Source organism: Actinopolymorpha singaporensis, from assembly GCF_900104745.1.
Classification (GTDB): Bacteria; Actinomycetota; Actinomycetes; order Propionibacteriales; family Actinopolymorphaceae; genus Actinopolymorpha; species Actinopolymorpha singaporensis.
On record NZ_LT629732.1, the window covers coordinates 5,142,775 to 5,200,445 of the forward strand.

At 70.9% G+C, this 57,671-nt stretch carries 50 protein-coding genes, 1 tRNA gene and 1 riboswitch (2 of these 52 only partly in view); of the genes, 13 read left to right on the forward strand and 38 right to left on the reverse strand.

What is annotated here, in order from left to right:
* The 4 genes in view from BLU27_RS23075 to BLU27_RS23090 are tightly spaced (at most 37 nt apart) and all read left to right on the forward strand, a layout consistent with a single transcriptional unit that may run on beyond the window.
* Positions 1-1,225, forward strand: partial view of an alpha/beta hydrolase family protein gene (locus BLU27_RS23075; RefSeq protein WP_197681538.1) — the 3' portion only. 647 nt of this gene lie to the left of the window's left edge; 1,225 of the gene's 1,872 nt are visible here — the last part of the coding sequence; the start codon falls outside the window, past its left edge; it ends in the stop codon at positions 1,223-1,225.
* Complete coding sequence (locus tag BLU27_RS23080; protein ID WP_092655748.1) at positions 1,222-2,136, forward strand: NAD(P)-dependent oxidoreductase; 915 nt, start codon at positions 1,222-1,224, stop codon at positions 2,134-2,136. The genes BLU27_RS23075 and BLU27_RS23080 overlap by 4 nt, the downstream gene beginning before the upstream one ends.
* Positions 2,137-2,173: 37 nt before the next feature.
* The gene (locus BLU27_RS30005; protein ID WP_197681539.1) at positions 2,174-2,446 is read left to right on the forward strand and encodes a hypothetical protein; all 273 of its coding nucleotides are present in this window, start codon (positions 2,174-2,176) and stop codon (positions 2,444-2,446) included.
* Entirely contained in the window at positions 2,447-3,079 is a 633-nt protein-coding gene (locus tag BLU27_RS23090; RefSeq protein WP_197681540.1) for a TetR/AcrR family transcriptional regulator C-terminal domain-containing protein, read from the forward strand. It begins immediately after the preceding gene.
* Here the strand turns inward: BLU27_RS23090 and BLU27_RS23095 are convergent.
* The 13 genes from BLU27_RS23095 to BLU27_RS23155 all read right to left on the reverse strand — a co-directional run bounded on the left by BLU27_RS23095 (position 3,057) and on the right by BLU27_RS23155 (position 18,838).
* Positions 3,057-4,058 carry an LLM class flavin-dependent oxidoreductase gene (locus tag BLU27_RS23095; RefSeq protein ID WP_092655750.1) on the reverse strand — a complete coding sequence of 334 codons (1,002 nt, stop codon included), beginning with the start codon at positions 4,056-4,058 and terminating at the stop codon, positions 3,057-3,059. The genes BLU27_RS23090 and BLU27_RS23095 overlap by 23 nt on opposite strands.
* A 73-nt stretch (positions 4,059-4,131) precedes the next feature.
* Positions 4,132-7,098 carry an aminomethyl-transferring glycine dehydrogenase gene (gene gcvP, locus BLU27_RS23100; protein ID WP_092655751.1) on the reverse strand — a complete coding sequence of 989 codons (2,967 nt, stop codon included), beginning with the start codon at positions 7,096-7,098 and terminating at the stop codon, positions 4,132-4,134.
* Between the two features lie 75 nt (positions 7,099-7,173).
* Positions 7,174-7,312, reverse strand: a riboswitch (glycine riboswitch).
* A gap of 161 nt (positions 7,313-7,473) precedes the next feature.
* Positions 7,474-8,109 carry a MerR family transcriptional regulator gene (locus BLU27_RS23105; RefSeq protein ID WP_092655752.1) on the reverse strand — a complete coding sequence of 212 codons (636 nt, stop codon included), beginning with the start codon at positions 8,107-8,109 and terminating at the stop codon, positions 7,474-7,476.
* A 327-nt stretch (positions 8,110-8,436) separates the two neighbouring features.
* Positions 8,437-8,907 carry a bifunctional nuclease family protein gene (locus tag BLU27_RS23110; RefSeq protein WP_092655753.1) on the reverse strand — a complete coding sequence of 157 codons (471 nt, stop codon included), beginning with the start codon at positions 8,905-8,907 and terminating at the stop codon, positions 8,437-8,439.
* A gap of 45 nt (positions 8,908-8,952) precedes the next feature.
* Complete coding sequence (ftsR, locus tag BLU27_RS23115) at positions 8,953-9,690, reverse strand: transcriptional regulator FtsR (protein WP_092658118.1); 738 nt, start codon at positions 9,688-9,690, stop codon at positions 8,953-8,955.
* A 49-nt stretch (positions 9,691-9,739) separates the two neighbouring features.
* The gene (locus BLU27_RS23120; protein WP_092655754.1) at positions 9,740-10,303 is read right to left on the reverse strand and encodes an FHA domain-containing protein; all 564 of its coding nucleotides are present in this window, start codon (positions 10,301-10,303) and stop codon (positions 9,740-9,742) included.
* Between the two features lie 185 nt (positions 10,304-10,488).
* Positions 10,489-10,878, reverse strand: a complete 390-nt coding sequence (gcvH, locus tag BLU27_RS23125; RefSeq protein ID WP_092655755.1) for a glycine cleavage system protein GcvH — start codon at positions 10,876-10,878, stop codon at positions 10,489-10,491.
* Positions 10,879-10,907: 29 nt separating this feature from the next.
* Positions 10,908-11,888, reverse strand: coding sequence for a DUF881 domain-containing protein (locus tag BLU27_RS23130; RefSeq protein WP_092655756.1), 981 nt, complete (start codon positions 11,886-11,888; stop codon positions 10,908-10,910).
* A 7-nt stretch (positions 11,889-11,895) separates the two neighbouring features.
* Complete coding sequence (locus BLU27_RS23135) at positions 11,896-12,228, reverse strand: small basic family protein (RefSeq protein ID WP_092655757.1); 333 nt, start codon at positions 12,226-12,228, stop codon at positions 11,896-11,898.
* Positions 12,225-13,211: a DUF881 domain-containing protein gene (locus BLU27_RS23140; RefSeq protein WP_092655758.1), complete on the reverse strand. Its 987-nt coding sequence runs from the start codon at positions 13,209-13,211 to the stop codon at positions 12,225-12,227. The genes BLU27_RS23135 and BLU27_RS23140 overlap by 4 nt, the downstream gene beginning before the upstream one ends.
* Positions 13,212-13,247: 36 nt before the next feature.
* Entirely contained in the window at positions 13,248-15,749 is a 2,502-nt protein-coding gene (locus BLU27_RS23145; protein WP_092655759.1) for a mannose-1-phosphate guanyltransferase, read from the reverse strand.
* Between the two features lie 38 nt (positions 15,750-15,787).
* Positions 15,788-16,411 carry a cardiolipin synthase ClsA gene (gene clsA, locus BLU27_RS23150; RefSeq protein WP_092655760.1) on the reverse strand — a complete coding sequence of 208 codons (624 nt, stop codon included), beginning with the start codon at positions 16,409-16,411 and terminating at the stop codon, positions 15,788-15,790.
* Between the two features lie 150 nt (positions 16,412-16,561).
* A complete protein-coding gene (locus BLU27_RS23155) occupies positions 16,562-18,838 on the reverse strand; it encodes a HelD family protein (protein ID WP_092655761.1) in 2,277 nt (758 codons plus the stop codon).
* Between the two features lie 200 nt (positions 18,839-19,038).
* On the opposite strand from BLU27_RS23155, the gene BLU27_RS23160 reads away from it, so the two are divergent.
* Positions 19,039-19,422: a phage holin family protein gene (locus BLU27_RS23160; RefSeq protein ID WP_197681542.1), complete on the forward strand. Its 384-nt coding sequence runs from the start codon at positions 19,039-19,041 to the stop codon at positions 19,420-19,422.
* A 43-nt stretch (positions 19,423-19,465) separates the two neighbouring features.
* Here BLU27_RS23160 and BLU27_RS23165 read toward each other — a convergent pair whose 3' ends face one another.
* The gene (locus BLU27_RS23165) at positions 19,466-20,296 is read right to left on the reverse strand and encodes a DUF1684 domain-containing protein (protein ID WP_092655762.1); all 831 of its coding nucleotides are present in this window, start codon (positions 20,294-20,296) and stop codon (positions 19,466-19,468) included.
* Positions 20,297-20,805: 509 nt separating this feature from the next.
* Between BLU27_RS23165 and BLU27_RS23170 the strand changes: the two genes are divergently transcribed.
* Positions 20,806-21,168, forward strand: a complete 363-nt coding sequence (locus BLU27_RS23170) for a hypothetical protein (RefSeq protein WP_157728768.1) — start codon at positions 20,806-20,808, stop codon at positions 21,166-21,168.
* A gap of 52 nt (positions 21,169-21,220) precedes the next feature.
* On the opposite strand, the gene BLU27_RS23175 is transcribed toward BLU27_RS23170, so the two are convergent.
* The 5 genes from BLU27_RS23175 to BLU27_RS23195 form a co-directional block, all read right to left on the reverse strand.
* Positions 21,221-22,006, reverse strand: coding sequence for an inositol monophosphatase family protein (locus tag BLU27_RS23175; RefSeq protein ID WP_092655764.1), 786 nt, complete (start codon positions 22,004-22,006; stop codon positions 21,221-21,223).
* A complete protein-coding gene (locus BLU27_RS23180; protein ID WP_172805018.1) occupies positions 22,003-22,782 on the reverse strand; it encodes a glycerophosphodiester phosphodiesterase in 780 nt (259 codons plus the stop codon). Before BLU27_RS23180 ends, BLU27_RS23175 begins: the two co-directional genes overlap by 4 nt.
* Before the next feature lie 141 nt (positions 22,783-22,923).
* Positions 22,924-25,032 (reverse strand): excinuclease ABC subunit UvrB, encoded by a 2,109-nt coding sequence (gene uvrB, locus BLU27_RS23185; RefSeq protein ID WP_092658122.1) that lies wholly within the window; start codon positions 25,030-25,032, stop codon positions 22,924-22,926.
* A gap of 107 nt (positions 25,033-25,139) precedes the next feature.
* Positions 25,140-25,781, reverse strand: coding sequence for a dephospho-CoA kinase (gene coaE, locus BLU27_RS23190; RefSeq protein ID WP_092655766.1), 642 nt, complete (start codon positions 25,779-25,781; stop codon positions 25,140-25,142).
* A gap of 27 nt (positions 25,782-25,808) precedes the next feature.
* Positions 25,809-26,378: a hypothetical protein gene (locus BLU27_RS23195; protein WP_092655767.1), complete on the reverse strand. Its 570-nt coding sequence runs from the start codon at positions 26,376-26,378 to the stop codon at positions 25,809-25,811.
* Between the two features lie 268 nt (positions 26,379-26,646).
* Between BLU27_RS23195 and BLU27_RS23200 the strand changes: the two genes are divergently transcribed.
* Entirely contained in the window at positions 26,647-26,994 is a 348-nt protein-coding gene (locus BLU27_RS23200) for a hypothetical protein (protein WP_092655768.1), read from the forward strand.
* A gap of 127 nt (positions 26,995-27,121) precedes the next feature.
* Here BLU27_RS23200 and rpsA read toward each other — a convergent pair whose 3' ends face one another.
* The 3 genes from rpsA to BLU27_RS23215 all read right to left on the reverse strand — a co-directional run bounded on the left by rpsA (position 27,122) and on the right by BLU27_RS23215 (position 31,408).
* Positions 27,122-28,639, reverse strand: coding sequence for a 30S ribosomal protein S1 (rpsA, locus tag BLU27_RS23205; protein ID WP_092655769.1), 1,518 nt, complete (start codon positions 28,637-28,639; stop codon positions 27,122-27,124).
* Between the two features lie 429 nt (positions 28,640-29,068).
* Positions 29,069-30,070, reverse strand: a complete 1,002-nt coding sequence (locus tag BLU27_RS23210) for a phosphotransferase family protein (RefSeq protein ID WP_092655770.1) — start codon at positions 30,068-30,070, stop codon at positions 29,069-29,071.
* Positions 30,071-30,079: 9 nt separating this feature from the next.
* Positions 30,080-31,408: a M18 family aminopeptidase gene (locus BLU27_RS23215; RefSeq protein WP_092655771.1), complete on the reverse strand. Its 1,329-nt coding sequence runs from the start codon at positions 31,406-31,408 to the stop codon at positions 30,080-30,082.
* Between the two features lie 117 nt (positions 31,409-31,525).
* On the opposite strand from BLU27_RS23215, the gene BLU27_RS23220 reads away from it, so the two are divergent.
* Positions 31,526-32,338, forward strand: coding sequence for a class I SAM-dependent methyltransferase (locus BLU27_RS23220; protein ID WP_172805019.1), 813 nt, complete (start codon positions 31,526-31,528; stop codon positions 32,336-32,338).
* Between the two features lie 55 nt (positions 32,339-32,393).
* On the opposite strand, the gene polA is transcribed toward BLU27_RS23220, so the two are convergent.
* Positions 32,394-35,096, reverse strand: coding sequence for a DNA polymerase I (polA, locus tag BLU27_RS23225; RefSeq protein WP_197681543.1), 2,703 nt, complete (start codon positions 35,094-35,096; stop codon positions 32,394-32,396).
* A 173-nt stretch (positions 35,097-35,269) separates the two neighbouring features.
* Between polA and BLU27_RS23230 the strand changes: the two genes are divergently transcribed.
* Complete coding sequence (locus tag BLU27_RS23230) at positions 35,270-35,719, forward strand: PaaI family thioesterase (RefSeq protein ID WP_092655772.1); 450 nt, start codon at positions 35,270-35,272, stop codon at positions 35,717-35,719.
* 11 nt (positions 35,720-35,730) lie between these two features.
* Here the strand turns inward: BLU27_RS23230 and ileS are convergent, their stop codons facing one another.
* Positions 35,731-38,859, reverse strand: a complete 3,129-nt coding sequence (ileS, locus tag BLU27_RS23235) for an isoleucine--tRNA ligase (protein WP_092655773.1) — start codon at positions 38,857-38,859, stop codon at positions 35,731-35,733.
* 435 nt (positions 38,860-39,294) lie between these two features.
* Between ileS and BLU27_RS23240 the strand changes: the two genes are divergently transcribed.
* The gene (locus BLU27_RS23240; RefSeq protein WP_092658128.1) at positions 39,295-40,041 is read left to right on the forward strand and encodes a DUF554 domain-containing protein; all 747 of its coding nucleotides are present in this window, start codon (positions 39,295-39,297) and stop codon (positions 40,039-40,041) included.
* On the opposite strand, the gene BLU27_RS23245 is transcribed toward BLU27_RS23240, so the two are convergent.
* The 7 genes from BLU27_RS23245 to BLU27_RS23275 all read right to left on the reverse strand — a co-directional run bounded on the left by BLU27_RS23245 (position 40,013) and on the right by BLU27_RS23275 (position 48,032).
* Positions 40,013-41,848, reverse strand: a complete 1,836-nt coding sequence (locus BLU27_RS23245; RefSeq protein ID WP_092655774.1) for a GNAT family N-acetyltransferase — start codon at positions 41,846-41,848, stop codon at positions 40,013-40,015. The two genes, BLU27_RS23240 and BLU27_RS23245, sit on opposite strands and share 29 nt — an antisense overlap.
* Before the next feature lie 144 nt (positions 41,849-41,992).
* Positions 41,993-42,706 (reverse strand): ABC transporter ATP-binding protein, encoded by a 714-nt coding sequence (locus tag BLU27_RS23250; RefSeq protein WP_092655775.1) that lies wholly within the window; start codon positions 42,704-42,706, stop codon positions 41,993-41,995.
* The gene (locus BLU27_RS23255) at positions 42,693-43,661 is read right to left on the reverse strand and encodes an ABC transporter ATP-binding protein (RefSeq protein WP_241827590.1); all 969 of its coding nucleotides are present in this window, start codon (positions 43,659-43,661) and stop codon (positions 42,693-42,695) included. The genes BLU27_RS23250 and BLU27_RS23255 overlap by 14 nt, the downstream gene beginning before the upstream one ends.
* Positions 43,658-44,818 carry a branched-chain amino acid ABC transporter permease gene (locus BLU27_RS23260; RefSeq protein WP_092655776.1) on the reverse strand — a complete coding sequence of 387 codons (1,161 nt, stop codon included), beginning with the start codon at positions 44,816-44,818 and terminating at the stop codon, positions 43,658-43,660. Before BLU27_RS23260 ends, BLU27_RS23255 begins: the two co-directional genes overlap by 4 nt.
* The gene (locus BLU27_RS23265) at positions 44,815-45,825 is read right to left on the reverse strand and encodes a branched-chain amino acid ABC transporter permease (RefSeq protein WP_092655777.1); all 1,011 of its coding nucleotides are present in this window, start codon (positions 45,823-45,825) and stop codon (positions 44,815-44,817) included. Before BLU27_RS23265 ends, BLU27_RS23260 begins: the two co-directional genes overlap by 4 nt.
* A 164-nt stretch (positions 45,826-45,989) precedes the next feature.
* Entirely contained in the window at positions 45,990-47,234 is a 1,245-nt protein-coding gene (locus BLU27_RS23270; protein WP_241827591.1) for a branched-chain amino acid ABC transporter substrate-binding protein, read from the reverse strand.
* A gap of 156 nt (positions 47,235-47,390) precedes the next feature.
* Positions 47,391-48,032 carry an ANTAR domain-containing response regulator gene (locus BLU27_RS23275; RefSeq protein ID WP_092655779.1) on the reverse strand — a complete coding sequence of 214 codons (642 nt, stop codon included), beginning with the start codon at positions 48,030-48,032 and terminating at the stop codon, positions 47,391-47,393.
* A 126-nt stretch (positions 48,033-48,158) separates the two neighbouring features.
* Between BLU27_RS23275 and BLU27_RS23280 the strand changes: the two genes are divergently transcribed.
* Positions 48,159-48,244: transfer RNA gene (locus tag BLU27_RS23280), tRNA-Leu, on the forward strand.
* 240 nt (positions 48,245-48,484) lie between these two features.
* Here the strand turns inward: BLU27_RS23280 and pyk are convergent.
* The 3 genes from pyk to BLU27_RS23295 are packed head-to-tail and all read right to left on the reverse strand — an operon-like array spanning position 48,485 to position 51,490.
* Positions 48,485-49,927 (reverse strand): pyruvate kinase, encoded by a 1,443-nt coding sequence (pyk, locus tag BLU27_RS23285; RefSeq protein WP_092655780.1) that lies wholly within the window; start codon positions 49,925-49,927, stop codon positions 48,485-48,487.
* A gap of 31 nt (positions 49,928-49,958) precedes the next feature.
* On the reverse strand, positions 49,959-50,681 hold the full coding sequence (locus tag BLU27_RS23290) for a hypothetical protein (RefSeq protein ID WP_092655781.1): 723 nt from the start codon (positions 50,679-50,681) through the stop codon (positions 49,959-49,961).
* Positions 50,678-51,490: an ABC transporter ATP-binding protein gene (locus BLU27_RS23295; RefSeq protein WP_092655782.1), complete on the reverse strand. Its 813-nt coding sequence runs from the start codon at positions 51,488-51,490 to the stop codon at positions 50,678-50,680. The genes BLU27_RS23290 and BLU27_RS23295 overlap by 4 nt, the downstream gene beginning before the upstream one ends.
* A gap of 109 nt (positions 51,491-51,599) precedes the next feature.
* Between BLU27_RS23295 and BLU27_RS23300 the strand changes: the two genes are divergently transcribed.
* Positions 51,600-52,979: a type I glutamate--ammonia ligase gene (locus tag BLU27_RS23300; RefSeq protein ID WP_172805020.1), complete on the forward strand. Its 1,380-nt coding sequence runs from the start codon at positions 51,600-51,602 to the stop codon at positions 52,977-52,979.
* Positions 52,979-54,169 (forward strand): amidohydrolase family protein, encoded by a 1,191-nt coding sequence (locus BLU27_RS23305; protein WP_092658134.1) that lies wholly within the window; start codon positions 52,979-52,981, stop codon positions 54,167-54,169. Before BLU27_RS23300 ends, BLU27_RS23305 begins: the two co-directional genes overlap by 1 nt.
* A gap of 98 nt (positions 54,170-54,267) precedes the next feature.
* Here BLU27_RS23305 and BLU27_RS23310 read toward each other — a convergent pair whose 3' ends face one another.
* The 4 genes from BLU27_RS23310 to gltB form a co-directional block, all read right to left on the reverse strand.
* The gene (locus BLU27_RS23310) at positions 54,268-54,720 is read right to left on the reverse strand and encodes a hypothetical protein (RefSeq protein ID WP_172805021.1); all 453 of its coding nucleotides are present in this window, start codon (positions 54,718-54,720) and stop codon (positions 54,268-54,270) included.
* Positions 54,721-55,091: 371 nt separating this feature from the next.
* Positions 55,092-55,715, reverse strand: a complete 624-nt coding sequence (locus BLU27_RS29305; protein WP_157728770.1) for a hypothetical protein — start codon at positions 55,713-55,715, stop codon at positions 55,092-55,094.
* A 216-nt stretch (positions 55,716-55,931) separates the two neighbouring features.
* Positions 55,932-57,416 carry a glutamate synthase subunit beta gene (locus tag BLU27_RS23320; protein ID WP_092655785.1) on the reverse strand — a complete coding sequence of 495 codons (1,485 nt, stop codon included), beginning with the start codon at positions 57,414-57,416 and terminating at the stop codon, positions 55,932-55,934.
* Positions 57,409-57,671, reverse strand: partial view of a glutamate synthase large subunit gene (gene gltB / locus BLU27_RS23325; protein WP_092655786.1) — the 3' portion only. It continues 4,291 nt past the right edge of the window; the window shows 263 of its 4,554 coding nt (coding positions 4,292-4,554); its start codon lies beyond the right edge, outside the window — the gene reads right to left on this strand; its stop codon occupies positions 57,409-57,411. Before gltB ends, BLU27_RS23320 begins: the two co-directional genes overlap by 8 nt.

Consider the following 57,671-nt stretch of genomic DNA (forward strand, 5'->3'; position numbering starts at 1 on the left):
GCCGGACTCCTCGGCCCTGCTGGTGTCGGGCAACCCGGGCCGGGAGATGACCGCGGTGCTGCGGTACGACCTGGCCGCCCGAACATGGTCGGAGGTCGTGGCCGACCCCGGGCACGACCTGGTGGGCTGGGTCTCCCCCGCCGGCGCGCACGTCCTGGTCGCCAGCAACGACGACGGCGCCGTGTCGCTGGCCCTGCACTCCCTCCCCGACGGCGAACTGGTCCGCGACCTGGACCTGCCGGCTGGTGGCTGCGCCGCTCTGCACCGGCATCCCGATCCGGTGTGGTCGCAGGCGGGCGACGCCGTGGCGGTGACGTACAGCTCTCCGGTAGAACCCCCGTACGCCGTCCGCCTGGACGTCGCCTCCGGCACCTCACGAGCCGTCCGGCCGCCGGACCGGCCCGACCTTCCGGGCGGGTTGGTCGCACCGGAGTCCCACCGCGTGGCCACGCCCGACGGTGAGCAGATCCCGACGTTCGTCTACCGTCCGGCTGACGGCGGCGACGGCTCGGCGGTGCTCGTCATCCACGGCGGGCCGGAGGGCCAGTCGGTGCGGCAGTGGCAGCCGATGGTCGCGGCCCTGGTCGCACAGGGCCATACCGTGCTGGTCCCGAACGTGCGCGGCTCGACCGGCTACGGCAAGCGGTGGTACGCACTGGACGACGTACGCCGGCGGCTGGACTCGGTCGCCGACCTGGCCGCGTTGCACGACTGGCTACCCACGATCGGCGTCGACCCGGACCGTGTCGCGCTCTACGGCGGTTCGTACGGCGGCTACATGGTGCTCGCCGGGCTGGCGTTCCAGCCCGCGCGCTGGGCCGCCGGGGTGGACATCGTGGGGATCGCATCCCTGGTGACGTTCCTGGAGAACACCTCCGACTACCGCCGCGCGCACCGTGAGCGGGAGTACGGCTCGCTGGCGAACGACCGCGACTTCCTGCACGAGGCCAGCCCGCTCACCCAGGTGGACGCGATCCGGGCGCCGCTGTTCGTCATCCACGGCGCGAACGACCCACGGGTGCCGCTGTCGGAGGCCGAGCAGATCGTCGCCGCGCTGCGGGCCCGGAACGTGCCGTGCGAGCTAAGAGTGTACGGCGACGAGGGGCACGGGCTGGCCAAGCGGGCGAACCAGCTGGACGCCTACCCCGCCGCGTGCGCTTTCCTGGCCGAGCAGTTGGCCAAGCGCCCCGGCGGCACGAGTGACCGCGGAGAAGGAGTGGCATGAGCGAGCAGAACGAACGCGTCGGCTTCGTCGGCCTGGGCATCATGGGCGCCGGCATGGCGGGCAACCTGGTGCGCAAGGGCTTCGACGTGGTGGTGTACAACCGCACCGCCGCCAGGACCGAGCCCCTCGTCGCCGACGGCGCGGAGGCCGCCCCCACACCGCGGGAGGTGGCACAACAGTGCGACGTGGTGTTCATCTGCGTGAGCGACACCCCGGACGTCGAGCAGGTGCTTTTCGGCGAGGAGGGCATCGCCGCCGGTGTCCGTGACGGCGCGCTGGTGGTGGACTCCAGCACGGTGAGCCCGGCGGCCACCAGGGAGTGGGCGGGCAGGCTGGCCGAGCGCGGCGTCGGTTTCCTGGACGCGCCGGTGTCCGGCGGCAGCGAGGGTGCCGCGAAGGGCACGTTGTCGATCATGGTCGGCGGCGACGACGCGCATGTCGAACGCGCCCGCCCGTACCTCGAGGCAATGGGGTCCACGGTCACCCATGTGGGTGTCGTCGGCGCCGGCCAGACCTGCAAGCTGGTCAACCAGATCCTCGTCGTCACCTCGATGCTCGGGGTGTCCGAGGCGCTGGTGCTGGCCAAGGCAGGCGGACTGGACCTGGCGAAGACCATCGCCGCGGTCGAGGGCGGTGCCGCCGGGTCCTGGATGCTCGCCAACCGGGGTCCGCAGGTGATCCGCGACGACTGGCGGCCGGGATTCACCATCGACCTGCAGCAGAAGGACCTGCGGCTGGTCCTGGAAGCTGCCGACGAGCTCGGCGTACCCGCCCTCGCGACCAGCACGATCTTCCACCTCTACCGCACCCTGCAGCGGGAGGGCCTCGGTGGCGAGGGCAACCACGCCCTGATCAAGGCGCTCGAACGCCTGGCCGGCGTTCAGGCGCGGCAGGAGGAAAGCGACGGCTAGCGCGGGGTCGACGCGCCCTCAGCAGAACGCTGCCGCGTTGGCCCGCGCCCAGGTCGCGAACGTCGTGCCCGGCCTGCCGGTGACCTCCTCCACGGTCGGGACGACCGCCTGCGGGTGCCGGGCCAGCGTGGCCAGCCCGTCGACCAGCCGTGACGACGCCCGTCCGGCGCTCGGCCGCCGCCCGCGGCTGTCGGTGGACCAGGTGGTGGCCGCGGCCGTCACGCGCGCCGACGCCGACGGCATCCTGGCGATGGCGATGAGCGGGGTCGCCAAGGCACTCGGCGTGGGAACGATGACGCTCTACACGTAGGTGCCGTCCAAGACCGAGCTGGTCGACCTGATGGTCGACGACGTGCTGGCCGGGCTCGTCCTGCCCGCTCCCGGGCAGGACCGCCCGGACGGCTGGCGCGCGCAGCTCGAGCTCTACGCCGTCCGCGTACGGTCGATGTACCGGAGCCATCCGTGGCTCCGGCACGTCTCCACGGTGCGCCCGCCGCTCGGGCCGGGGATGCTCGCCCAGCGGGAGTACGTCCTGTCCACGCTGATGGACACCGGTCTGACTCCCCCGCAGGTGGACGCGGCCGCGACCGCCGTGTCGACGATCGTGCACGCCACCGCGAGCCTGGAGACGGAGAGCGTGCAGCTCGAACGCGCCACCGGCCAGTCACACGACGCCTGGTGGGGCGAGCGGATGGAGTTGTGGGACGAATACTTCGACGTTGAACGGCATCCGTCGATGACCAGGCTGTGGCACAGCGGCGGGTTCGCCCGGAACGCGGCCGAAGCGACGGTGGAGGCCAACGAGTTCGGACTGCACCGCCTGCTGGACGGCATCGCCTGCTGGACGGCATCGCCCGGCTCGTCGAGGACCGGCGCGGAAGCTGACCGGGCTCGCCGCGCGCCAGGGCGGTCAGGAGGAGCTAGGCCGGCCAGGCCTCGGTGACCACGGGATCGGTGAGCCCGACCGATGCCGCCTGGGCCAGCCCCGACAACGCCTGTGCCGGGTCGCCCGCGGGCACGAACACCACGGCGTCGGCACCGGCGTCGTGGAACTCCCGCAGGGCCTTCGCCGCTTCGTCGGGCGTCCCGATCACCGCCAGCTGCTCCACCCACTCCCGGGGCAGCGCCTGCGCCAGCTCGTCCTCCTCCGCGTGGCTGCGGGCGAGCTCGGCCGCCTCCTCGGCGATGCCGAGCGGTCCGAGCTGCACCGAGCAGTCACCGCCGCGCAGGACCCGGGCGATGCTGCGGCGGACCGCCCACTCGCCGTCCTCGTCCAGCCCGAGATAGGCGTAGACGGTGTAGCGGTGCGGGTCGGTGCGACCGGCCTCGGCCCGGCCGGCGTCCACCTGCTCACGTGCCCAGCGAAGATAGGCCGGCGCGGACAGCTCCGACAGGACGGTGCCGTCGGCGACCCGCCCGGACAGCCGCAGCGACCTCTCCGCGCGCACGCCCAGCGAGATCGGCGGCGGTTCGGCGATCGGATACCGCAGACGCACGTCGTCCAGCCGCACGTGCCGGCCGGCCGTCGTCACCGTCTCACCGGCCAGCAGCGCCCGGACCGCCGACACGGTCTCTCCCAGTGCGGCCAGCTGCGACGGTGGCAGCGCGCCGATCTGCTCCATCCAGCTCGCCACGCCGTGACCGAAGCCGGGCAGCACCCTGCCCGGGAAGATCCGCAGCAGGGTGGACAGCTCCAGGGCGGCGGTCGCGGGGTTGCGCATCACCGCCGGAAGAACACCGATCCCGACGGCCAGCCGCTCGGTGGCCGCCAGGGCAGCGGTCGCCGCGGCGATGCCGCCGGCGAAGAAGCAGTCCTCGACCACCCACAGCTCCTGGTAGCCGAGGGCCTCGACCTGGTGGGCGAAGGAGGGCAGGGCCTCCGGCTCGACCGCACACGGAAACATCGCGCCGACGCTCGTCATCCGGTCACTATGGCACAGCCCTCCGACAGGCCGCCGACAACTCGCGCGCGGCCGGGTCGGCTCGAGAGCGTTCCTACTCCGCGAACGCGTCCGGCGGCGGGCAGACGCAGACGAGGTTGCGGTCGCCGTAGGCCTGGTCGATCCGGCGTACCGGAGACCAGTACTTCCGCCGGCGCAGGCTCGGCATCGGATAGGCAGCCTCGTCCCGGGTGTAGGGGTGCTCCCACTCCCCGGCCAGCATCTCCACCGTGTGAGGCGCGTTGACCAGCGGGTTGTCGCCGGCCGGCCACTCCCCTGACGCGACCTTCGCGATCTCCCCCCGGATGGCGATCATCGCCGCGCAGAAGCGGTCCAGTTCCGCGAGGTTCTCCGACTCGGTGGGCTCCACCATGAACGTGCCCGCCACCGGGAAGCTCATCGTCGGCGCGTGGAAGCCGTAGTCGACCAGCCGCTTGGCCACGTCGTCGACGCTGACCCCGGCCTCCTTCGCCAGCGGCCGCAGGTCGATCACGCACTCGTGCGCGACGAGGTTGTGCCGGCCGGTGTAGAGGACGTTGTAGTGCGGGGCCAGCCGGGTGGCTACGTAGTTGGCGGCGAGTACGGCCGACTCGGTGGCCAGGCGCAGCCCCGGCTCGCCCATCATCGCGACGTACGCCCAGGAGATCGGCAGGATTCCGGCCGACCCGAACGGCGCCGCCGACACCGGGCCCACTCCCGTCTCCGGACCGGCCTCGGGCCGCAGCGGGTGGTTGGGAAGGTACGGCGCGAGATGCTCCCGAACCGCCACCGGTCCCACGCCCGGGCCGCCCCCGCCGTGCGGGATGCAGAACGTCTTGTGCAGGTTGAGGTGCGACACGTCGCCGCCGAACTCGCCCAGCCGGGCCAGCCCGAGCAGCGCGTTCAGGTTGGCACCGTCGACGTAGACCTGCCCGCCCGCCTCGTGCACCAGGTCGGCGAGCTCGGTGATGTCCTCCTCGTACACGCCGTGCGTGGACGGGTAGGTGACCATGATGGCGGCCACCCGCTCGCGGTGGGTGTCGAGCTTGGCGCGCAGGTCGGCCAGGTCGACGGTGCCGTCCTCGGTGGCCGCGACGACCACGACGCGCATGCCGGCCAGGACCGCCGAGGCAGCGTTGGTCCCGTGCGCGGACGACGGGATGAGGCACACGTCGCGGTCACCCTCGCCGCGTGAACGGTGGTAGGCCCGGATCGCCAGCAGCCCGGCGAGTTCGCCCTGGGAGCCGGCGGTGGGCTGCAGCGACACCGCGAAGTATCCGGTGACCCGCGCCAGCCAGTCCTCCAGCTGCCGGATCAGCGTGAGATAGCCCTGGGCGTCCTCGATCGGGGCGAACGGATGGATGCCGGCGAACTCGGGCCAGCTGATCGGCTCCATCGCCGCGGTCGGGTTGAGCTTCATGGTGCACGAGCCGAGCGGGATCATTCCCCGGTCGAGGGCGAAGTCGTCGTCGGCGAGCCCGCGCAGGTAGCGCAGCATGGCCGTCTCCGAACGATGCCGCTCGAACACCGGATGGGTGCAGAACGCCGACGTCCGGACCAGGTCGGCGGGCACCGCGTCTGGAGTGCTCGCGTCGAGGTCACCGAGAGCACTGACGTCGTACGAGCCCACGCCGAACGCCGCCCACACCGCGGCGAGGTGGTCGGGCGTGGTCGCCTCGTCGCAGGCCACTCCCACGTGGTCGGCGTCGGCGAGCCGGAGGTTGATGCCCCGCTCCCGGGCAGCGGCGACCACATCGGCGGCCCGGCCCGGCACCCGGGCCAGCACCGTGTCGAAGAACGCGTCGTGGACGACCTCGACGCCACCCGCGCGCAGGCCGGCGGCGAGCACGGCGGCGGACCGGTGGATTCGGGCCGCGATCTCCCGCAGGCCGTCGGCGCCGTGATAGACGGCGTACATCCCGGCGATCACCGCGAGCAGCACCTGCGCCGTGCAGATGTTGCTGGTCGCCTTCTCCCGCCGGATGTGCTGCTCACGGGTCTGCAGGGCCAGCCGGAACGCGGGCCGGCCCGCAGCGTCGACCGACACCCCGACCAGGCGGCCGGGCAGGTTGCGCTCCAGGCCCTTGCGGACGGCCATGTAGCCGGCGTGCGGACCGCCGTACATCATCGGCACGCCGAGGCGCTGCGCGCTGCCGACCGCGACGTCGGCGCCGATCTCGCCCGGCGGGCGGACCACCGCGCAGGCCAGCAGGTCGGCGGCCACCGCCACCTGCGCACCGCGCTCGTGCGCGTCCCCGATCAGGCCGCGGTGGTCCCGCAGTGCACCGCTGACACCGGGGTACTGCAGCAGGACTCCGAAGAACTCCCCGTCCGGCAGTCCGGAGGACAGGTCGGCGACGTCGACGGTGATGCCGAGCGCCTCGGCGCGGGTGGCGAGCACCGCGATTGTCTGCGGCAGGCAGTCCGCGTCGACGACGAAGCGAGGGCTCGTGGACCTGCGGTTGGTACGCCGGAGCAGGGTCATCGCCTCCGCGGCGGCGGTCGCCTCGTCCAGCAGGGACGCACCGGCGACCGGCAGCCCGGTCAGGTCGCCCACCATGGTCTGGAAGTTGACCAGCGCCTCCAGCCGGCCCTGACTGATCTCCGGCTGGTACGGCGTGTACGCGGTGTACCAGGCGGGGTTCTCCAGCACGTTCCGGCGGATGACCGGCGGGGTCACGGTGTCGGCGTAGCCCATGCCGATCATCGACACCATCAGCCTGTTGCGGCCGGCGAGCCGGCGCAGCTCGGCCAGCGCCTGCCCCTCGGTCACCGCCGGGGGCAGGTCGAGCGGGGAGTCCGTGCGGATGCCACCCGGGACAGCGGCGGCGACGAGTTCCTCCAGCGACCCGAACCCGCAGGCCGCCAGCATCTTGGCCCGGTCCTCGGCGTCCGGACCGATGTGCCGTTCGGCGAACACGTCCGCGGAGATGTGCTCACCCAGCCGGGCATGTGCACGCAGGCTCGCGGCGTGAGATGCGGGTGCCGACCGTGGCGTGGGCTCGGGGCCGGGCGCGGATCCGGAGGTGGGGACGGTCGTCATGTGGGGGCTCCCAAGTCGAGGCTGCTCGCCTGGCGGTCCCCCTCTGTCACGTCGCCACCGACGCTTCAGAGTCGCCTCGCCCGCGCGGTCCGTTGGCCTGAGAGGTTCCGGGGAGGGTTGCCCCTTCGGCGCCCGCCGCCCCCGCCGGCCGGTCGCCGACGGAACGGCGACTCATGAGGCGGTGGAGCTGGCAGGACTCTCCCACGCGGGGTAGTCAGCGCCCCCAACGCTACCAGCGGCCGCAGACCCCAGTTCGTACGACTGCTGCGATTCGGGACGACTCACGCGAACCGCCCAGGCTGCGAAGAGCGGACGGGCGGATCGAGGTTGAGCGGAGCTGGAGGTGGGGCCGGAGCTGGGAGTCGGGCGGGCCGGTCAGCCGGTGAGCCGGGCCTGCCGCCGGGCGGACAGCTCGTCGCCGGGGTGGTCGCCGTCCGCGGCACCGTCGAGGCGCTCACCGGGCAGCTGGGCGAGGGATCCCTCGACCTCGCGGGACACCCGGCCGAGCGCGATGCCGAAGACGCCCTGCCCACCCTGGAGCAGGTCGATCACCTCGTCCGGCGAGGTGCACTCGTAGACGCTGGCACCGTCGCTCATCAGCGTGATCTCGGTGAGGTCGCCGGCGCCCCGCTCGCGCAGGTGGGTGACGGCGGTACGGATCTGCTGGAGCGAGACGCCCGCGTCGAGCAGGCGCTTGATGACCTTGAGGAGCAGGATGTCGCGGAAGGAGTACAGCCGCTGGGTGCCCGAACCGGCCGCGGGCCGGATCGTCGGCTCGACCAGGGAGGTACGGGCCCAGTAGTCGAGCTGGCGGTAGGTGATGCCGGCCGCCGCGCACGCGGTGGTCCCGCGGTAGCCGAGATCGTTGCGGGGCGGCTCCGGAACGCCGTCTCCCGGTCCGAACAGCAGGCCCTGCTCACCGGCCGAACGCAGTGCCTCCGCGCGTTCGGGGCCTTCACTCGGAACGGCGCCGGTAGCGCCGCCCCCCGACTGGTCACCCGTGCTCGTCACCGCACGCCTCCACGTCTACGGCGTCGCCTGGCGACACCATCCTGACCCCGCCCATTCCCTGCATGGCCGACGTCTATGGCCACACGACCGGAGTCGCGTGCTTCGGAACCTGTGGATTTCGAGTTACATCAACGAGGTTTGTTCGTCACGGTAGGCCGGGGCCGGTAGGGGGTCAACGCGCGGGGCGGCGTGTCGCACCGAAACCTCAACCTGAGGTCGAGAGCTCGCCCAGGGTGGCGATGGACGCAGGTCCGCGCCGCGATGGGTGCGGACCGGGTCGCGCGCGGACGAGGTCGGTCGGCAGTCGGGTCTGCGGTCGGTCGGCGGTCAACCGGGAGTGTCGAAATCTTCGGGTGTGACCTGGTCCAGGAACTCCCGGAATTTCTGGACCTCGGCCTCCTGTTCGTCCGGGATCGCGATGCCCGCCTCGGCCAGCACCTCGTCGGAGCAGACGATGCGGACACCGAGGCGCAGCGCCAGCGCGATCGAGTCCGACGGCCGGGCACTCACCTCCACGCCGCTGGCGAACGCCAGGATGCCGTAGAACACCCCGTCGCGCAGGTCGGTGATCCTGACCTCGCTCAACTCCTGCCCGATCGCCACGAGGACGTCACGGAACAGGTCATGGGTAAGGGGCCGGGCAGGAACGATGCCCTGTTGGGCGTGGGCGATCGCACTTGCCTCAGCGGGCCCCACCCAGATGGGCAGGAAGCGTTCGCCGTCGACCTCCCGGAGCAGGACTATCGGCTGGTTGGAAGGCATCTCTACCCGGACACCAACGACGTCGAGCTCGCGCACTCGTCCACAGTACCCCGCTCGGCACCCAGAAGGTCAGGTGACGCCCTATCCGTGCAGTCCGGCCTTCACCAACAGGGCGTGCAACTGCACCGACAGCGCGGCGAGCTCGCGGGTGTGTTCCTCCGCCCGTGCTCGTGAGTCGGCCGCACGGTGCCGGACCAGCGGGGCGGTCACCTGCTCGATCAGCCCCACCTGCCGGTCCGCGGCCGTACGGAAGGCACGCAGGTGACGCGGCTCCAGGCCGAAGCCGGCCAGCTCACCCGCGACCTTGGCGATGGCGAGTGCGTCCTCGTCGAAAAGGTCACGGCCAGGCCGGGCGGTGACCAGGCCGTACGACTCGAGCTGCTCGAACAGCTCGGGCTTGATGCCGGCGAGCTCGATGACTTCCTGCCGGTCCCACCGCACGTCCGAACGGCTCGGCCGGAAAGCGGACGGGCGTACGGTGCCCTCGTCGTCGACGATCCTCGGCGCGGGCTGGACACGCCCCTCACCGGAAGGAAGATTCGGCGGTGTCAGGCCGGCGTCCAGTGCGGCAAGGTGTTCCTTGATGACCCGCAGCGGGAGATAGTGGTCGCGCTGCGCCGTCAGCACGAACCGCAGCCGCTCGATGTCGTCGTGGCCGAACTTGCGGTAGCCCGAGGGTGCGCGCTCGGGCTCGACGAGCCCCTCGGCTTCGAGGAACCGAATCTTGGAGATGGTGACGTCCGGGAACTCCGGGCGCAGCCGGGCCAGCACCTCACCGATGGAGAAACTGCCGGATCGCGCCGACGCCGCCCCGCTCACCGCAGGTGCCTCCGCCGTCCGCACTGACCGCGGCGGCGAACACCGGGGTTCACCCTGTCTCCTCCTCGGACCCTCCGTCCACACCCGCCGCGCTGCGCTCACCGGGCGCACCACGGCCGAACCCACGCTGGCTGGCGAAGTAGACGAGGCGGAACTTCCCGATCTGAACTTCGTCGCCGCCGACCAGCATCACCTCGTCGATGCGGTCGCGGTTGACGTAGGTGCCGTTCAGGCTGCCCACGTCGCGTACCGCGAAACCCTGGGGCTGGCGGTGGAACTCCGCGTGCCGGCGGGACACGGTCACGTCGTCGAGGAAGATGTCGCTGTCGGGATGCCGTCCGACGGTCACCACGTCGGAGTCGAGCAGGAACCGGCTTCCTGCGCTCGGACCACGCTGCACGATGAGGAGCGCGCTGTCGAACGGCAGGGCGTCCACAGCGGCCTGTTCGTGCGGACGAAGCTCCGCCTCGGCGCGTTCTTCGGCGCCTTCACCGCTCAACGAGATCGTGGCGGTCTGCTCGACCGGCCGCTCGCCCACCAGCGCCTTACCGCACTGCGAACAGAACCTGCTGCCCTCGGCATTGTCATGCCCGCACTGGGTGCAGAAAGGCATCGACGACCCTCCCGTGGCGGAAATCGGCGCGACTGTTGTTGGACACTTCCACCGCACACACCCTAACCCTTGATCTGGGCTCGAGGGGGGCAGGTCGGACGATAAGCCGACCGGCCCGGTCCGGGCGTGTTCGCCGCCTCCGGTGCCGGGGGTCGCGGGTGCCCCGGTAGTCGGAGATCAGCAGGTCAGGACTGTTCCACCTGCGCCTGGTAGGCGTCGGCGTCGAGCAGGCCGTCGAGTTCGCTCCGGTCGGCCGGGCGGATCTCGATCATCCAGCCGTCTCCGTAGGGGTCTGCGTTGACCAGCTCGGGGCGCTCGTCCAGGGCGTCGTTGCGGGCGACCACCGTGCCCTTGATGGGCGAGAAGAGATCACTCACGCTCTTGGTGGACTCGAGCTCACCGCAGGCAACACCGGCCTCCACGTCGGTGCCGACCTCCGGCAGGCTGACGTAGACGATGTCACCGAGCGCACCCTGGGCGTAGTCGGTGATACCGATGCGGACGGTGCTGTCGGCACCGCCGGGGTCGCGGACCCACTCGTGGTCGCTGGTGTAGCTGAGGTCGTCCGGGAACACGCGCGTCTCCTACTTCCTGCCTCGGTGCGTCATCGAGAGGAGGACCCGGGCGATTTGTCCGGGGCCGGGCGAGCGTAGCGAGGGCTCGCCACCCTGTGCAAGGAACTGACCTGGATGGTCTGTCGCTCCAGGACCGAGGCCAGCCCGCCCTTCTGGCTCACCTCGTCCACGACGCCGCCCGGGATGCGCATCGCAGTGGCGAGAGTACGCGCGTCGCCGATCGCGTCGATGGTGTACGGCGCCGGCAGCAACTTGCCGTCGACGATGATCCCGCCCTGGCCGTCCAGGACGTAACTCGACGCGACCACCCGGACCCGGTCGTTGATCTCGATCGCCTCCGCACCCGCGTCGCGCAGTTCCTCGATCGTGTTGAGCACCAGGGACGCGTTGACGGCCGCCTGGTCGTCGGTGATGGTGAGCCGGATGCCGGGCCCGGTCGCCGGGAGCGTTCCGGCGAGGATGCCGAGCGTCTGGGCGCGGGTCTGCGCCTGCTCAAGGGCGGAGCGGCGGCGGTCGGCGCCGGAGACGAGTTCGGCCTTGGACCGCTGCAGGTCACCGATGTCGGTCTCCAGGCGGCGGGAGCGTTGCTGCAGGCCGTCCATGATCTGGATGAGCTGGGTGCGGTCGGCGTTGGTGAACTCGTCGGTGTTGCGCAGCGCCCGCACCTGGACGGTCGCCGCGAAGCCGAGCGCGGCCAGCAGGACGGCGGCGGCCACCTGCGCACGGGAGGTGTGCGGCCGGAACGCTCCGGCCAGCCGGCGCCAGGCCGCGTTGCGAGGCCGGGCAGGAATCGGCTTCGTGGCGGGGACCCCGGCAGGTGTGGGGTCGTCCGTCCCGGTGGGCTTCGCCCCCGTCGCCTCGTTCCCGGAGGTCGCCGCCTCGGGGGTGTCCGTCCCGGTGGGCTCGGTTCCGGTGGACGTCGTCTCGGGGGCGTCGGCCTCGGGGGCGTCGGCCTCGGGGGCGTCGGTCCCGGTGGGCTCGGTTCCGGGGGTTTCGGGTTCGTCGGCCATCGTCGCCTCAGGCCTTGAAGAGCCGCCGCCGGATGGCCGCCATGTTGGAGAAGATGCGGATGCCGAGAACGACGACCACGCCGGTCGACAGCTGCGCGCCGACTCCCAGCTGGTCACCGAGGTAGACCATGACGGCGGCGACCAGGACGTTGCCGATGAAGGACACCACGAACACGCGGTCGTCGAAGATGCCGTCGATCAGCGCGCGCAGACCGCCGAAAACGGCGTCCAGTGCGGCCACCACCGCGATCGGGAGGTAGGGCTGCAGCGGCAGCGGCACCGACGGTTGGAGCAGGAGCCCCGCGACGATGCCGATGACGAGGCCGATCGTCGCGATCACTGGGCGCCTTCCGTCCGCGCGTACCTGAGCGTGTTACCAGAGTCGGCCGGCAAGCTCAGCTGGTCGGCCGTCTGGGTGTCCAGACGTATATGTTGCACCGCCTTGAGATTGAGCAGCCACTCGCCACCCGGGCTCTCGGTGAACCTCGCCTCCAGCGTGGCCGGGTCGCCGATCGCCTCCACGACGTAGGGGCGGGCCAGCGGACGGTAGTCGACCGTGATCGACTTGTTGGCGCCGCGGATCGCGGTCAGGGTGGTGAGGCGTTCGCCGTTCACCGCGATCGCCTCCGCGCCCGCCGACCACAGGCCGTTGACGGTCTGCTGCAGGTCGATGTCCAGGATCCGTCCCTCGCCGCTGTCGGGCCCGGACACCTTGTCGTCGGGCGCGTCGTCGATCGTAAGCCGCAGTCCGGGACCCCGAACCCTGCCGGTGCCGGCGACCACATCGAGGGCGCCCAGGCGGGAGCTCAGGTTCTTGCCGCTGGTGGTGCTGGCGAGGATGTCGCGCTGCAGGCCGGACACCTCCTCCTGGAGCGAGCCCGCTCTCACGCGCAGCCGGTCGTTGCGCGCGGCCTCGGCGCGGATGCGGACGATCAGGTCTGCCTTCTCCTTCTCCACCTCGGGCGCGAAGTGCCTGGTCTGGACGGCCGCGACCGCCAGCATCAACCCGAACACCGCCAGGACCACCACGGTGGCGCCCATGCCACGCCGCGGGCGGGACCGGCTGGGCCCGCGCCGGGCCGCCGCGGCGGCGTACCCGTCGTCGAGCGCATGCGTCACCAGCTCGCGCATCAGTGACATGGAGTCGTTGCGCCGGAACTCGGGGTAGGAGTCGGTCCACGCGCCGCTCCGGGTGTTGCCCGAGCCGGGGAGGTTACCGGAGACGGCCGAGCCGGCGGAGGTGCCGGCGGTGGTGGAACGGCCACCGCCGGCGGGGGGCTTCGTCCCGTCCGCCGCGCTGGTCACCGACTCCCCTCGAGCCATGCCGGCAATGGTGTCACGGCACGCCCCCAGCGACCTTCACCGGCCTGCACGGGTCACCAGGTCGGCCCAGCGGTGCGCGAGTGTGGTCGCCTGCTCGGTGCTGGTGCTCTCCGCCCAGACCCGGGTCACCGCCTCCGTCGGGTCCGGCAGCACCAGGCCCCAGGACCCGTCCGGCTCCACCACGCGAACGCCGTCGGTGGTGTCCAGCTCCCGGCCGTCCGCCGCCTCCACGGCCGCCCGCATCACCGCGCCCTTGCTCGCCCAGGGAGTGGGCACGGCGAGCTGGACGACGTGTGCCCGCGGGATCCGGGCGTTGATCTCCGACATCCGCAGGCCGGTCCGGGCGATCACGCCCACGAGCCGGACGAACGCCGCGAACCCGTCCACCGCGTTGGAGAACTCCGGCACGATGAAGCCGCCCCGGCCGTCGCCTGCCAGCAGCAGCCCCTCCGTGGCCGAGGCGGTGGCGAGCGCGTCCGGGGCGGTGGTGGTCCAGCGGATCTGGACGCCGTGGAAGGCCGCCACCTGCTCGGCGACCCTGGTCGTGGTCACCGGGAGTGCGACGTTGCGCCCGCGACCGGACTCGGCAGCCACCAGATCGACGAAGACGAGGAGGGCGCGCTCGTCGGAGATCACGTTGCCGGTCTCGTCCACCAGCGAGATGCGTTCGCCGAGCGGGTCGAAGCGGACACCGAACGCCGCCCGGGATGACGACACGAGCTCGGCAAGGTTGGCGACCGCCGCCGTACGCTGCTCGGCGGTCTCGGTGGGCCTGCGGTCGTCCAGCCCGGCGTTGACCAGGAACGCGTCGATGTCCAACCGGCCGAGGAGGTTCGGGAGCAGCTGGCTCGCGGTGCCCCGCCCGGCGTCCACCACCACCTTCAGCCGCGCCTCGGCCACGTTCGAGGTGTCCACGCTACGGAGCAGGTCACGGACGTAGCTCTCGGCGATCCGGGACGGGAAGGTCAGGTCGCCGATCTCGCCGGGGAACGCGCGGCGGAACTCCTGCCGGCCGAGCACCCGCTCCACCTTGCGCTGAGCCATCGCCGAAAGGTCTGCGCCGCGTTCGTCGAGGAAGATCAGGTCGACCGAGTCCGGACGGTTGGGGGTGGTACGGATCAGCAGGCCGCCGCCCACGCTGCTGCGCGCGGTCTCCAGCCTGGCCACGGGGTTCGGGGCCACCTCCAGGTCGCAGACGTTCAGGGCACTGGAGGTGAACGCCGCGATGGCCGCCCGCTTGAGCGCCCGGGCCGACCGCGAGGTGTCCCGGGCGGTGAGCACCGTCGACCCCTTGCGGAGCGTGGTGGCGTACGCGCTGGCGAGGCGTACGACGAGCTCGGGGGTGATCTCGACGTTCACGATCCCGCTCAGCCCGCGGGCACCGAACAGTGCCTGGCGGCCCTGCGACTCCCAGATCACGCTCTGGTTGACGACGGCGCCGGCCTCGATGGTCTTGCTGGGGTAGACCTTGATCTCGGGATGGAGGACGGCCTCCTCCTCGATCACGCAGTCGTCGCCGACCACGGCGCCGTCCTCGATACGGGCACCGCGCATCACGTCGGTGTTCTTGCCGACCACGCAGCCGCGCAGGTTGGTGTGCCCGCCGACGTAGGCGTTGTCGTGCACCACCGCACGGTGCAGGAACGCCCCGCTGCGCACCACCACGTTGTCGCCCACCACGGTGTGGTCGCGGATCTCCGCGCCGCCCTCGACCTTGGCGTACGCGCCGACGAACGTGGGGCCCTTCAGCGTCGCCTCCGGGTCCACGTCGGCGCCCTCCCCCACCCAGACGCCGGCGGACACCTCGAACCCGTCGATGTCGATGTCGAGCTGGCCGTCGAGCGCGTCGTAGTTGGCCTTGAGGTAGCTGCGGTGGGTCCCGACGTCCTCCCAGTAACCGTCGGCGACGTAGCCGTACAGCGGAGCTCCCTTTGCCAGCAGGCGGGGAAAGACGTCGCTGGACCAGTCGACGTTCTCCGCCTCGCCCACGCTGTCGAGGATCTCCGGCTCCATCACGTAGATGCCGGTGTTGACCGTGTCGGAGAACACCTGGCCCCAGGTGGGCTTCTCCAGGAAGCGCTCGACCAGGCCGTCGTCGTTCAGGATCGTGATCCCGAACTCCAGCGGGTCGGGCACCCGCGTCAGGCAGACGGTGGCCAGCGCGCCGGTACGCCGGTGGTGCTCTACGAGGGAGGTCAGGTCGATGTCGGTGAGGGCGTCGCCGGAGATGACGAGGAACGTGTCGTCGGACAACGCCGCGGCGGCGTTCTTGACGCTGCCCGCGGTCCCGAGGGGCTTCTCCTCGGTGGCGTAGGTGAGGTCCATGTCGAGGTCCTCGCCGTCACCGAAGTAGGCCCGCACCATCGAGCCGAGGAAGTGGACGGTGACGACGGTCTCGGTGAGTTCGTGCCGGCGCAGGAGCCGGAGCACGTGCTCCATGATCGGGCGGTTGACCACCGGCAGGAGAGGCTTGGGCATGCTCGTGGTCATCGGGCGCAGGCGGGTGCCCTCGCCACCGGCCATGACGACGGCTCTCACGTGGCTCCTCTCCGCCAGCCCGCACCGCGAGGGTCACCTCAGGTGTGGAGCCGACCTTCTTCTCGTGCGGGTGTTGCCGGCGCAGCGCTCCGGAGAAGCTGGTAGGCCTGGTAGGCGTAGAGAATTCCGGCCCACCAGTACAGGCCGGTACCCCACACCACGAAGGCCCATCCCACGATCTGCGCCAGGGACGCGAACGTGCTGCTGCCCTCGCCCAGGAACAGCAACGGGAAGGCGTACAGCAGGCAGAACGTCGCCGCCTTGCCCAGGAAGTGCACCGGCAGCGGGCCGAAGCCACGTAGCCGAAGGTAGCCGAGCAGGCCGACGAGCAGGACGTCCCGCAACGGAAGCGCGACCGCGAGCCAGACGGGAATCACGTCACGCACGGCGAGGCCGAGGAGCACCGCGAGGATGTAGAGCCGGTCCGCGAACGGGTCGAGCAACTTGCCGAGTGTGCTGGTCTGGTGCAGCCTGCGCGCCAACTGGCCGTCGAGCCAGTCGGTGAAGCCGGAGACCGCCAGCACGATGATCGCCCAGCCGTCGGCACGCGGGCCGAGGACCAGCCACAGGAACAACGGGACACCGGCGAGCCGGGCGAAGCTCAGCAGGTTGGGCAGGGTCAGCACCCCCGCGTCCTTACGCGCGTCGACCGGCTCCGCCACCAACGAATCCCCCTCTGGGGCCACAGCAGGTCCTGCCTGAGTCCTGCTGAATGTCCTGCTCAAACAGTATTACCCCGGTCGTCGGGCAGGTCGCCCGCCGCGCGGACACCGCCCCGACCGGCCGGGCCGTCGCGCTGCCGTTCCGCTCGGTCACGCCGGGCGATCGGTTACGCCGGCCGGTCCGGTGCCGGTCAGCTTGCCGTCCGGTGCGGTCAGGGCTGCCCGCCAGCCGCTGTCGGCGCCGACGGTGACCAGTCGCTGGGTCGCCCGGGTGAGGACGACGTACAGCGTGCGGACACCCACCGGGCTCTCCGCGGCGATCTCGGCCGGCTCGACCACGACCACGCCGTCGTACTCGAGCCCCTTGCTCGCCAACCCCGTGGTGACAACGACCCGTGCGGCCGCATCGTCCCCGAGATCGGCCAGCCATCGCGCCGCCTCGTCTGCCCGGTGTCCGGCGACCACCACGCCGACGGTCCCGGCGACCGCGTCGAGGAGTTCACCCACAGCCGCGCGTACGGCCTCGGGACGACCGTCGGCACCGGTCGTCAGGTGGGTCGGTGGGTGGCCGGTCTCGCGCACCGCCCGCGGCAGCCGCACGTCGGGCAGCGCGGTGCTGATCACCTCCGCGGCCAGCTCGAAGATCTCCGCCGAGTTGCGGTAGTTGGTGTCCAGATGGAACGTACGCCGCGTGCGGACGCCCAGCGCCGCATCGCGGGCGGCCTCGGCCTCCGCGACGTCCGGCCAGGAGCTCTGCGCCGGGTCGCCGACGATCGTCCAGCTCGCGTGCCGGCCGCGGCGGCCGAGCATCCGCCACTGCATCGGCGACAGGTCCTGCGCCTCGTCCACCAGCACGTGGGCGTAGCCGTCGTACTGCGGGGTCTGCTCGCCACGGGACCGGCCGTACTCCCGGTCGTACGACGTCACCACCTCCTGCACGCCGCCGTCCTCGTCGAACGGGTCGCGTGGCACCACCGGCCGCACCGGCTCCCCGAGGAGGGCGTCCAGCTCGTCCAGCAGCGGCACGTCCTCGACGGAGTAGCCGGTCCTGCCCCGCACGGAGGATGACCGGGCCGGAGCTGCTCCGGCCGGGCGCGACCACGACGCGGCGAGCAGGTCGACCTCCTCGGGGCGGAGCACGCCCCGGGCGACCCGGGCGAGCCGGTCGCGGTCGGCCAGCCAGCCGAGCACCTCGGCCGGGGTGACGTTGGGCCACCAGGCGTCCAGGAACTCGGTGAACGCCGGTCGCTCCCGCACGTCCTGGTCGAACTCCGCGCGCGACATCGGCCGGCCGCCGGCACCGGCGCCGTCGGTCCCGGCCGCGCCGCCGGCCTGCTTCCACAGGGCACCGAGCAGCGCCCGGACCGCCTCCGCACGCGCCCGGTTGCGGCGCGCGCCCCGGCGGAGGACGTCGGTACGGATCGCGGTCAGCTCCCGGGCACCGAGCGCGAGCCGGCGGCCCGCGGCGTACAGGCGCAGCTCCTCGGGCGCACCGGGCACGGCGCCACGTGCCGCCCGGGACAGCACCTGCCGCATCCGGGCCGACCCCTTGACCACCGCGCACGGGAAGGGATCGGAGCGATCGGCCACCACGCCGTCGACGACCTCGCCGACCGATCGCAGCGTGGCCTCGTGTTCGCCGAGCGAGGGAAGGACCCGCTCGATGTAGCTCATGAAGACCGCCGAAGGCCCGACGACGAGCACGCCGCCGCCCTGGATCCGCCGGCGCTCGGTGTAGAGCAGGTAGGCGGCGCGGTGCAGGGCCACCACGGTCTTCCCGGTGCCCGGGCCGCCGCTGATCAGGGTGACGCCGGGCGCGGGGGCGCGGATCACCTGGTCCTGTTCGCGCTGGATGGTGGCCACGATGTCGCGCATCCGGCCGCTGCGGGCGGAGGTCAGCGCGGCCATCAGCGCGCCGTCACCGACCACGTGCATGTCGGCCGGCGCGTTCTCGGCGTCCAGCAGGTCGTCCTCGACACCGACCACCCGCTGGCCCTGCGACCGCAGCACCCGCCGGCGCACCACGCCCTGCGGATCGACCGCGGTCGCCTGGTAGAACACGGCCGCGGCCGGCGCCCGCCAGTCGAGCACCAGCGGCTCGTGCTCGGCGTCCCGGACGCCGATCCGGCCGACGTAGCGCACCTCGCCGCCCACGTGGTCGAGGCGGCCGAAGACCAGGCCCTCGCGCTGGGCGTCGAGCACCGCCAGCCGGCGAACCGCGTGGTCGACCAGCACGTCGCGTTCGAAGAGGCTGCGGTAGTCCTCCTCCTTGATCTGGCCGGTGTAGTCGAGCAGGCCGCGCTCGCGGCCCTCCCGGCGGACCGCGGAGGCGCTCTCGACCATCGCGGCCAGCCGGGCGTACACGCGGTCGACGTACTGCTGTTCGCGGCTGATCTCGGCCTGCTCGACCGAGGTGGAAGGCTGCACCGTGCGCGTTCTCCCTGCCCTGCGGTGCATCCGGCACCGCCCCTGACGACGAAACTTCCGACACTGCCCCAAGTGGGCAACCGCACAAGTCTAGGGCGTGTTCCACACGGCCCGCAGGACGCGCCCCTGGCGCCCGAGGTCGGCCCGGGGCGCCAGGCGGGGTGCTGCCACCGGCCCCGCGGGCGTGGGATGATCTCGCCGTGATCCCCATCGTCGTACGCGTCGCCATCAACGCCGTCGCCCTGTGGGCCGCCACCTGGGTGTCCGGCGTCGAACTCGGCGGCAGTTCCACGTCCGCCAAGGTCGGGACGCTGATCGCGGTCGCGCTGATCTTCGGCCTGGTCAACGCCGTACTCAAGCCGATCATCAAGGTGGTCGGCTGCGGCTTCTACATCGTGACGCTCGGCCTGATCTCCTTCGTGGTCAACGCGCTGCTCTTCCTGTTCGTGGGCTGGCTGGCCGGCCAGTTGCACCTCGCGTTCACCGTGAGCGGTTTCTGGGCCGGCTTCTGGGGCGCGATCATCATGACGGTGGTCAGCTTCGCGCTGAGCCTGGTCATTCCCGACAAGTACGACGAGCGCTGACTCCCGGCGAGCGCCGGCCGCTGGCGAGCGCCGACTCCTCGGGTCAGTCCCGCCGGCGGACCGCCCGCTCCCCCGCGGTCACCGCGAACGGCAGCGTGTTGCCCGCCGGCGGGGACGGGCACAGGTAGTGGTCGGCGAACGCGCACGGCGGCAGGTGCGCGCGGTTGAAGTCGAGCAGGGTACGCCCGTCCTCGTCCGGCGCCGGCAGGTGCACGAAGCGGAAGTCGTGACCGTCCCGGCCGCTGGTCCGGTCGGCGAACACCGCTTCCAGTCCGCCTCCCCTGCGGTTGCCCACCCGCAGGGTGTAGGTCTGCCCGCCGTGGTCGAACCTCACCTCACCTGACAGCGCCAGCCCGCGGTCCCGGCCGTCGGCGTTGGCCACGCGCTCGACGCGTTCGGCCGAGTCGTCGGGGTAGCCCACGAACGTCGCGGGCAGTACCCACGCCTCGTCGGGGGCGTACGCCTCGATGCCGACGAACGACGTGCGGGTGCGGGCGTGCGGGTCGTAGACCCGGACGGCGAACTGGCCCTCGCGCTCGATCAGGGCGAGCTTCCAGTCACCGTGGGAGATCGTCGACGGGTCGGGGTCGCGGTCGGAGCGGGGCCGGGCGACACCGTCCACGATCACCCCGTCCACGACCAGGCCCGCGGCGGACTCGCTGCGCACGGTCACCACGCCGGACTCCACGCTCCACACGCCGGGAACCTCCGGGACGCTGGTCGCACCGTCCACCCAGTGGGTGCCGACGAGAGCGAGCATGGCGTACGGCCCGCTGACGCCGGCCTGGCGTTGCTGGTGCCACTTCGCCCACTCGTCAGCGAACGTGGTCTCGGTCATCTCGGTCTCGGTCCCGGACTGCGCCGCGATTCCCATTTCCGAGGTGGCTCCTCACTTCGTCGATGTCGTCGACACCTGGCGTCCTCCCGTACACGGCCTGGCGTGCTCCTCCGGTCGGAGACGGTCCGCGGCCCGCGATTTCGCCCGCGGGACGAAGCCGATCTCTCGACGCCGAGATAGTAGTGGCCGGAATGTCTGGAAGCGACCCATCGTCTGCCGGGTGGCCCCGGGGTCGACCCGCGCGAGCGGGGTTTCGACCCTACGTGAGAAATGGATCACGGCAACGGGCACGGCCGGATCGGCCCTGCTTCGGCTTGCGGTCCGCTCGGGGAACGCTCTCCCCTCAGCCACTCCTCGGCCACCCCTCGGCCGCTTCTCGGCGGCTCCCGCGATGACTCCCCGGCAACCCGTTCCGGGTCAGGCCGGGCGTCCCCATCCGGCCGTCCCGGACGTTCTGGGTTCGGCTTGCGAGCATCCGGCGATGAACTATTCTTCGAACATGAGTTCGATCCCCTGCCCAAGGTGACCGGACGGAAGGACCCCGAATGACCGACCGCTTTGCCGTGCGAAAAACCCCCCAGGGGCATGGCGTGTGGGACGCGGCCGTCAATGGCTGGCACAGCAGGCAGGACCTGGACGAGGCCGCGGCCACGGAGTTGGCGAACACGATGAACGCCGGCCACGTGGCCCGGGAGGCCCACCCCGACACCGGTTCCCGGCGGGTGGTGCCGGCCAAACCGGTGCTGGTGCTCGTGGACGGGCGCTGGTGGCCCGGGCATCTCGACTGGTGGGTGCACGAGAACGACGGGTGGTACGGCCGGGCGACCCTGGACGCCAGTGGCGCGGCGAGCTGGTATCCCGCCGCGTCGCTGCGCCCGGCGCCGGCCTCGGCGGCGAGGAGCGCGTGAGACTCGGGCCGGTCGCGGGGACGTGCGGCCCCCGCGACCGGCCGCCCGTCCATCAGCCGGCGGAGTCGCCCGTCCACGCCTCCCACACCTGGTCGGCGACCCCGGGCCCGGCCACCATGATCCCGCCCGACTCCGGAAACAGCGTTTGCTTACCGTCCTCCCCGCGGACGTCGGCTCCGGCCTGGCCGGCGACGAACACCGAGGCCAGCAGGTCGATCGGGTTGAACGCACCGATCACACCGCCCGCCGCCCGGCCCGCGGCGACGCTGACCAGGGAGAGCGCCGAGGAGCCCATGATCCTGGTGGTGCACATCTGACCGGCGAGCCGATCGAGCATGTCGGTCATCCCGGGCCAGGGACGGTACGCCGCCCACTCGGTGACCACCACCTCACCGGCCAGCCCGGTGGCGTCCGAGCACCGGATCGGATCGCCGTTGCACAGCGCCGGGCCACCCCGGACAGCGCTGAACACCTCGCCGCGGAACGGATCGGCGACCACCCCGAGCACGGGCCCGTCGGCGTCGGCCAGGGCGAGGCTGAACGAACACCAGGGCAGGCCGCTGGCGTAGTTGGTGGTGCCGTCCACCGGGTCGAGATACCAGGTGGGAGCACCGTCGGCGGCAGGACGGCCGCCGTACTCCTCACCCACCAGCGCGTACGCCGGGAAACGTTCGGCCACGACGGCGCGCACCCGGCGTTCGATCTCCCGATCGGTCTCGGTCACCAGGTCGGCAGCGTTCGCCTTCGTGGTCACCGACGTGGGCCGGGCCCGCATCCGGCCGGCTGCCCAGTCGGCGAGTTCGAGGGCGGTGGACAGCTCGTCGGCGTACGCCGTCATCGTCGGGCCTCCGTCTTCGGATCCGCGGGCTGACCGGCCGTGAGCTGACCGGCTGCAGACTCGCCGGCCGCCGACTGGTTCGGCGTGGGCCGGCGAACCACTTCGACCAGGGCGGCGATCCGGTTGCTGATGATCGCGTCCACCCCCAGGTCGGAGAGCCGGGCCATCTGCTTGGGCTCGTCCACCGTCCAGGTCGACACCAGCCGGCCCGCGGCGTGGTTGGCAGCGACCGTCTCCTCATTCAGGTGGATCCACTCCGGGTTGAAGTACTGCGGGCGCACCCTCTCCCACACGTCGTCACCCGGCGGCGTCGAATGACCCCAGGACAGCGCGATCGCGGCACCGGGTTGTCGTTCGCGGATCTGAGCCAGCGCCTCGGTGTCCCCGGCGTAGAGGACGTGGGCGTCCAGTCCGCGCTCGCGCACCAGTGCCTGGGTGGCCAGCCCGATCGCGACGGAAGTGACGTCCAGCATGACCTGGGTGCCCAGCCGGACGATCAGGTCGAGTGCCTCCTCGGCGGTTGGCAGCGACCACGTGCCGCCGGGTGCGCGGTGGACGGCGGCAAGATCGGCGAACGAGACCGACGCAACTTGTCGCCGGTCGTCCCACAGGCGTTCCAGGGTTGGGTCGTGGAGGACGATGAGGCGGTCGTCCGCGGTGAGACGCAGGTCGATCTCCACCATGTCGGCACCCGCGGCGACCGCCGCCTCGATGGCCGGCAGAGTGTTTTCCCGGTTGCCGTGTGGCTCGCCTCTGTGGGCGATGGCCGTGGTCACGTGTGATCCTCCCTGACAGGGCTCTGGGTCCCGACGATCCTGGCACTGCCACGCCGGCCATCGCACTCCGGCCACTGCACCCAGGGCAACGTCCTCCACGGCCGCCCCGGTCCGCGTCACCCCCCGGCTACTTCACTCCGGCTACTTCACCCCGGCCTCGTGCATGCCGCGCAGCTCGCGCTTGAGCTCGTGGATCTCGTCGCGCAACCTTGCGGCCAGCTCGAACTGGAGTTGCTCGGCCGCGGTGTTCATCTGCTGGTTGAGCTCCTGGATCAGGTCGGCGAGGTCGGAGGCCGGCAGGGCCGCCAGGTCCTTCGCGTGCCGACCGGCCTCGCCAAGGCTGGACAGCTCGGGCACCGGCGCCTTCCCGCGGCTCTGCTGACGCCCCGCGCCACCCAGGAGCTTCTGGGTGTCGGCGTCCTCGCGGGCGAGCATGTCGGTGATGTCGGCGATCCGCTTGCGCAGCGGAGTGGGGTCGATCCCCTTCTCCTTGTTGTACGCGACCTGCTTCTCCCGCCGCCGGTTGGTCTCGTCGATCGCCATCTGCATGGACGGCGTGATCGAGTCGGCGTACATGATCACCTGCCCGGAGACGTTACGTGCGGCCCGGCCGATGGTCTGGATGAGGCTGGTGCCCGAACGCAGGAAGCCCTCCTTGTCGGCGTCCAGGATGGCCACCAGCGAAACCTCCGGCAGGTCGAGGCCCTCCCGGAGGAGGTTGATGCCCACCAGCACGTCGTACTCGCCCATCCGCAGCTCACGCAGCAACTCCACCCGGCGCAACGTGTCGACCTCGCTGTGGAGGTAACGCACCCGGATGCCCTGCTCGAGCAGGTAGTCGGTGAGGTCCTCGGCCATCTTCTTGGTCAGGGTGGTGACCAGGACCCGCTCCTGCTTCGCCTCCCGCAGCCGGATCTCGTGGATGAGGTCGTCGATCTGGCCCTTGGTGTTCTTCACCACCACCTCGGGATCCACCAGCCCGGTCGGCCGGATGATCTGCTCGACCGTGCCGTTGGCCTTGCTCAGCTCGTAGTTGCCGGGCGTGGCGGAGAGATAGACGGTCTGCCCGATGCGCTCGAGGAACTCCTCCCAGCGCAGAGGCCGGTTGTCCATCGCCGACGGCAGCCGGAAGCCGTGCTCGACCAGCGTCCGCTTGCGGGACATGTCGCCTTCGTACATCCCGCCGATCTGGGGCACCGTCACGTGGGACTCGTCGATGACCAGCAGGAAGTCCTCGGGGAAGTAGTCGAGCAGGCAGTGCGGCGGCGATCCGGGCGCGCGTCCGTCGATGTGGCGTGAGTAGTTCTCGATGCCCGAGCAGGTGCCGATCTGGCGCATCATCTCGATGTCGTACGTGGTGCGCATGCGCAGCCGCTGCTCCTCCAGCAGCTTGCCCTGGCGCGCCAGCTCGGGCAGCCGCTCGGCGAGCTCCGCCTCGATGTCGGCGATCGCTCGCTCCATCCGCTCCGCACCGGCGACGTAGTGGGACGCCGGGAAGATGTAGAGCTCCTGGTCCTCGGTGACGATCTCCCCGGTCACCGGGTGCAGGGTGGACAGCCGCTCGATCTCGTCGCCGAAGAACTCGATCCGGACGGCCATCTCCTCATAGACCGGGAACACCTCGAGGGTGTCGCCGCGGACCCGGAAGGTGCCGCGGGTGCCTGCGGCGTCGTTGCGGGAGTACTGCATCTCGACCAGCCGGCGAAGCACCTGGTCGCGCTCGATCTCCTCACCGATCCGCACCCGGACCATCCGGTCGACGTACTCCTGCGGGGTGCCCAGGCCGTAGATGCTGGACACCGTGGCGACCACGATCGTGTCGCGCCGGGTCAGCAGCGAGTTGGTGGCGGAGTGCCGCAGCCGCTCGACCTCCTCGTTGATCGAGGAGTCCTTCTCGATGTAGGTGTCGGACTGCGGAACGTAGGCCTCGGGCTGGTAGTAGTCGTAGTAGGAGACGAAATACTCGACCGCGTTGTCGGGGAAGAAGTGCCGCAGCTCGTTGGCGAACTGCGCCGCGAGGGTCTTGTTGGGCTCGATCACCAGGGTGGGCCGCTGCAACTTCTCCACGGCCCAGGCGACCGTCGCGGTCTTTCCGGTGCCGGTGGCACCCAGCAACACCACGTCGCGCTCGCCCGCCTCGATCCGGCGGGCGATGTCGTCGATGGCCTCCGGCTGGTCGCCGGACGGGGCGAAGTCTGAGACCACCTTGAACGGCGCGACCTTGCGGACAATGTCAGTAACCGGACGCATGATGCCCACCGTACGCCCGACCACCGACAGGCCCTCCCGCGCCGACCGCGAAACGGGCGCACCGGGCGCACCGGGCGCACCGGGCCGGATCGTCCCGGATCGAACCGTCAGGCCAGGTCCCGCCCCCGCCGCTCGCCCTCGTCGCCGGACGCGGCCGACCTCAGCCGCCGCCACAGCTCCTCCACCCGGACGTCGAGGTCGGTCAGCGACCCGGAGTTGTCCACGACCACGGTGGCGGCGGCCCGGCGCTCGTCCCTGGACGCCTGGGCGGCGGCCCGCGCCCGAGCGTCGTCCACCCCGATCCCCCGCGCGCTGGTGAGCCGGTCGATCTGCAGCTCCTCGGGGACGTCGACCACGATCACCTCGTCGAACCCGCCCTGTTGCCCGGTCTCCACCAGGAGCGGAATGTCGTGGACGACCACCGCGTCCGGGTTCGCGGCGACGGCGGCGCGTTCGAGTTCGGCGGCCCGGGCGCGTACCCGCGGGTGGATGATCTCCTCCAGTCGCCGACGGGATTCGGCGTGGGCGAACACCCGGCGCCCCAGCGCCGGGCGGTCGAGTGCGCCGTCAGGGCCGAGCACCTCCTCGCCGAAAGCCCCGACCACGGCGGCCAGCCCGTCGGTGCCCGGCGCCACCACCTCTCGCGCCAGCCGGTCGGCGTCGATCACGACGGCCCCGCGGGCGGCGAGCCGCCGCGCGACCTCACTCTTGCCCGACCCGATTCCGCCCGTCAGTCCCACCCGAAGCACAGTCGAGGACGATAGCCGAGAGGCGGCTCAGCCGTGCGCGACGACCTGTGACATCGCCCGGCGGGCGCGGTCCAGGCTGGTGGCCAGCGGCTCGTCGAACCGGTCGGGGTTGAACGGAGCCCGGGTGGAGACGTACAGCCCGCCGTTCACCTGCTCCACGTGGGCACCCTGGTATGCCTGGGCGATGCCGGCGTGCAACCGGGTCAGGTCGAACCACGCGTCCAGGAACAGGTCCGGCTCCGGAGTGACCAGGAGGTCCTTCGGCGAGAGAAAGGGCGCCTCCAGCACGACCGACGCGTACAGCGGCCGGAGAGTGACCGCCAGCGCGACCAGAAGCTCCCGCAGCCGGTCGCCCAGGACGAACGCCGCCTTCTCGTCGGTGTAGGGGCGCTCCAGCACCGACCCGTCCACGACGACCTCGATCGGGTCGGCGTCGAGCAGCGCCAGGGAGGTCATCGGCGAGCAGCGCCGAACGACCGGATCGCGCAGCCCGTCCAGCCGTGTCACGACCTGGCGGACCTCGGTCACGAGCGTGTCGTCCCGCCGCCCCGGGACGAACAGGCCCACGCCCGCCGGTTGCCATCCGAGCTCGTGCACCCTTCCAGTGTTGCCGACGGAAGGAGATCGGGACAGTGCACGACCAAACCCCGGCGGTGGGCGGGTGGGAGCCTCCACGCGGGGGCTCAGGCGGGCGCAGGCGCCAGGATTTTCGCATCACCGCGGCCCGTCATGTCCGGGCTGTCCGGGTCGTCAACGGGTCGCGAAGGCCCGGCTCGTACAGTCTCGCGGTGGTCGGTCGTAGTCGGGGTGATTGCCGGTGATTTCCCTGATGACCGACCGGCATCTGATGCCCTATAACCATGCCATGTCCGAACCACGCCTACCTCGTGACGACGCCGAGGCCGCCCTGCACGCCCGCAAGGAGCTCGGTGGCGACTTCGAGCCGGCCGTCGTCGACTCCTTCGTCGAACGCATCGACGCTGCCATCGAGGCCCGGGTGGCGCAGGAGGTCAAGCGGGCAACGGCGTCCGCGCCGGCGCCGCGCAAGGACGACGGCCACGCGCTGGCGCTGGCCATCGTCTCCCTGGGAGTGGCGATCCCGCTGTCGGGGCTCGCCGCTCACGAGGCCGGGCCCCGCGGCCTGCTCCTGGCCTGGATCGGGATCGTCCTGGTCAATCTCACGTTCGCCCTCGGCCGCCTGCGCCGCGGCTAGGAGACCCCAGGGCCTTGCGGGGCGGACTTGGCACCGCTGGCAAGCCCTCTCACGAGAAACGGCAACGGCCCCGCCGGATGGCGGGGCCGTTGCCGTTTGCTGTCGCGTCGGGACGCGTGAGCCTGGCTCAGCCGTTGCCGGTGAGCTTCTCCCGCAGCGCCGCGAGCGCCTCGTCCGAAGCCAGCGTGCCCTCGGCCTCGCGGGACGGCTCGGCCGATGCGTAGGACTGACCGGAGGAGGAGGAAGAAGAAGGTGCCGCGGCCGCGGGGGCCTCGCTCTCCTCGATCTCGGCCTGCTGCGCGGCCTCGATCTGCTTCTTGTGCGCCTCCCAGCGGCTGTGCGCCTCGGCGTACTCGCGCTCCCACTGGTCACGCTGCTTCTCGAAGCCCTCGAGCCACTCGCCCGTCTCCGGGTCGAAGCCCTCGGGGTACTTGTAGTTGCCCTGGTCGTCGTACTCGGCGGCCATGCCGTAGAGGGTCGGGTCGAACTGCTCCCCGATCGCCTCGGCACCCTCGTTGGCCTGCTTGAGCGACAGCGAGATCCGGCGGCGCTCGAGGTCGATGTCGATGATCTTGACCATGACGTCGTTACCGACCTGAACAACCTGCTCGGGCACCTCTACGTGGCGCTCGGCCAGCTCGGAGATGTGCACCAGACCCTCGATGCCGTCGTCGACCCGGACGAACGCACCGAACGGCACCAGCTTGGTGACCTTGCCCGGCACGATCTGGCCGATCTGGTGGATCCGGGCGAACTGCTGCCACGGGTCCTCCTGCGTCGACTTCAGCGACAGCGAGACGCGCTCGCGGTCGAGGTCGACGTCGAGCACCTCGACGGTGACCTCCTGGCCCACTTCGACGACCTCGCTCGGGTGGTCGATGTGCTTCCAGGAGAGCTCCGAAACGTGCACCAGACCGTCGACGCCACCGAGGTCCACGAACGCACCGAAGTTGACGATGCTGGAGACGACGCCCTTGCGGATCTGGCCCTTCTGCAGCTGGTGCAGGAAGTTCTGCCGGACCTCGGACTGGGTCTGCTCCAGCCACGCGCGCCGGGACAGGACCACGTTGTTGCGGTTCTTGTCCAGCTCGATGATCTTGGCCTCGAGCTCGCGGCTGACGTAGGGCTGCAGGTCGCGCACGCGCCGCATCTCCACCAGGGAGGCCGGCAGGAAGCCACGCAGACCGATGTCGAGGATGAGACCGCCCTTGACGACCTCGATGACGGTGCCGGTGACGACGCCGTCCTCCTCCTTGATCTGCTCGATCGTGCCCCAGGCGCGCTCGTACTGAGCACGCTTCTTGGACAGGATCAGGCGGCCTTCCTTGTCTTCCTTCTGGAGGACCAGCGCCTCGACGTGGTCGCCGACCTTCACCACTTCGCCCGGGTCGACGTCGTGCTTGATCGACAGCTCCCGAGCGGGGATCACGCCTTCGGTCTTGTAGCCGATGTCGAGCAGGACCTCGTCCCGGTCGACTTTCACGACGGTGCCCTCGACGATGTCACCGTCGTTGAAGTACTTGATTGTCTCGTCGATCGCGGCGAGGAAGGCCTCCTCCGAACCCACGTCGTTCACCGCGACCTGCGGCGTCTTCTGCTGGGCCGGTGCTGATTCGGTCAGCGGGGCCTCGATGCTGCTCGTCATCTGGTTGATGGCTCCGATATGGCGTTGGTCGTCGTCACGTGCGCGCGTGGACCCTTTGATCGCACTGCCGAGAAGTCGCGGCCGTTTTTCCTGGGCCGGAACCAGGTGATTTCGACAAGAACGAGCGCGAGCCTGCTCCGTCCGAGGTCGCACAGGCCCACAACGCTCATGTCAGGATACGGGTGCCCCGCGACAAGGGTCAACGCAACCCCGCAGACAGCGGCCATCCCAAACGCGGGATCTTCGCGGAGCGTTCCCGCTGGGCAGCACACCGGGAGCCGAAGGGCCGATTTGTCCGGTATCGGGGTCATCGGCCGGTCGCCACAGGCTACGGCATGGCAGGACCCGGCTGCGGCACCCGACCCTGATCCGCTCCGCGGCGCAGGCCCCGGGCGGTTTCCGAAGCCGGCCGCCGACGGAGCGGGAGGCTCATCCGCGCGCGGGGCGGCCCCATTCGGGGCGTCCGCCCGACAGGTCGCGGGCCCGGGTACAGCGCAGCAGCAGGTCGGTGGCGGCCCGGGTGATCTCGTGTTGCTCGGACCTGCCGGCCAGGTCGACCAGCGCGAACAGGTCGACCGCCTGGGCGATCCGCCGGAACTCCGGGTGCAGCGGCGGGCCGTAGGTGCGCAACGCGTCGACGGCGGCGCCGGCGAACAGCTCGTCGGTCTCGAACCGCAGCAGGTTGCCGAGGTCCGCGTAGGGACTGCCGGCGTGGGCGTACTCCCAGTCGACCAGGCCGGTCACCTGGCCGGTCCCGGGGTCGACGAGGAGGTTCTTGGGGTTGAAGTCGGAGTGGCACAGACAGGTACGCCGAACCTCGTCGAGCAGGTCCTGGCCCTGCCTCGCCACCTCCCGCAGGCCGGCGAAGTCGGCGACGCTCCACGTGGCGAGGCCGCCGGACTTCCGGTGGGCGTCGACCCACTCCTCCAGTCCGCCGGCGGCTCCGGTCCAGGGCCGGATCCGCAGGTCGGCGTCGACGAACTCGCCCGCCCCGGGGAAGGGCATCCCAGACAGCCGGGCGAGCACCCTGCCGACGCCGGCGCCCGCTGCCTCGCGCAGCCGCGGCGGCGCGTCCGGTAGCCAGCGGTCCAGCGGCTCGCCGGGCAGCCGCTCCATGAGCAGGTACGCCGGCTGGTCGGGGGTTGCCTGGGTGCGCAGGTCGAGGACCCGCGGCACCGGCACCAGGTCGCGGACCAGGGCGAGCAGCGCGGCGTCGATCCCTGCCCTGCCTGGCTCGCGGAGGTAGAGCCGGAGCACGGCCTCCTCACCCGGGGCGCCGACGAGGAACGTCTCGCCGCTGTATCCGCCGGACAACGGCCGGGCCTCGGCGCCGAGGAGGAGCCGGGCGGCCGTGGTCACCGGGCGTCCCGCGCCGCCGTCCTCGCCGGAGCCGTCACCGACATCGGGATCGCCGCCGGGTGTGGGTGGCATCGGCGTCGCTCAGGCCGCGGGTGCGAGGAATGCGGCCAGGGCGTCGACGTACATCCCCGGATCGGCGGCCCCGCACAGCTCCCGCGCGGAGTGCATCGCGAGCTGCGGCGCGCCCACGTCGACGGTGGTGAGGCCGACACCCGCGGCCGTGATCGGCCCGACGGTGGACCCGCAGGGCATGTCGGCGCGGCTGACGAACCGCTGCAGCGGGACGTCGGCCTGCTCGCAGGCGGACACGAACGCACCGGTGCCGCGGGCGTCGGTGGCGTACCGGAGGTTGACGTTGACCTTGAGCACCGGCCCACCATTGACGGCGATCAGGTGGTGGGGCTCGTGGCGCTCGGGATAGTTGGGGTGCGTCGCGTGGGCCATGTCACCGGACGCGCAGACGGACCCGGCGAGGGCCCGCAGGAGGTCCTCCCGGTCGCCGCCGCCGGCGAGCACGATCCGCTCGAGGACCGCGGGCAGCAGCGTGGACGCGGCGCCGCGCTCGGAGACGCTGCCCACCTCCTCGTGGTCGAACAACGCCAGCACCGGCACGAGCGGGACAGCTCCGGGGGTGTCCACTGCTTTCAGCAGTGCGCGAACGCCGGCGTAGGTGGTGCCGAGGTTGTCCAGCCGCGGTGCGCTCACCAGGTCGCCGTCGCGGCCGATCAGCGTGCTCGGTGCGAGGTCGTGGGTCATCAGCTCCCAGGCGAGGACGTCGCCTGGCTCGACCTCCAGCTCCTCGGCGACGAACGCGGTGAAGTCGCCGGGTGAGGTGCCCACCCCCCAGACCGGGAACACGTGCTGCTGGGGGTTGAGCTTCACTCCGGTCTCGCGGATCTCGCGGTCGAGGTGGATCGCGAGCTGCGGCACCCGCAGGATCGGGCGGTCGACCACCAGCAGGCGTTCGTCGGTGCCGTCCGGGGTGCGGACGCTGATCCGGCCGGACAGGCCGAGGTCGCGGTCGAGCCAGGAGTTGAGCAGTGCGCCGCCGTAGGGCTCGGCGGCGAGCACCTGCCAACCGGCCCGGGTGATGTCGGGGTGCGGCTTGATCCGGAGGTTTGGGCTGTCGGTGTGCGCACCGACGACCCGGAAGGCAGTGTGGGCGCCGGCCGCCTGCTCGGTGCTCCACGCGACCAGCGAACCGCCGCGAACGGTGTAGTAGCGGCCGGGGTCGCGCGGCCAGCGGGCCGCCTCGTCCACCGCGGTGAACCCGGACGCCTCCAGCCGGGCGGCCGCCTCCGCGCAGGCGTGGAACGGCGACGGCGCGGCGTCGATGAACTCACACAGGCCGGCGGCCTCGGCGAAGCGCTCGGGCGCGGACGGGGTGTCGGTCGAGGGCTCAGTGGACATGCGGAGGATCCTAGTGGGCTGCTCCGACAGCGCGGCTCGTGGAAGAAGCGCGGCTCGTGGAAGAAGCGCGGCTCGTGGAAGAAGCGCGGCTCGTGGAAGGAAGGAAAGGTGTGCGGCGTGGCCGAGCCTTCAGGCGCGACCGGACCGTCCGGCCGCGCGCCCGGCCCGAGGGTGCCGGGCGCGGCCAACCGGCGGTGGTGGGACGACAACGCCGACGAGTACCAGCTGGAGCACGGGGCCTTCCTGCGTGACACCGGCTTCGTGTGGGGACCAGAGGGGCTGGACGAGGCGGACGCGGGCCTGCTCGGCGACGTACGCGGGCTGCGGATCCTCGAGGTGGGGTGCGGTGCTGCCCAGTGCGCCCGCTGGTTGCGGACCGCCGGCGCCCACCCGGTCGGGGTCGACGTGTCGTTCCGGCAGGCGCAGCACGCTCGGCGCCTGGACGAGCAGACCGGCGTGGCGGTGCCCGTGGTCACCGCGGACGCCGGAGCGCTGCCGTTCACCGGCGCGACCTTCGACGTGGCGTGTTCGGCGTACGGCGCACTGCCGTTCGTCGCCGATCTCGACGGGGTGTTGCGGGAGGTTGCCCGGGTGCTGCGGGAGCGGGGCCGCTGGGTGTTCAGTGTCAGCCACCCGGTGCGGTGGGCGTTCCCGGACGACCCCGGGCCGGCGGGGCTGGTGGCGAACCGGTCCTACTTCGACCGGACACCGTACGTCGAGACCGACCGGACAGGGCGTCCGGCGTACGCCGAGTACCACCGCACGCTCGGTGACTGGATCCGTGCGCTGACCGCTGCGGGCTTCGTCGTCCGCGACCTGGTGGAGCCCGACTGGCCGGCGGACAACACCAACGTGTGGGGCGGCTGGAGCCCGCTTCGCGGCCGGCTGCTGCCCGGCACGGCGATCTTCGTCTGCGAACGCGCGGCGTAGCGCCTGACCCTGCGGCCGGCCCCAGGGTGTGTCGCGGGCCGGCCCAGCGAGCGGGTCAGTGGCCGGCCTCGTGCCACGTGCGCCCCTCCCCGAGGGAGACGTCGAGCGGGACGGTCAGGTCCGCGGCCCCGCCCATCTGCGCGCGGAGCAGCTCCTCGACCTGGGCCTGCTCCCCCGGGGCCACCTCCAGCACGAGCTCGTCGTGCACCTGCAGCAGGACGCGGGACGTGAGCCCGGCCGTGCGCAGCGCCTCGTCGACGCCGAGCATCGCGACCTTGATCAGGTCGGCCGCCGATCCCTGGATCGGGGCGTTCAGCGCCATGCGTTCGGCCATCTCCCGGCGCTGGCGGTTGTCGCTGGTGAGGTCGGGAAGGTAGCGGCGGCGGCCGAGAATCGTCTCGGTGTAGCCGGTCTTGCGGGCCGCGTCGACGACGCCGCGCAGGTAGTCGCGCACCCCGCCGAAGCGCTCGAAGTATTCGTCCATCAGCCCGCGCGCCTCGGCTGTGTCGATGCGCAACTGCTGGGACAGGCCGTACGCCGACAGGCCGTAGGCGAGGCCGTAGTTCATCGCCTTGATCTTGGCCCGCATCTCGTGGGTGACCTCGGCCGGCGGAACGGAGAACACCCGCGAGGCGGTGGCGGCGTGGAAGTCCTCGCCGGAGTTGAACGCGTCGATCAGCCCAGCGTCGTCGGACAGGTGGGCCATGATCCGCATCTCGATCTGGCTGTAGTCGGCGGTCACCAGCCGCTCGAACCCCGGCCCGACGACGAACGCCTCGCGGATGCGGCGGCCCTCCTCGGTGCGGATGGGGATGTTCTGCAGATTGGGATCGGTGGACGACAACCGGCCGGTCGCGGCGATGGTCTGGTTGAACGTGGTGTGGATCCGGCCGTCGTGGGCGATCGTCTTGAGCAGGCCCTCGACCGTGGACCGCAGCCTCGACGCGTCGCGGTGTGCCAGCAGGTGAGCGAGGAACGGGTGCTCGGTCTGCACGAACAGCTGCTGCAGCGCCTCGGCGTCGGTGGTGTAGCCGGTCTTGGTGCGCTTGGTCTTCGGCATGCCGAGCTTGTCGAACAGCACCACCTGGAGCTGCTTGGGCGAGCCGAGGTTGATCTCCTCGCCGATCACGCGATAGGCGTCATCGGCGGCCTGCTTGACCTGCCCGGCGAAGTGGGCCTCCAGCTCCGACAGCCGGTCGGCGTCGACGCAGATGCCGACCTGCTCCATCCGGGCGAGCACGCTCACCAGGGGCAGCTCGACCTCACCGAGCAGCCGGGCACCGCCTCGCTGGGACAGCTCCTCGTCGAGCTTGGCGGCGAGGTCGATGACCGCGCGTGCGGCCACCATGGCGGTCTCGGCGATGCCACCGGACTCGTCCACGCCGTCCAGGCTGAGCTGCCCGTCGTCGGCCGTCTCGGTGCGCAGCTCCCGGCGGAGGTATCGCAGGGTGAGGTCGGACAGGTCGTAGGAGCGCTGGTCGGGGCGTACGAGATAGGCCGCGAGCGCGGTGTCGCTGGTGAGGCCGCGCAGCGTCCAGCCCCGGGCGGCGAGCGCGAGGATCGGTCCCTTCGCGTCGTGCAGCGCCTTCTCGTGCGCCGGATCGGCGAGCCAGTCGGCGAGCACCTGCTCGTCCTCGGGACTCATCAGGGTCGGGTCGAGCCAGACGGCGGCTCCGTCGGAGGAGGCCAGCGCGACACCGGCGACGTCTCCGGAACCTCTCCCCCAGCTGCCCTGGACGTGCAGCCCGGTGCGGACCGTGCCGGGCGCTCCCTTGGCGTGCTTGTCCAGCCAGCCCGCGAGCTGCCCCGGCTCCAGGGCGGCACCGGTGACCTCGAACCCCTCCTCGGCCTCGGGCTCGGCCGTGTGCAGGGTGGCGAAGAGCCGCTCGCGCAGCACCCGGAACTCCAGCGCGTCGAAGACGCGGTGCACGGCGTCTCGGTCCCACGGCCGCAGGACGAGATCGCCAGGCTGCACCGGAAGCGACAGGTCGCAGACGAGGCCGTTGAGCTGGCGGTTCTGCAGCACCTGTCCGAGGTGATCCCGCAGCGACTGACCGGCCTTGCCCTTCACCTCGTCGACATGGGCCACGAGGTCGTCGAGCGAGCCGTACTGGTTGAGCCACTTCGCCGCGGTCTTCGGCCCCACACCGGGAACGCCGGGAAGGTTGTCGCTGGTCTCGCCGACGAGGGCGGCGAGATCGCTGTAACGCTCGGGCGGGATGGCGTAGCGCCGCTCCACCTCGGCCGGAGTGATCCGCGCGACCTCCGACACCCCGCGCGTCGGGTAGATCACCGTCAGGTCGTCGCTGACCAGCGAGAACGTGTCGCGGTCGCCGGAGACCACCAGCACCTCGTAGCCGTGCGCGGCCGCGCCCGTGGCGAGCGTCGCGATCACGTCGTCGGCCTCGTAACCCTCCGCCTCCACGAACCGGATGTTGAGGGCGCCGAGCACCTCCTTGATCAGCGGCAGCTGGCTGCGGAACTCGTCGGGCGTCTTCGCCCGGCCGGCTTTGTACTCCGCGTAGGCCTCGCTGCGGAAGGTCTGCCGCCCGACGTCGAAGGCGACCGCGATGTGAGTCGGCTGCTCGTCACGCAGCATGTTGATCAACATCGAGGTGAAGCCGTAGACCGCGTTGGTGGTCTGTCCCGTCGCGGTGGAGAAGTTTTCCGCCGGCAGGGCGAACCACGCCCGGTAGGCCAGCGAGTGGCCGTCGAGGAGAAGGAGCCGGGGTCGGTCGGTGCGGGGTGCGTCTGCCACGCAGGCGACTCTAGTAGTCCCCACCGACAGTCCGGCCGACCGTCCTCGTGAGCCGCCGCCGCCGGCCCGAGCCCACAGGGGGCGGCACCGCGCCCGCACCTGGCGGGCGGCACCGGGTGGCACCGGGCCGACCAGGCGGGCCCGGCCGACGGCCCGTCTGCTCAACTGGTCGCATGTCTCAGTTGCCGGACGCGCCCATTCACCGCCGCCTCGGGATCACGATCACCGAGGCCGGCCCGGACCGGTGCGTGGGGACGATGCCGGTGGAGGGAAACACCCAGCCGTTCGGGCTGTTGCACGGCGGTGCGTCGTGCGTGCTCGCCGAGAGCCTGGCCTCGATCGCCGCGGTGCTGTGGGCCGGGCCGGGCCGGATCGCGGTCGGAGTCGACCTGAACGCCACCCACCACCGCGGGGTTCGCGGCGGCTCGGTCACCGGGGTGGCCACCCCGCTGCACCGCGGCCGGACCACCGCGACGTACGAGGTGGCGATCACCGACGAGGACGGGCGGCGCGTGTGCACCGCCCGCCTCACCTGTCACCTCCGCGACGCCGGACCCAGAGCCGAGCCCCCGGGCGGATCCTCGGCCGGCACCGCAATGCCGGCCGAACCCGGCGCGGGCTGAGTCCCGGGCGGTCAGGCCTCCCGGCGTACCGACACCTGGACGGTCCAGCCCTCACCGACCTCGACGGCCGGTCCGGACGCACCGTCGGCGCCGACCGTGAGGTCGCGGGCCAGCGTCTCCCCCGCCACCAGCTCCCGGTGGGTGTCGACCGCCCGGCGTACCTCCTCGTCCGGAGACGTGACCGTCAGCGCGATCCGGTCGGACACGTCCAGACCGGCGTCGCGGCGGGCCTGCTGCACCGCCCGGATCACGTCCCGCGCGACGCCCTCGGCGGTCAGCTCGGGCGTCACCTCGGTGTCCAGGTCGACCACGCCCACGTCGCCGGGCAGGGCGGCCGAGGACTCCGGCCGGGCGGGGACGAGCCGCAGCTCGTACTCCCCCTCGGCCAGGGTTACACCGCCGGCCACCACGCCGTCGTCGCCGACCGACCAGTCTCCGCCCTTGACCGCGCGGATGACCCGCTGCACGTCCTTGCCGAGCCGCGGGCCGAGCGCGCGCGGAACCACCGAAAGCACGCGTTGACAGTGCGCGGCCACGTCGCCGTCGAGCCGGACCTCCTTGACGTTGACCTCGTCGCGGACCAGATCGACGAACGGACGCAACCGCTCGGCCTCCGGCGCGGCCACGGTCAGGCTGGCCAGCGGCAGCCGGACCCGCAGACCCTTCGCCTTGCGCAGGGCGAGCGCCGCGGAGCACACCGCGCGTACGCCGTCCATCGCGGCAACCAGGTCCGGATCGGCCGGCAGGCTGTCGGCGTCCGGCCAGTCGGTCAGGTGCACCGAGCGCTCGCCGGTGAGCCCGCGCCACACCTCCTCGGTCACCAGCGGGAGCAGCGGCGCCGTCACCCGGCACAGCACCTCCAGCACGGTGTAGAGGGTGTCGAACGCGTCCTGGTCACCGGACCAGAAGCGGTCCCGCGAGCGCCGGACGTACCAGTTGGTCAGTACGTCGAGGAACGACCGGACCGCTGCGCACGCACCGGAGATGTCGTAGCTGTCCAGCTCCGCGGTCGCCTCCACCACTGTGTCGTGCAGCTTGGCGAGCACGTAGCGGTCGAGCACGTGGGTGGAGTCGGTACGCCAGCGGGCCTGGGCGTTCTCCGCGTTCGCGTACAGGGTGAAGAAGTAGTACGCGTTCCACAGCGGGTTGATCGACTGCCGGACGGCCTCCCGGAACGCCGAGTCGGCCACGATCGCGTCCCCGCCCCGCAGGACCGGCGACGACATCAGGGCCCACCGCATCGCGTCCGCGCCGTAGGAGTCGAACACCGCGCGTACGTCGGGATAGTTGCGCAGGCTCTTGGAGAGCTTGCGGCCGTCGTCGCCCTGCAGGATGCCGTGCACCACGCAGTTGCGGAACGCCGGCCGGTCGAACAGCGCCGTGGCCAGCACGTGCAGGAGGTAGAACCATCCGCGGGTCTGCGGGACGTACTCCACGATGAAGTCGCCCGGGTAGTGGTTCTCGAACCACTCGGTGTTCTCGAACGGGTAGTGCACCTGGGCGAACGGCATCGACCCGGAGTCGAACCAGCAGTCCAGCACCTCCGGCACCCGGCGCATCGTCGAACGCCCGGTCGGGTCGTCGGGGTTGGGCCGGGTGAGCTGGTCGATGCCGGGGCGGTGCAGGTCGGTCGGGCGTACGCCGAAGTCACGCTCCAGCTCGTCGAGCGACCCGTAGACGTCCACCCGCGGGTAGTTGGGGTCGTCGGACTTCCACACCGGGATCGGCGAACCCCAGAAGCGGTTCCGGCTGATCGACCAGTCGCGGGCGTTGGCCAGCCACTTGCCGAAGGAACCGTCGCGCACGTGCGCCGGCGTCCACTCGATCTGCTGGTTGAGCTCGACCATCCGGTCCCGGAACCGCGTGACCTCCACGAACCAGCTGTCCACCGCCTTGTAGACGAGCGGCGTGTCGCAGCGCCAGCAGTGCGGGTAGGGGTGGGTGTAACTGTCCTGGCGGACCAGGACGCCCCGTTCGCGCAGCTCGCGCAGCAGCGGACGGTTGGCCTCGAAGACCTGCAGGCCCTCGAACCTCGGCGCGACGGACGTGAACCGCGTGTGGTCGTCGACGGTGACGATCACCGGGATTCCGGCGGCCGTGCACACGTTGAAGTCGTCCTCACCGTGGGAGGGCGCGACCTGAACGACGCCGGTGCCGTCCTCGGTGGAGACGAAGTCCCCGGCCAGCACCGTGAACGCCGCGGGCACCTCCGCCATCGCGTCGGCCAGGAAGTCGAACAACGGGGTGTACTTACGCCCGACGAGCTCGCTGCCCTTGAGCGTGCCCACCCGGGTGGCACCTTCGAACTCCGCGGCGTACGCGTCCAGCCTGGCCTCGGCGAGGATCCAGCGGTGGCCCTCGTGCTCGAGGACGGCGTAGTCGATGTCGGGTCCGACGACCAGCGCGACGTTCGGCACCAGCGTCCACGGCATCGTCGTCCAGGCGAGGATCCGCTCACCGGTCTCCAGCTGGAACCACACCGTGCTCGCCGGGTCGGTCCGGTCGCGGTAAACGTCGTCCATGCGGGTCTCGGTGTTGGACAGCGGCGTCTCGCACCGCCAGCAGTACGCCAGCACGCGGAAGCCCTGGTAGACGAGCCCCTTGTCGTGCAGCGTCTTGAACGCCCACATGACGCTTTCCATGTAGGACAGGTCGAGCGTCTTGTAGTCGTTGCCGAAGTCGACCCACCGGGCCTGCCGGTTGACGTAGCTCTCCCACTCGGAGGTGTACCGCAGCACCGAGGTGCGGCAGACCTCGTTGAACCGCTCGACGCCGAGCTCGACGATCTCGCGCTTGGTGGAGATGCCCAGCTCGCGTTCGGCCTCGACCTCGGCCGGCAGGCCGTGGCAGTCCCAGCCGAACCTGCGCTCGACCCGGCGGCCGCGCATGGTCTGGTAGCGGGGAACGACGTCCTTGACGAACCCGGTCAGCAGGTGGCCGTAGTGGGGCAGGCCGTTGGCGAACGGCGGCCCGTCGTAGAAGACGAACTCGTTGTCGCCGCGCTCACCCGCCGGGCGCTGGTCGACGCTGGCCTGGAAGGTCTTGTCGGCCTCCCAGTGGTCGAGCACCTCGCGCTCGAGATCGGGGAACGACGGGGAGGCGGGCACCTTCACGTCGTCGCGGTGTCGGGGGTAGCTCATCTCGCAGGCGTCCTCGGGTCGCGGCTCGAGCTGTCACTCGTGCCGTGCGGGGCTTGCGAGGACGAACCCGCGCCACCGGTCGGCACGTGCCCGCGGTACCACCTCGCTTGGCCCGGTCGCGACGGGGAGTCGCGGTCGAGCCCGCTCGTTGGCCGGCTGTCACGGGCCGGACCCGTCCGGGTCTAGTGGGAGCCGGGGGCTCCGTTCTTCCGGAGGCTCGCCGGTGATGGCCGGGTCGACGCCTGTACGCCAAGAGTACCGAGGCGCGCCAGCGTGTTTCCCGGATCCCTCGGATCGGCGCGGAACGGACCAGGCCGGCCCATACGCCACCCTGACCGCCGGCCCCTCGTTCACACATATCCGGCATCACCGGACGGCACCGGACGGCACCGGACGGACGAGGCGCGCGGAAGCGCGGTCGGTAGTGTCCGGGTGGTGTTCCGCGGCTTCGGCACTCTGCTCAACGTCACCACCATCCTGGTCGGCACCGGCCTCGGCGTCCTGCTCGGCCACCGTCTACCCGGCCGCACCCGGGACGTGGTGACCGACGCGATCGGGCTGGTCACCCTGCTGATCGCCGCGTTCTCCGCCTACGCCGTCCGCGATCCGGCCCTGGTCGGCGTGGTCGGCCCGAACGCACCGATGCTGATCGTCCTGGCCTCGCTCGTCACCGGCGGGGTGATCGGGTCGTTGCTGCGGCTCGAACTCCGCCTGGAGGGTCTGGGCCACCGGCTACAGACCCGGCTGGCCGGGCGGGCGGCCTCGCCCGAGCGCCGCCGGTTCGTCGACGGGTTCGTGGCCGCGTCGCTGCTGTTCTGCGTGGGGCCGCTCACCGTCCTCGGCTCGATCTCCGACGGTCTCGGCCGCGGCTCACAGCAACTGGCGCTCAAGGCGACGCTGGACGGGATCACCTCGGTGGCGTTCGCGGCGTCCTTCGGCTGGGGGGTCGCGGCGGCGGCCCTCACCGTCCTGGTGGTCCAGGGCGGCCTCACCGTGGTCGGTGCGCTGGCCGGTACGTTCCTGTCCGCCGGGCAGGTCTCGGCGCTCACCGCCACCGGCGGGCTGCTGCTGGTCGGGGTCGCGCTGCGGCTGCTGAGGATCAAGCAGTTGCCGGTGGGTGACCTGCTGCCCGCGCTGGTGCTGGCGCCGCTGTTCACCGCCCTGGTGTCAGCGTGGGGATGACCTCGACCGGCCGCCGTTCGCGTCCGCCGGTGCTGCTGACGACGGTGCACGACAGCGGGAGCGGTTCGTCCCCGGCGGGCAGGCGTACCAACCGGCCGGCGTCCCCTTCCACCGGCAGCACCAGGTGCCGGCGGGCGTCCCGCAGCTCGACCTGACTGGCACCCGGCCCGGGCACGGCCGCCACCACGAGCAGCCCGGTGCGCGGGTTGAGGCAACCCAGCGCCACCGCCCGCCGGCGGACCAGCCGCGGCACGTCCATGGTGGCCACGCAGTCCAGGCGGCGCCCCTGCCAGGCGACCACCGCGACCTTGTGGCCCTGCCGCCCGCGTAGTTCGACCACCGACATCCGGCCGGCCCGGTCGTGCGCCTCGGCCAGCAGCGAGATGTCCAGGCCGCGGGCCACGGTCATCGCGGCGGACTCCGCCAGCACGGCCCGGCCGTCGTCGTAGGCCGCGAGGTCCAGCCGCCGGGTACCTCCCCAGGTCGGATCCTCCAGCTGCACCGGCGGCCGGCGGGCCGTGAGGTGTTCGGGCGACGCGGCGACGGTGTCCACCGAGTCGGTGCCGTCGGCCAGCGGGCGGGCGAAGATCACGACGCTGCCGTACGGCGAACGGTGGCCGTCGTGGCGCCAGGAGGCACTCAGGCCGTCCCTGTCCGGCGAGAGTGCGGCCCACTCCGAGTCGCGGCCGCGCGGATTGTCCCCCACCCGGCGCCACATCTGCAGCCGGGAGGTCGGCACGGCTCCCGTGGTCCTGGCGCCGGCAGCCGGCGCGCCCGAGGTGAAGTCGGCGGGCGCCAGGAGCAGCCGCAGGACCGCCGACTCACCACCGGACACCGAGTCACCGTCGGAGCCGGAGGGGTCGCCGGAGTAGTTGATCACCAGCGCCTTCGGTGGTGGGACGTCCAGCCGTTCCTGACGGTCCATGCGCAGCACCGGCGGCTGACCGCGGTCCGCGACCTGGGCGACGTACGCGTGACCGTCCCCACCGACTCCCTGCAGCAGCGCCACCCGGCCCGCTCCGATCCGGCCGGCCCACACGGCGTAGACCTTGCTCAGGGCGCCCGGCATCTTCCGCCCCGTCGACTCCCGCCACACCCGGGTGGCCTCGGCGACGAAGGCCCGGTTGCCGGCGAGGTCTCCACGCGGGACCCAGCGCACCAGCCGGGTGTCGGTCGGCGGCTCCGGCGGGTTGAGGGCGCGCAGCACCGGATCGGCTCCGAGCGGGAAAGCGACCAGGGCGAGCAGGGCGATGGCGACCGCCAGGCCGAACCGGCGCCGGCCGGGCCGCCGCCAGGTGTCGCGTTCGGCGACGTAACGCACGCTGTGGCCGAGGCTCGGATCGGCCGACAGCGCCGGGCCGGCGAGCTTCATCCCCGCCTTCTCCATCACCCGGGCGGACGCGCCGTTGGCCGTGTAACACTGGGCGGAGATGCTGCGTACGCCCAACTTGCCGAAGCCGTAGGAGAGTACGGCGACGAGGCCCTCGGTCATGTAGTCGTGGCCCCACGCCGACCGGTCCAGCGCGTACCCGACGGTGAGCTCGCCGGTGCTCGGGTCGAACGACCGGGCGATTCCGATCCAGCCGATCACCACGCCGGTCGACCGGAGCACTATGGCCGCGTCGTGGGACGTACGCGGCGTCTGCGCGTTGTACCGCCGCACCGCGTCGAACCACGCGTCCGGACTGGTGCCGCCCTGCTTGTCGAGATACCGCGTGACCTCGGGGTCCTCGCGCCACAACCGGACGGCCTCCCGGTCGGCCTCGACGAAGTCCCGGATGAGCAGCCGCCTGGTCCGACACTCCATGGCCCCCAGTGTTCCGGTTCGGGGGAACCCGCATGCACCGATTGCGCAGTGCACGCCGCGGCTTTCGGGTCGGTTCGTTGCCGTAACGACCGATCCGCCCGCCGCCCGGGACGCGTCCTCAGGCGATGACCTCAGGCGATGACCTCAGGCGATGCCGAGGTACGCCTCCTTCACCGCCGGGTCGGCGAGCAGCTCACCGGCGGCGCTGGAACGGGTGACCGAACCGGTCTCCAGCACGTAACCCCGGTGCGCCCGGCTCAGCGCCTGCTGGGCGTTCTGTTCGACCAGGAGCACCGTGGTGCCCTGCTGGTTGATCTCGGTGATGATGGCGAAGATCTGCTGGATGAACTGTGGGGCCAGCCCCATCGACGGCTCGTCCAGCAGCAGCAGCCGCGGCCGCGCCATCAGCGCCCGGCCGATCGCCACCATCTGCTGCTCACCACCGGACAACGTGCCGCCCGCCTGGGAGATGCGCTCCTTCAGCCGCGGGAACAACTCGAACACGCGCTCGAAGTCGGCCTCGATGCCCTTGCGGTCCTTGCGGGCGTAGCACCCCATGTCGAGGTTCTCCCGCACCGTCATGCCGGGGAAGACTCCGCGCCCCTCCGGCGACTGGCAGATCCCACGCCGGACCCGCAGGTCGGCGCGCAGCCGGGTGATGTCCTCGCCGTTGAACTTGATGCTGCCCCGGGACAGCGGGATCAGCCCGGAGACCGCGCGCATCGTGGTCGTCTTGCCGGCGCCGTTGGCCCCGATCAGGGTGACGATCTCGCCTTCCTCGACGGTGAGGGATACGTCGCGCAGCGCCTCGATCCGGCCGTAGTGGACGGACATGCCGGCGATCTCAAGCAGCGCCATCGTCGGGCACCCCCAGGTAGGCGGCCACCACGGCCGGGTCGTCGCGGACTTCCGCCGGTGTGCCGTCCGCGATCTTCTTGCCGAACTCCAGAACGACGATCCGGTCGGTCACCCCCATCACCACCCGCATGTCGTGCTCGATGAGCAGGACGGTGTAGCCGTCGTCGCGGATCCGGCGGATCAACGACATCAGGTCGTCCTTCTCGGCGGGGTTGAACCCGGCGGCGGGCTCGTCCAGGCAGAGGATCTTCGGCTCGGTCGCGAGCGCCCGGGCGATCTCCAGCCGGCGCTGGTAGCCGTACGGGAGGTTCTTGGCCCGGTCGGCCGCGCGGTCGGCGATGCCGACGAACTCCAGCAGGGCCATCGCCCGGTCGACGCCCTCGCGTTCCTCCCGCCAGTGCCGCGGTAGCCGGCACAGCGCGCCGACCACGCTGGTGCGGTGCCGGGCGTCGGCGCCCACCACGACGTTCTCCAGCGCGGTCATCTCGTCGAACAGCCGGATGTTCTGGAACGTACGGGCGATGCCGTACCTCGTGATCCGGTGCCGCTTGAGCCGGCCGAGCGGCCGGCCCTCCAGGCGGACCTGGCCGGAGGTCGGGCGGTAGACGCCGGTCATGACGTTGAAGCAGGTCGTCTTGCCGGCGCCGTTCGGGCCGATCAGGCCGAGGATCTCCCCGCGTCGCAGGTCGAACGACACCTCGTCCAGTGCCGTGAGGCCACCGAACCGCAGGGTGACGTCCCGGAGCTCGAGCAGGGTGTCGCCGACTCCGACCGCGATCTCCCGGTCGGGCGCGACCGCCTCCGCGACCTCGGCGAAGTGGGCGGCGCGTTCCTCCTCGGTCATCTCCCGGGCCTCGGCGGACAGGCCCTCCACGTCAGGCGGGGTGCCGGACGGGGTCCCTGGCTGAGTGCCGGACGGGGAGCCGGGCTGGGTCCCGGGCTGGGTGTCGCTCACAGGTCGCCTCCCTTGCCCTGTTCGGTGAGGGCGCTGTCTGCCGACACCGGCTCCGGAGCACCTACCAGCCGTTGATAGGCCTGCCGCCCGCGCGCAAGGAGCCGTTGACGCGCGCCGAGCAGACCCTGCGGGCGGAAGATCATCAACACGATCAGCGCCAGACCGAACGCCAGGAAGCGGTACTGCGGCGCGAGCTGGAACCGATCGGGCAGGTAGGAGATCACCAGCGCGCCGAGGAGTACGCCCACCTTGTTGCCGGAACCGCCGAGCACCACCGCGGCGACGAACAGGATCGAGGTCACCACGTCGAAGCGCTGGTTGTTGACGAAGCCGACCTGTCCCGCGTACAGCACACCGGACAGCCCGCCGATCGCGGCGCCCATCACGAACGCCCACACCTTGAACCGGAACGTCGGGATGCCCATCAGCTCCGCGACGTCCTCGTCCTCTCGGATCGCCACCCAGGCGCGTCCCACCCGGCTGCGTTCGAGGTTTCCGATCAGCAACAGGATCACGATGATGAACGTGACGGTGAGCCAGTACCACGGTTTGCCGTCGGTCTGGGTGAACAACGGCGACCCGTCGGCGTGCGTGCCAGGCGGGCGGCCGACGTCCTGGAAGCCGCGGTTGCCCCGCAGCGGGTCGAGGTTGTCCGCCAGCAGCCGGACCATCTCACCGAACCCGAGGGTGACGATCGCCAGGTAGTCACCGCGTAACCGCAGGGTCGGTGTGCCGATCAGCACGCCGGAGATCATCGTGACCGCCATCGCCACCGGGACGACCACCAGCCACGAGTAGTGCGGGTTGTGGAGGAAGGAGTCCCGGCTGGTCATGATCGCCGCGACGTACGCGCCGATGGCGAAGAAGCCGACGTAGCCGAGGTCGAGCAGGCCTGCCTGTCCCAGCACGACGTTGAGGCCGAGGGCGATCAGGCCGAGCCGGGCGGCGTTGAACAGCGCGAGTTCGTAATCGGTCCACGGCTCGGTGCTGAGCGGAAAGACGTTCAGCATCGGGAGGAGGTAGACCAGCACCACCACCGGGATGGCGATCATCCACTGCTCGGCCCGGCTGCGGGAGTTCCACCAGTCGCGCACCCGCTGACCGAACGGCGCCCGCACGGTGCCCGGGTCTCGTTGCGTTCCGACGCCGGCGCTCATACGCGGGCCTTCCCGAGGGACTCACCGAGAATTCCGGTGGGCCGGACCATGAGGATGGCGATGAGGAGAACGAACGCGACGACGTCGCGCCACTCCCCGCCGAACAGCGACTGGCCGTAGTTTTCGACCACGCCGAGCAGCAGGCCGCCGAGCAGCGCACCGCGCAGGTTGCCGATGCCACCCAGCACCGCGGCGGTGAACGCCTTGATGCCGAGCAGGAAGCCGCCGTTGTACAGCACGCCCTGCGGGATCTGCATGACGTAGAACAACGACGCCGCGCCGGCCAGCACGCCGCCGAGGACGAAGGTCAACATGATGACGCGTTCCTTGTTGACGCCCATCAACGCAGCGGTGTCGGGGTCCTGGGCGACGGCGCGGATGCCGCGGCCGAGCCGAGTGCGCCCGACGAAGGCGTCCGCCACCACGAGGAGCAGCAGCGAGGCGACGAACACGATGATCTGGATGTTGGTGATCCGGGTGGTGCCGAACTCGAACACCGCCTGCGGGCGCAGCAGCCGGATGGCGGGCTCGGGGTTGCCGCCCCGCCAGATCAGCAGCGCCTGCTGGATGGCGAACGACGCCCCGATCGCGGTGATCAGGAAGACCAGTCGCGGCGCGTTGCGTCTGCGAAGGGGGCGGTAGGCGACGCGTTCGAGGATCAGGGCGATGACCCCCGAGGCGATCATCGCCACGATCCCTGCCAACACCAGGTTGACAATGAGCGGGACGAGCCCGGACGCGAGGGTGGGCCCGGGTTCGTAGCCGAGCGCGACGAAGGTGAAGTAGGCGCCGAACGCGCCCACCACGAACACTTCGGAGTGCGCGAAGTTGATGAGGCGGAGTACGCCGTAGACGAGGGTGTAGCCGATCGCCACCAGCGCGTAGATGCTGCCGTACGCCAGGCCGTCGACGGTGTTGGACCAGAACCTGTCAGCCAGGAGCCCGACGTTGAAGTCGATCCAGTGACTCTCGGTCTGGGCGAGGGTGAGCGCTAGGTGATACGTCAAGAGGGGCGACCTGTCTTCCTTGGGCGCGTCCGGCGGAGGCGCGTTCCCTGGTGACGTCGAGCGGGGCCGTTCCCGCGAATGCTCCGGGCACGTCGCCTGTCCTGCCCCCGGGAGGAGGCGACGTACCCGGAGCCCGCCTGCGTCGGACGATCAGGGTCGGGCGGTCAGGAGGTGGCCTTGGTCATGTCCTTCAACTGGACGATCTTGCCGTCCTTGACCTCGTACATCCAGACCGGGGTCTCGGTGAGCTCACCGTCGGAGTTCCACTTGAACTGCTTGGTGAGGCCCTGGCCCTGGTAGTTCTTGACGAAGTTGAGCATCTCCGCCCGGGTCTTCAGCCCCTTGTCCAGCCCCTTGAGCAGGATGGTGGTGGCGTCGTAGCCCTCCGGGGAGTACGTGGACGGCGCCCGCTTGGCCAGCGCCTGGAAGTCCTTGCTGAACTTCGTGAATCCGGCAGAGGGCAGGCACGGGCAGCTGAGGTAGACGCCCTCCGCCGAACCACCGGCGTTCTTGATGAACTCGTCGTCGCGGACACCGTCGGGTGCGACCACGGAGCCCTCGAAGCCGTCGTCACGCAACTGCTGCACGAACGGCGCGGCCTCGGGGTAGTAGCCGGAGTAGAACACCGCGTCCGGCTTCTCGGACTCGATCGCGCCGACCACGGCGGAGAACTCCTTCTGGCCGGTCTTGACCTTCTGCTGGCAGGAGGCCTTCGACCCAAGCGACTTGGTCACCAGGTCGGCGAGGCCGATGCCGTACTCGGAGTCGTCCTGGACGACGCAGACCTTCTTGGCCTTGAGTTCGTCGCTGATGAAGGCGGCCACCGCCGGCGCCTGCACGGCGTCGTTGCCCAGACCGCGGAAGAACGTCTTCCAGCCGTTCTTGGCGAGGTTGGGGTTGGTCGCCGACGGCGTGACGGTCACCAGACCGGCGTCGTTGAAGGCCTTGCCGACCGCCTTGGACTCACCGGAGAACGCGAGGCCGACGACGCCGAGGATCGACTTGTCGTTGATCGCCTGCGTCACCACGCCCGGCGCCTTGTCCGGGCTGCCCTCGGAGTCGAACTGCTTCAGGGTCACCTGGCAGCCGGGGTTGGCGTCGTTGTGCTCCTTCACCGCGAGCTTCACGCCGTTGAGGATGTTCAGGCCGAGCGCGGCGCTGGCCCCGGCGATGGTCCCGATGTAGGCGATGGAAACCTTGCCGCACTTGCCCTTGCCGTCGCCGGCCGGAAGGGCGGCGTTGTCGGGCAGCGGCGGCGCGGGGTCGGCCTTGATCGCCGGTGCGTTGGCCTGGCCGCCCCCACTCTGTTTGTTCTCACCGGTCTTGTCGGTGTTCTGCGCGCATCCGGCGACCCCGAGCGACAGGGCCGCCGTCAACGCCAGCACACGAACGAGTCGTGTTCTGTACACGAATTCCTCCATTGCCAAGCAACGTCAGGTAATGCTTGCGGCAGGCCAGGCCTGGCCCGCGGTGGAGAGAGACTAGCCGGTCGGGCACGGTCGGTGAATGAACCTCGCGAGCCTCTTACCGTCTCGTAACCCAAGAGGAGAGCGAAATGGACGAAATTACTGACTCGCGGGGTCTGAGGACCCACTTTCAGCACTTTCCGTCGTCGTTCCGTCACCTTCGTCCACGACGAGCTGGGCGACCCGGCGCATCGGGACCCGCTTGTCCATGGCGGTCTTCTGGATCCAGCGGAACGCGTCCGGCTCGGACAGCCCGAACTTGTGCTGCAGGATCGACTTCGCCCGCTCGACGAGCTTGCGGGTCTCCAGGCGCTCGGTGAGGCCGGACACCTCGCTCTCGAGTTGTGTGCGCTCGGTGAACCGGGACACCGCGATCTCGATCGCCGGCACCAGGTCGGCCTTGGTGAAGGGCTTCACGAGGTACGCCATGGCGCCGGCCTCGCTCGCCCGGGTGACCAGGTCGCGCTGGCTGAACGCGGTGAGGATGATGACCGGGCAGATGCTCTCGTTGCCGATCGCCTCGGCGACGCTGATGCCGTCCAGCCGGGGCATCTTCACGTCCAGGATCACGAGGTCCGGCCGAAGCTCCCGTACGAGGTTGAGCGCGTGCTCACCGTCGGCGGCCTGCCCTACGACGTCGTAGCCCTCCTCGCCCAGCATCTCGGCGAGGTCGAGCCGGATGAGCGCCTCGTCCTCGGCCACGACGACCCGGCGTGGTGCACGCTCGGTGGGGTTGCTCACGGCGCGGTCCTCCTGCGACGAGTGACTTACAGGGTGGCGTGGGGGGCCCTACAGCGCCGACAGCGTACCCCTCGGCGGCTGCCGCCGATCGCCGGACCGGACCGGGTAAGATTCATCCCGCGACCTGCCGGGTTGATGGAATGGTAGACATGATGGCCTCAAAAGCCATTGTCCGAAAGGGCGTGTGGGTTCGAATCCCACACCCGGCACCAGCGGCCTCGCCGGCGGTTTCCGACAGAAGTTCTGTCAGCAGTTCTGCCGGCCGATCTGTCGTTGATCTCCCGGCGCATCTGTCGGTGATCTGTTGACGATCTGTCGACGGATCCACCGATCCTGAGGCGTATTCCTTCTCGGCTCGTTCTCTCGCCTGTCGCCCGGCTGGTCCTGGCCTGGGTTCCACACTCATGTTCGAGTCCGAAACCCGGACCCTGTAGGCCGACGACGCAGCCGGCTCAGACCCGGTAGGCCGGTGCCGCCTGGGCGACCGCGTCGCCGATACGGTGCACCCGCAGCGCGTTGGTCGATCCGGGGATTCCGGGCGGGCTGCCCGCCACGATCACCACGCTGTCGCCGCGCCGGCAGCGCCCGACCGCCAGCAGCGCCCGGTCGACCTGCTTCACCATCTCGTCGGTGTGCGACACGGTGGGCACCAGGAACGTCTCCACGCCCCAGGTGAGAGCCAGCTGCTGCCGGACGATCTCCTCCGGGGTGAACGCCAGCAACGGGACCCGCGAGCGGTAGCGGGCCAGCCGGCGCGCGGTGTCGCCGGACTGGGTGAAGGCGACCAGGAACTTCGCGCCGAGCCGTTCGGCCACCTCGGCGGCCGCCTTGGCGATCACGCCGCCCTTGGTGCGCGGCTCCCAGTCGATGCCGGCCATCCGGTCCAGGCCGTGTTCCTCGGTGGTCTCCACGATGCGGGCCATGGTGCGTACGGCCTCGATCGGATAGATGCCGACGCTGGTCTCCCCCGACAGCATCACCGCGTCGGTGCCGTCCAGGACGGCGTTCGCGACGTCGGACGCCTCCGCGCGGGTCGGCCGGGCGGCGTTGACCATCGACTCGAGCATCTGGGTCGCCACGATCACCGGCTTGGCGTTGGTGCGGGCGAGCTCGACGATGCGCTTCTGGACCAGCGGGACGTCCTCCAGCGGCATCTCCACGCCGAGGTCGCCGCGGGCCACCATGAAGGCGTCGAACGCGTCGATGATCTCCTCGAGATTCTGGACCGCCTGCGGCTTCTCGATCTTGGCGATGACCGGGAGCCGGACGCCCTCCTCGGTCATCACCCTGCGGACGTCCTCGACGTCGCGGGCGGAGCGTACGAACGACAACGCGATCATGTCGGCGCGCAGGCGCAGCGCCCACCGCAGGTCTTCGTGGTCCTTCTCCGACATGGCCGGGACGGACAGGCCGACACCGGGGAGGTTGAGCCCCTTGTGGTCGGAGACCTTCCCGCCGATCAGGACCCGCGTCACCACGTCGGCGCCCTTGACCTCCTCGACCTCCAGCATGAGCCGGCCGTCGTCGACCAGGATCCGGTCGCCGGGACCGACGTCGCCGGGCAGACCGTCGTAGGTGGTGGAGGCGCGGGCCGCGTCACCGGGGCACTCGTCGGTGGTGATGGTGAAGCGGTCACCGTAGACGAGGTTCGCCGATCCCTCGGCGAACTTCCCGAGGCGGATCTTGGGCCCCTGGAGGTCGACCAGGACCCCGACCCCACGACCGGACTCCTCCGCCGCCTCGCGGATCATGCGATAGATCCGCTCGTGCTCGGCGTAGGTGCCGTGGCTCAGGTTGAGCCGGGCGACGTCGAGGCCGGCGTCGACCAGCTCACGAATCCGCTCCGGCGTGGAGGTAGCAGGACCAAAGGTGCAGACAATCTTTGCGCGACGCACGGCCCCGAGCCTATGCCCGCTTCGTCCGGCGTCACCATCGGGTGCGCCGCAGGGTCCCGTAGGCGGACAGCAGGACCGCCGCCCAGACGGTGGCATGCAGTGTTGCGGTAAGTAGTCCGCCCAGGTCAGCGGTGGGTTCGAGGCGCGCGGCGGAGACCAGCGGGGGCACCAGCACCCGGGCGGGCAGGGCGTCGCGGGATCCCAGCACCAGCACCGTGACCGGCGCCCCGACCAGGATCAGCGCCGACCAGCCGATCCGCTCGACGACCACCCGGCTGGCCAGCGCGCCGACCCCGAGCCCGGCCAGTACGGCGAGCAGGTGGATCCACACTCCGAACCCCAGCCAGGGCAGCGCCGGGCCCCGGATCCGCAGCGCGCCGAGGGCGTACGGAACGACGACGGCGATGACCACGATCGGCACTGTTGCGGCCAGGGCGGCCAGCAGCCCCGCGACGACCTCCCGCGTCCCGGAGCCGACCGCGGCGCGGGACAGCAGCCGCTGCCCGTCGGGTTCGGTGTCCAGCACGGTCTTTGCCTGCCACCCGAACACCGCGAACAGCAGCGCGGCGGAGAACGCGTACGCCTGGTTGGGCGCGGACCGCCCGCCGGCGTGTGCGCCGAGGACCAGCGCCAGGCCCGCCACCCACGGAGGCCAGGCCCGCTGGCTGGCGACGTACGCCGCCAGCCGCATCCGGGTCAGCGCGAGCGTACGGCGCAACCCGCCGGAGCCTGCGACACCCTCCTGGCCGCTCACGCCTCACCTCGAACCCGGCGTACGTCGTAACCGGCGGCACGCAGCCGGGCCACCTCGGCAGCGGGGTCGTGCGCCCGGACGACCACCTCGATCACGTGCCACGGCTCCGCTGAGCCCGCTGAGCCCGCTGAGCCCGCTGCGCCTGCTGGGTCCGGCGAGCCCGCTGCGCCTGCTGGGTCCGGCGACGCCTCGGCGAACGGCAACTCCTCGACCCGGCCGTCGCGTACCGACCACCGCCGGGTCGGGCCGAGGTCTGCCGACCGGCCACGGTGGTCGGTGATCACGCAGATCCCGCCGGCCTCCGTCACCTCGCCGACCAACGCGGGCAACTCGGCCTGGCTCGGCGGGTCCAGGCCCTCCCAGGGTTCGTCCAGGACCAGCAGTCCCGGCCTGGTGAGCAATGCCTGGACCAGGCCGACCTTGCGGCCGGTGCCCTGGGAGAGCTCGCCGAGCGGGACGGGGAGGTACGGCGTCAGCCGCAGGCGTTCGGCCAGGCGGGCGACCACGGCATCGGCGTCGGTGCGGCCCAGTCCGCGTACCTGACCCATCGCGCGCAGGTAGCCGGCCGCGGTGAACCGCTGGTCGGTGGGAAACCTGTCCGGGAGCCAGCCCACCACGGCGGGCCGGTCGAGGACCCGGCCCCGGCCGATCGGGGTCAGGCCGGCGAGTGCGCGCAGCAGGGTCGACTTGCCGGCGCCGTTGTGGCCGGTGACCACGATCGTGTCGCCGGGGCGCAACTCGGCCTCGACGCCGCGCAACACCCAGTCGTCCCCCGCTGCGTATCGGGCGTGCACGTCCTCCAGTCGCACATCGGATTTCTAGCAGAACGCGGTGTGAGGGAGCGAAGTGAACCGGTGACGCGAAGCGTGGCGCCCGGGCGGGAAGACGGCGCCGGCCCGCTCGGGGTATAGATCGGTCATGGAATCCGTGGCAGATCCGGACCAGCGAACCCGGCGGATCGCGTACGCGAAGGAACTCGCCGCCCGCCTCACCGACGACGACGTGCGCGTCCTGGCACTGACCTGGATCGACAACGCGGGGATCACGCGGGTGAAGACCGTGCCCGTGGATCGGCTGCCCGACGTCGCCGGCTGGGGCGTCGGAATGTCGCCGGTCTTCGACGTCTTCCTGGTGGACGACTCGATCACGGCGGGCCGGCACGCCGGCGGCCCGGTCGGCGACCTCCGCCTGTACCCGGACCTGCATCGGGTTGACAGGCTGGCGGCCCAGCCGGGCTGGGCGTGGGCGCCGGTCGACCGGCTGACCCAGGAGGGTGAGCCGTACCCGATGTGCCAGCGGTCCTTCGCCCAGCGGATGGCGGCGGCGGCCGCCGAGCGCGAGGTGGGTTTCCGGTGCGCGTTCGAGATCGAGTGGTACGTCGGTGTCATCGGGTCGAAGGACGACATGGAGCCGGGCGCGCCCGGTCCGGCGTACGGCATGTCGCGGCTCCCTGGCCTCTCCGCCTATGTGCCGGCGTTGCTCGAGGCCCTGGACGCGCAGGGTGTACCGGTCGACCAGTTCCACCCGGAGTACGCGCCCGGGCAGCTCGAGCTGTCCGTCGCCGCAACCGATCCGGTCGGCGCGGCCGACCGCTACGTGCTGGTCCGGGAGACGATCCGCGCGGTGTCGCGGGCGCACGGGCTACGCGCGTCGTTCTCCCCCCTGGTCGGCGCCGGCGCGGTCGGCAACGGTGCTCACCTGCACTTCTCGGCGTGGGCCCAGGGGAAGAACCTGTTCACCGGCGGGTACGGGCCGTACGGCCTCACCGACCGGGGCGAGTCGATCCTCGCCGAACTCGTCGCCCGGATGCCCGCGCTGTGCGCCGTCACCGCGCCCAGCGTGGCGAGCTACCTGCGGCTGGTTCCGCAGCAGTGGGCCGCGCCCTACCAGTGCTGGGGGCGGGAGAACCGCGAGGCCGCGCTGCGGCTGGTCACCGGTACGCGAGGAAGTGAGTCCCGGGCGGCCAACGCCGAACTCAAGTGCGTCGACGGAAGTGCGAACCCGTACCTCGTCGTCGGTGCGGTTCTCGCCATCGCACTCGCAGGTGTCGACGCGGGCCGGCCGCTGCCCCCGGAGGTGACCACCGACCCCGCGACCCTCCCGGAGGAACGCCGCCCGCCCAGGCTGCCGCAGTCGGTACTCGCGGCGGTGGACCTGCTGGAGGAGGACGAGGTGCTGGGCGAGGCGCTCGGGGCGCCGCTGCTGGACACGTTCGCCACTGTTCGGCGGGCTGAGGCCGAGCTGTTCGCCGGAGTGAACGAGGAGGAGATCGTCTCCGCCACCCGGTGGAGGTACTGATGCGGGCCGGCCTTTCGCTGGCGGACCTCCCGCTGGTGGACGCTCACTGCCACCCGGTGTTCGTCGGGCCGGGAGAGGCTCGGGGGTCGCTGAGCCGGGCCGAGTTCGAACGCATGCTGGGCGAGGCGGATCGGCCGGCGCCCCTTGGAGTGTCGTACGCCGACAGCCTGCTCGGAGCCGCCGTCCGGCGGTGGTGCGCTCCCCCGCTCGGGCTGCCGGCCGGTACTCCGCTGGACACCTACCTCGACCGTCGGGCCGAGGTAGGGCCGGCCGAGGCGGCCCGCCGCCTGCTCGGTGCCGCAGGGTTGTCGTACCTGCTGGTCGACACCGGGATCGGGGGGACCGACGGACCAGGCTCGGACTGGTGGTCGGTGCGCGGGCTCGCGTCGGCGGCGGACGCCGTTGGCCGGGAGGTGGTACGGCTGGAGTCGGTCGCGGAAGGCCTGGCCGACTCGGGTGTCGCGGCGGGCGACTTCGCCGACGCGTACGTCGACGCGCTCGCCACGGCCACTCAGAACGCCGTCGCGGTGAAGTCCATCCTGGGTTACCGGCACGGCTTCGACGTGGACCCGCGGCGACCGTCGAGGGCGGAGGTGACGGTGGCGGCCCGGGACTGGCTGCTGACCCGCCGCCGCGACGCCGAGGCGGAGCTTGACGTCGGATCCAGCGCCCGGTTACGGGACGAAGTGCTGCTGCGGTTCGTGCTGTGGAGCGGTCTCGACCGTGGGCTGCCGGTTCAGTTACACACCGGTTTCGGTGACCGCGAGCTGCGCCTGACGTCTGTCAACCCGGCCTTGCTGCAGCCGTTCGTCGAGGCGGCGGAGCCGGTTGGTACGCCGCTGGTCCTGCTGCACTGCTACCCGTACCACCGGGAGGCCGGCTGGCTGGCCGCGGTCTACCCGCACGTGTATGTGGACTTCGGACTGACTGTGGGCCAGGTCGGTGCACGGGCGGGGGCCGTCCTGGCGGAGTTCTGCGAACTCGCGCCGTTCGGCAAGCTGATGTTCTCCACCGACGCCTACCGGCTGCCCGAGCGTTATCTCGTCGGCGCGGCGCAGTTCCGGCACTCGTTCGGCCGGTTGCTTCGCGAATGGTGGCGGGACGGCGACCTGACCGCGCGCGACGCCGAACGTGTGGCCGCGATGGTGGGCGGCGACAACGCCCGCCGCCTCTACGCCATTGACGGCTGAACGATTCCACGCCAGCTGGTGGCGTGCCCAGGAATCCTTCAGCCGTCAGGGATCACTTCGGAGCCTCTTTCGAATTCCGCCCCCTCGGACCTGTCGGCTCAGCGGCCGAGAACAGGTCCGGACTCCACGACCTCCAGGTCGATCTGGCCAGGCCCCTGGACAGCAGGTTGTGCGATGTCGTACGGACCATACGCACCGACCCGGAACCGGCCGTGCCAACTGGTGTTCAACTCCACCGACCGCGGGCCCGCCGTGTCGTAGGTGTACTCCACCTGCGGGTCGGAGTCGTCATAGCTACTACCAGGGGTGTCGAACTTCCTGGTGACACCGGGTTCGAACGTCCACTCCCACTCGCCCTCGGCCGTAACAGTGACGTCGAAGTTGAAGACATGCACGGTCTTGGCCGGCATCTGCTGAGGCTGACCGGACTGGAAGTACGTCGGCAGGTTGACCAGCGTACGAGAGTTCGCTGGTTGTACCGACAGTCGTTGTGGCGGCACCCACACCGCCCAGTTCTTACGAACCTCCTCCCCCACATCAGCTGTCGTCACCACGTCAGATGGATCGTCCAGACACACCATGCCCCGTTGTTGCCAAGTTGTGCCGGCCCTCAGCAGATAGACATCATAAGAATATTTCATGCTGCCATCAGGATTTACCCCGCAACGCATCGCCGTTCTGCAAGTCCCGTATCCACCCATTTCACAGGTTGGCTTCAACCACCATCTGCAATCCGTACACGAAGGGCCCCCACCCGAGTCGACTACCTCCCCATCTTTAGTCAACAGAGCCGCTTGGCCCGCGAACCTACCTTTGCCGCCATCCGGAGGTGGAGGTGGCTCAGGATTCCTGCAACCAAGGCAAGCCCAAGCGTCCGTCGCGAAGAAGGTTCCGCACACCATGGCACCGATCAGCAGAAGTACTAACTGCTGGATTCTCCGAGGACCTGCCCCGCGGCCAACCAGCGGTCTCCTCTTCGCACGAAGGTCATCCACGAACCTCTCCAAGCCTCAGGTTTGTAGCTCTCGACCGTCTTACCGTTTTCATCTACTTCTCGACCACCTGATATAGATAAGGTGAACTCCACTCGACGAATTTCATTCTTCCCTCTGTCGGCAAGCTTGAAGTCAGAGACCTTGTACACCCCGAGGTCTTCGAAATGATTTCCCCGTTTCTTAACCTGTTCAACATAATCTATGTAACCTTGCGCGGCGTTCGAACCAGGAACTATGACGTCGTATATCTGACTCGTGTCGAGCTTTCTGTAGGCCTCGTTGATTACTCGGTAGTAATTGACGGTGGCGGCGTGAAGTTGTTCTTCCACTGAACCGCTGGGCGCCGTCGGTGTGGGAGTCGGCGTCCGCGTGGGTGTGGCCGTCGGGGTCTCCGACGGGGTGGGGCTGGCGGACTTGGTTGGTGACGGGGAGGGCGTCTTGCCGGCCTCGGGTTCGATGTTCCTGCTGCACCCGGACACGCCCAGCCCGACGGCGATCGCGCCGGCGAGCGCGCCGCGAACCAGCGCTGATCTGCCGTACAGAATCTTCATAGTTCGCATACCGTAGCGAACCCGTCGCAAACCGGGTGATCACTGTCCACAGGCCGGTCCGACCGCGACCTCCGGCGTCACTCAGCGACCCACCGATGCCACCGAGGCGTCCGGAAGGGCAGACACAAAGAACCCCTGCCACGGCTCTCAGCACCGCGACAGGGGCCCCCTGCACCTCTCCTCACACCCGGTCCGCCGGCAACGGACCGTCTGCGCTCACACCACCAGCGGACGGTCCGTCGGCTTGATCGGCGCCGGCAGGGACGTCTGCCCCTCGCGCAGCCACGCGTCGACTCCGGCCGCACACGCGCGGCCCTCGGCGATCGCCCAGACGATCAGCGACTGGCCGCGCCCGGCGTCACCGGCCACGAACACGCCCTCGACGTTCGTCATGTACGACGTGTCCCGCTTGATGTTGCCCCGCTCGTCCAGCTCGACCTCGAGCTGCTCGAGCAGGCCGCCACGCTCGGGGCCGACGAAGCCCATCGCCAGCAGTACCAGCTCTGCGGGGATCTCCACCTCGGTGTTCGGGACAGGCTCGAAGCGGCCGTTCTCGAACCTCACCTCGACCAGGCGCAGCGCACGCACGTTGCCCTGGTCGTCACCGAGGAACTCCGTCGTCGACACGGCGTACTTGCGCTCGCCGCCCTCCTCGTGCGCGCTGGAGACGCGGAACAGCATCGGGTACGTCGGCCACGGCTGGTGCAACGGACGCATCTCCGTCGGCTGCGGCATGATCTCCAGCTGAACGACGTTCGCCGCACCCTGCCGGTGTGCGGTGCCCAGGCAGTCTGCGCCGGTGTCGCCGCCGCCGATGATGACGACGTTCTTGCCGTGCGCGGTGATCTGGCCCGGCACCTCCTCGCCGTGCGCGGCGCGGTTGGCCTGCGGGAGGTACTCCATCGCCTGGTGGATGCCGCCGAGCTCCCGGCCTGGCATCGGCAGGTCACGCGGGATCGTCGACCCCATCGCCAGCACGACCGCGTCGTAGCGTGCCCGGAGATCCTGGCCGGTCACGTCCACACCGACGTTGACGCCGGACCGGAAGATCGTGCCCTCGCGCGACATCTGGTCCAGCCGCCGGTCGACGACCCGCTTCTCCATCTTGAACTCGGGGATGCCGTACCGCAGCAGGCCGCCCACCTTGTCGGCCCGCTCGTACACCGCGACGGTGTGCCCTGCCCGGGTGAGCTGCTGCGCAGCGGCCAGCCCCGCCGGACCCGAACCCACCACGGCCACGCGCTGGCCGGTCAGCCACTCCGGCGGCTGCGGTGTCACCCAGCCCTGCGCCCAGGCGCGGTCGATGATCGAGACCTCGACGTTCTTGATGGTCACCGAACCACCGGAGATGGACTCGTCGATCGCCAGCACGCACGCCGTCTCACACGGTGCCGGGCACAGCCGGCCCGTGAACTCCGGAAAGTTGTTCGTCGCGTGCAGGCGTTCGATGGCGGCGCGCCAGTCGTCGCGCCAGACCAGGTCGTTCCACTCCGGGATGAGGTTGCCGAGCGGGCAGCCCTGGTGGCAGAACGGGATACCGCAGTCCATGCAGCGCCCGGCCTGCTTGCTGATGATCGGCAACAGCGACGTGCCGATCCCCTCGCCCGGATAGACCTCGTTCCAGTCGCGAAGCCGTTCCTCGACCGGCCTTCGGTGCGCTCCCTCGCGGGGGGTGGTGAGGAAGCCCTTCGGGTCAGCCATGTGCGGCCTCCATGATCGCTTGGTCGACGTCACGTCCCTCGGCGAAGGCACGGGCCCGCGCCTGCAGAACGCGCTTGTAGTCCTTCGGCATCACCTTCACGAACCGGTCCAGCGTCGCCGTCCAGTCGGCGAGCAACGACTCGGCCACAGGTGAGCCGGTCTCCTCCTGGTGCGCACTCACCAGCGAGTGCACCAGGTCGCGGTCCTCCTCGGTCAGCGGCTCGAGTTCGACCATCTCCGGGTTGACCCGCCGCC

What these genes read in the sequence shown, in the direction of transcription:
- BLU27_RS23170 (WP_157728768.1), top strand. Translation starts at nt 20,806, where the DNA reads ATGACCGACCGCTTTGCCGTGCGAAAAACCCCCCAGGGGCATGGCGTG.
- BLU27_RS23140 (WP_092655758.1), bottom strand. Translation starts at nt 13,211, where the DNA reads ATGGCTCGAGGGGAGTCGGTGACCAGCGCGGCGGACGGGACGAAGCCC.
- BLU27_RS23165 (WP_092655762.1), bottom strand. Translation starts at nt 20,296, where the DNA reads ATGGGAATCGCGGCGCAGTCCGGGACCGAGACCGAGATGACCGAGACC.
- BLU27_RS23215 (WP_092655771.1), bottom strand. Translation starts at nt 31,408, where the DNA reads ATGTCCACTGAGCCCTCGACCGACACCCCGTCCGCGCCCGAGCGCTTC.
- uvrB (WP_092658122.1), bottom strand. Translation starts at nt 25,032, where the DNA reads ATGCGTCCGGTTACTGACATTGTCCGCAAGGTCGCGCCGTTCAAGGTG.
- BLU27_RS23230 (WP_092655772.1), top strand. Translation starts at nt 35,270, where the DNA reads ATGTCTCAGTTGCCGGACGCGCCCATTCACCGCCGCCTCGGGATCACG.
- BLU27_RS29305 (WP_157728770.1), bottom strand. Translation starts at nt 55,715, where the DNA reads ATGAAGATTCTGTACGGCAGATCAGCGCTGGTTCGCGGCGCGCTCGCC.
- BLU27_RS23210 (WP_092655770.1), bottom strand. Translation starts at nt 30,070, where the DNA reads ATGCCACCCACACCCGGCGGCGATCCCGATGTCGGTGACGGCTCCGGC.
- BLU27_RS23080 (WP_092655748.1), top strand. Translation starts at nt 1,222, where the DNA reads ATGAGCGAGCAGAACGAACGCGTCGGCTTCGTCGGCCTGGGCATCATG.
- BLU27_RS23300 (WP_172805020.1), top strand. Translation starts at nt 51,600, where the DNA reads ATGGAATCCGTGGCAGATCCGGACCAGCGAACCCGGCGGATCGCGTAC.
- ileS (WP_092655773.1), bottom strand. Translation starts at nt 38,859, where the DNA reads ATGAGCTACCCCCGACACCGCGACGACGTGAAGGTGCCCGCCTCCCCG.
- BLU27_RS23095 (WP_092655750.1), bottom strand. Translation starts at nt 4,058, where the DNA reads ATGACGAGCGTCGGCGCGATGTTTCCGTGTGCGGTCGAGCCGGAGGCC.
- BLU27_RS23130 (WP_092655756.1), bottom strand. Translation starts at nt 11,888, where the DNA reads ATGGCCGACGAACCCGAAACCCCCGGAACCGAGCCCACCGGGACCGAC.
- BLU27_RS23245 (WP_092655774.1), bottom strand. Translation starts at nt 41,848, where the DNA reads ATGGAGTGTCGGACCAGGCGGCTGCTCATCCGGGACTTCGTCGAGGCC.
- gcvP (WP_092655751.1), bottom strand. Translation starts at nt 7,098, where the DNA reads ATGACGACCGTCCCCACCTCCGGATCCGCGCCCGGCCCCGAGCCCACG.
- BLU27_RS23200 (WP_092655768.1), top strand. Translation starts at nt 26,647, where the DNA reads ATGTCCGAACCACGCCTACCTCGTGACGACGCCGAGGCCGCCCTGCAC.
- BLU27_RS23305 (WP_092658134.1), top strand. Translation starts at nt 52,979, where the DNA reads ATGCGGGCCGGCCTTTCGCTGGCGGACCTCCCGCTGGTGGACGCTCAC.
- BLU27_RS23260 (WP_092655776.1), bottom strand. Translation starts at nt 44,818, where the DNA reads ATGAGCGCCGGCGTCGGAACGCAACGAGACCCGGGCACCGTGCGGGCG.
- BLU27_RS23250 (WP_092655775.1), bottom strand. Translation starts at nt 42,706, where the DNA reads ATGGCGCTGCTTGAGATCGCCGGCATGTCCGTCCACTACGGCCGGATC.
- BLU27_RS23320 (WP_092655785.1), bottom strand. Translation starts at nt 57,416, where the DNA reads ATGGCTGACCCGAAGGGCTTCCTCACCACCCCCCGCGAGGGAGCGCAC.
- rpsA (WP_092655769.1), bottom strand. Translation starts at nt 28,639, where the DNA reads ATGACGAGCAGCATCGAGGCCCCGCTGACCGAATCAGCACCGGCCCAG.
- BLU27_RS23120 (WP_092655754.1), bottom strand. Translation starts at nt 10,303, where the DNA reads ATGCCTTTCTGCACCCAGTGCGGGCATGACAATGCCGAGGGCAGCAGG.
- BLU27_RS23175 (WP_092655764.1), bottom strand. Translation starts at nt 22,006, where the DNA reads ATGACGGCGTACGCCGACGAGCTGTCCACCGCCCTCGAACTCGCCGAC.